Source organism: Streptomyces sp. AC555_RSS877 (genome assembly GCF_019049245.1).
Taxonomy (GTDB): Bacteria; Actinomycetota; Actinomycetes; order Streptomycetales; family Streptomycetaceae; genus Streptomyces.
On record NZ_JAGMUK010000001.1, the window covers coordinates 285536 to 341971 of the forward strand.

Sequence of the window (56436 nt, forward strand, 5' to 3'; positions counted from 1 at the left end):
ATGGGCGGCACGGCACTCGGGCGGTTCGATGCTGATGCGGGGCATACGGCGGTCCAGCCAGCGCGGCAGCCACCAGTTGGCGCCGCCGAGCAGGTGCATGAGGGCCGGCACCAGCAGCGTACGGAGCACGAAGGCGTCGAGGGCGACGGCGGCGGCGAGCGCGATGCCGAACATGGCGATCACGCGGTCGCCGCTGAGCACGAAGGCGAGGAAGACGGAGATCATGATGACCGCCGCGGAGTTGATCACCCGGCTGGTCTCGGCGAGGCCGACGCGGACGGCACGCCGGTTGTCGCCGGTCTCCAGCCACTCCTCGTACATCCGGCTGACCAGGAAGACCTGGTAGTCCATGGAGAGCCCGAAGAGGACGGACACCATGATCACGGGGAGGAAGGGCTCGATCGGCCCCGCCCGGCCTAGCCCGAGCAGTTCGCTCCCCCAGCCCCACTGGAAGATCGCGACGACGACGCCGAAGGCGGCGGCGACGGCGGCGACGTTCATCACGGCGGCCTTCAGCGGTATGCCGACGGACCGGAAGGCGAGCAGGAGCAGCAGACAGCCGAGGCCGATGACGACGCCGACGAACAGGGGCAGCTTGCCAACGATGACGTCGGCGAAGTCGTCGTAGCCGGCTGTCACCCCGCCGACCTGCACGTCGAGGGCGGTGCCCTTCTCGGCGCGCGGCAGGACCTCGGTGCGCAGCCGGTCGACGAGGTCGCTGGTGCGCTGGGACTGCGGCGACGACTCGGGGACGATCGTGAAGTACGCGGTGTCGCCGCCGGTGTCGTACGTCACCGGTGTCACCGACGCGACGCCCTCGGTGGTGCGGATCGTCGCGTCGAGGTTGTCGAGGGCGAGCTTGTCCTCGGCACCGCCGACGTGGGTGACGAGGGTGAGGGGGCCGTTCACGCCCGGTCCGAAGCCGTCGGCGAGGAGGTCGTAGGCCTGGCGTGTGGTCGACGCCTGCGGGTTGTTGCCCTGGTCGGAGGTGCCCAGGCGGAGTCCGAAGGTGGGCAGGGCGAGGACCGTGATCACGGCCAGGGCGAGCGCGCCGAGCAGCTTGGGGTGGCGCTCCACGAACGCCGACCAGCGGGCGGCGAGCCCGGTCGGCAGCTCGGGCTGGGGCCCGTGTTCCTCGAGGTGGCGCCGCTCGCGCCGGCTGAGGGCGCGCATGCCGATGAAGGACAGCAGGGCGGGCAGCAGGGTCACGGAGGCGGCGACCGTCAGGACGACGGTCAGCGAGGCGGCGATCGCGACGCCGTTGAGGAAGCCGAGTCGCAGGATCAGCATTCCCAGCAGGGCGATGCAAACGGTGGCACCCGCGAAGACCACCGCGCGTCCGGTGGTGGCGACGGCGTTGGTGACCGCCTCCGTCACGGACAGTCCGCGTTTGAGGCCGCGCCGGTGTCTGGTGACGATGAACAGCGCGTAGTCGATGCCGACCCCGAGCCCGATCAGCATCCCGAGCATGGGCGCGAAGTCGGCGACGGTCATCACGTGCCCGAGCAGCCCGATCCCGGCGTACGCCGTGCCCACGCTGACCAGCGCGGTGGCGATGGGCAGCAGCGAGGCGGCGAGCGAGCCGAAGGCGAGGAACAGGACGACGGCGGCGACGACCACGCCGACCACCTCGGCGAGGTGGCCGCCGGACGATTCGGTGAGCCCGATCGCGCTGCCGCCCAGCTCCACCCGGAGCCCGTCGCTCTCGGCGTCCTCGGCGGCGCTGACGACGGCCTGTGCCTCGCCCTGGTCGATGGTCTCGGCCGGGTCGTCGAAGGTGACCGTGGCGTAGGCGGTGTGTCCGTCCGCGCTGATCCGGGCGGCGCCCTGCTCGGCGTAGGGGCCGGACACGTCGGCCACGCCGGGCAGGGCCTCGATCCGGTCCAGGGTGCGGGTCATGACCTGCTCGACGTCGGCGGCGCGGACGGTGTTGGACGTGGTGTGCCAGACCACGGTGTCGCTGTCGCCGCCGAGGTCCGGGAAGCCGTCACGCAGCAGCTGGGTGGCGCGGCCCGACTCGGTGCCGGGGACCTCGTAGTCGTTCGAGTAGGCGGAGCCTGCGACCGCGGCGGCTGTGCTCACTCCGCCGAGGGCGATGAGCCACAGGAGAACGACGACGAGGCGTCGTTGGACACACCAGCGTGCGAGGGCTGCCACGAACGTGCTCCCGGGGGGTATTTGTGGATCTTTGACCGGGAACAGTCGTTCATAAGACGTCGTTTGATTACATGATGTGAACGGCCCGCAAAGAACGCATGAGCAATGTGAGGACCACTCTTGCAGGCGAAAGTGATCGTTTGCCTCGTTCGTGGGCTTATTCACAGGAGTGGGAGGCAGATCACAGGACAGTAACGGGCACTCTGTCACCTCAGTCGAACTGATCGCCCAGCGCCATCACCATCACACCGCCGACCAGCAGCCACAGGGCCCGCCGGGTGCGACCCCGGGACCCGAGGACCGACGCCAGCCCGCACACGGCCGCGCCGAAAGCGTACGCGGCCGGGACCAGCGTGGGTGCGGAACCGGTCAGGCGCAGCGTCGACGCGGCGAGGCCCGCGATCGCCAGCACCGCCCCCGTCGCCGCCGCCGTCCAGCGTGCCCGCCGGGCGTCCTCGGCCGGGTCTCCGACGTCGTGCATCTCGGAATCACCGCGTCCACTCATGGCGGGCGAGCGTAGCGCGTCCCGCCGAGAAACCCGGATGCGGGGCCTGGCGGCCGACTGCTAGCTTCCGCAGGTCCCTCGTCCTCGCGGCCCCTCGCCGCCGGCCTGAGCAGGTGCGTTGTTTGAGCGTCCGACCGAGCTCCTCCGTATCCCTTTCCGCTTCCCCGGACTCAAGGAGCCCGTTCACCGATGCCAGACAACACCCCGAAGCCCTCGAATGAGGACCTCACCAAGCGGCTGAGCAACGCCCGCTACCCGCGCAGCAACGGCTACGACGTCCGCTGGACCATCGAGAACCAGATGGGCCCGCACGCGCTGTGGCTGCTGGAGTGGCTCGCGCCCGCTCTCGGCCTGGACGCCCTGCGCCCCGGCGCCCGCGTCCTCGACCTGGGCTGCGGCCGGGCCATGACTTCGGTCTTCCTGGCCAGGGAGTACGACGCCCAGGTCACCGCGGCCGATCTCTGGGTCGCGCCCGACGAGAACGCCCGGCGGATCGCCGAGGCCGGTTTCGCCGACCGTGTGCTGCCCGTGCACGCCGAGGCGCACGACCTGCCGTTCGCCGAGGGCAGCTTCGACGCGATCGTGAGCATCGACGCCTACCAGTACTTCGGCACCAACGACCTCTATCTGCCCACGCTGACCCGGCTGTTGAAGCCGGGCGGGCGGATCGGTGTCGTCGTGCCCGCGCTGCGGGAGGAGCCGGAGGGCGCCGAGCCGCCGGAGCACCTGAAGCCGTTCTGGGACCCCGGCTTCTGGGCCTTCCACACGCCCGCCTGGTGGCGCCGCCACTGGACCCGCAGCGGGACCGTGGAGGTCGAGACCGCCGACTGGCTGGAGGACGGCTGGAAGGACTGGCTGCTGTGGAGCGAGGTGTGCGCCGAGGAGAGCCCGAGCGAGTTCATGGCGGGCATGGCCCGTGAGTCGGTGGAGCTGCTGCACGCCGACGAGGGCCGCGCACTGGGCTTCGCACGCGTGGTCGGCCGCCGCCGGTAAGGAACGCCGGTCGACACGCCGGTCGACACGCCGGTAAATGAGACACCGGGGGACGCATCGCAGCGGATGCGTCCCCCGGTGCTCACGGCCAAGGGGCCGACAAGGGACTCAGCCCTCGCTGACGCCCAGCTTCTCCAGGATCAGTTCCTTGACCCGAGCCGCGTCCGCCTGCCCGCGCGTGGCCTTCATGACCGCGCCCACCAGGGCACCGGCCGCGGCCACCTTGCCGCCGCGGATCTTGTCCGCGACGCCCGGGTTGCCGGCGATGGCCTCCTCGACGGCGGTGGTGAGGGCGCCCTCGTCGGAGACGACCTTCAGACCGCGCTTCTCGACGACCTCGTCCGGGGTGCCTTCGCCCGCGAGGACGCCTTCGATGACCTGACGGGCCAGCTTGTCGTTCAGGTCACCGGAGGAGACCAGCTTGCTGACGCGGGCGACCTGCTCCGGCGTGATCGCCAGCTCGTCGAGCGAGCGACCCGACTCGTTGGCGCTGCGGGCCAGTTCACCCATCCACCACTTGCGGGCGGAGGCCGCGTCGCCACCGGCCTCGATGGTCGCGACGATCGGCTCCAGCGCACCGGCGTTGAGGATCGCCTGCATCTCGGTGCCGCTGATGCCCCACTCCTCGCGCAGGCGGTTGCGGCGGACCAGCGGCAGCTCCGGCAGACTGGAACGGATCTCCTCGACCCACTCGCGCGTCGGCGCCACCGGAACCAGGTCCGGCTCCGGGAAGTACCGGTAGTCCTCGGCCTCCTCCTTGACGCGGCCCGAGGTCGTCGACCCCGTGTCCTCGTGGAAGTGCCGGGTCTCCTGGATGATCGTCCCGCCGCTGTTCAGCACGGCCGCGTGCCGCTGGATCTCGAAGCGGGCCGCCCGCTCCACCGACCGCAGCGAGTTGACGTTCTTCGTCTCGGACCGCGTGCCGAACTTCTCCCGGCCGTGCGGGCGCAGCGACAGGTTCACGTCGCAGCGCATCTGGCCCATTTCCATCCGGGCCTCGGAGACGCCGAGCGCCTTGATGACCTCACGCAGCTCACGGACGTACGCCTTCGCCACCTCGGGAGCGCGCTCGCCCGCGCCTTCGATCGGCTTGGTGACGATCTCGATGAGCGGGATGCCGGCGCGGTTGTAGTCCAGGAGCGAGTGCGAGGCGCCGTGGATACGGCCCGTCGCGCCACCGACGTGCATGGACTTGCCGGTGTCCTCCTCCATGTGGGCGCGCTCGATCTCCACGCGGAAGGTCTCGCCGTCCTCCAGCTGCACGTCGAGGTAGCCGTTGAAGGCGATCGGCTCGTCGTACTGGGAGGTCTGGAAGTTCTTCGGCATGTCCGGATAGAAGTAGTTCTTCCGGGCGAAACGGCACCACTCGGCGATCTCGCAGTTCAGCGCGAGACCGATCCTGATCGCGGACTCGACACCGGTCGCGTTGACGACCGGGAGCGAGCCGGGCATGCCGAGGCAGGTCGGGCAGGTCTGCGAGTTGGGCTCGGCGCCCAGCTCGGTCGAACAGCCGCAGAACATCTTCGTCCTGGTGCCGAGTTCGACGTGGACCTCGAGGCCCATGACGGGGTCGTACGACGCCAGCGCGTCCTCGTACGACTCCAGGTCGGTCGTGGTGGTCACGGTGAAACTTCCCTCTCAGCCCAGCAGGACGTCGTCGTCGCCCAGCCGCTTCAGCTCGCGGTAGAGGATGGCGAGGCCGGTGACGATGGCGACGGCGGACACGGTGGCGTCGATCAGGACCAGGGTGTCCTTGTCGGCGCGGGCCTTCTTGAGCCGCTTGGCGACGCCGAACGCGCCGAACGCGGTCCCGGCGATGGACAGGTACGTACCGGACTTGGACTTCTTGAAGCCCTTGGCCTTGGTCAGTGCACTCACAGCGACGGAGCCTCCTCGATCAACGGGTGTCCCCACCTTTCCACGAAGGCGGCCTCGACGGCGGCGCCGACCTTGTAAAGCCGCTCGTCCTTCAGCGCGGGGGCGATGATCTGCAGCCCGACCGGGAGGTTGTCCTCCGGGGCGAGACCGCAGGGCAGCGACATGGCCGCGTTGCCCGCCAGGTTGGTCGGGATGGTGCACAGGTCCGCGAGGTACATCGCCATCGGGTCGTCGGCACGCTCGCCGATCGGGAAGGCGGTGGTCGGCGTGGTCGGCGAGACGATCACGTCGACCTGCTCGAACGCCTTCTCGAAGTCGCGGGTGATGAGCGTACGGACCTTCTGGGCGCTGCCGTAGTACGCGTCGTAGTAGCCGCTCGACAGGGCGTAGGTGCCGAGCATGATGCGGCGCTTGACCTCGGGGCCGAAGCCCGCCTCACGGGTGAGGGAGGTGACCTCCTCGGCCGAGTGGGTGCCGTCGTCGCCGGTCCGCAGGCCGTAGCGCAGGCCGTCGAAGCGGGCGAGGTTGGACGAGCACTCGGAGGGCGCGATGAGGTAGTACGCCGACAGGGCGAGGTCGAAGGACGGGCAGTCCAGCTCGACGATCTCGGCGCCCAGCTCCTTGAGGAGGGCGACGGACTCGTCGAACCGCTGGATGACGCCGGCCTGGTAGCCCTCGCCGCGGAACTGCTTGACCACGCCGACGCGCATGCCCTCGACGCTGCCGTTGCGGGCGGCCTCGACGACCGGCGGGACCGGGGCGTCGATGGAGGTGGAGTCGAGCGGGTCGTGCCCGGCGATGACCTCGTGCAGGAGGGCCGCGTCCAGGACCGTACGGGCGCAGGGGCCGCCCTGGTCGAGGGAGGAGGAGAAGGCGACCATGCCGTAGCGGGAGACCGCCCCGTACGTCGGCTTCACGCCGACCGTGCCGGTGACGGCGGCCGGCTGGCGGATGGAGCCGCCGGTGTCGGTGCCGATGGCCAGTGGCGCCTGGAAGGAGGCGAGCGCGGCGGAGGAACCGCCGCCGGAGCCGCCGGGGATCCTGGTGAGGTCCCAGGGGTTGCCGGTCGGGCCGTAGGCGCTGTTCTCCGTCGACGACCCCATGGCGAACTCGTCCATGTTGGTCTTGCCGAGGATGACGACGTCGGCGGCCTTCAGCTTCTTCGTGACGGTCGCGTCGTACGGCGGGATCCAGCCCTCGAGGATCTTCGAACCGACGGTCGTCGGGACGCCCTCGGTGGTGAAGATGTCCTTGAGCGCGAGGGGAACGCCCGCCAGCGGACCGAGCTTCTCCCCCCTGGCCCGCTTCTCGTCGACGGCACGGGCCTGGGCGAGGGCCCCCTCGCGGTCGACGTGCAGGAAGGCGTGCACCTTCTCGTCGACGGCCTCGATGCGGGCCAGGTGGGCCTCGGTGACCTCGACCGCGGTGAGCTCGCCGGAGGCGATCTTCGCGGCGGTCTCGGCGGCCGTGAGCTTGATGATGGTGACGTTGTCCGTCATGGCGGTTAGTCCTCCCCCAGGATCTGCGGCACCTTGAAACGCTGCTGCTCCTGGGCCGGGGCGCCGGAGAGCGCCTGCTCGGGGGTGAGCGACGGACGGACCTCGTCCGCCCGCATGACGTTCGTCAACGGGAGCGGGTGCGAGGTCGGCGGTACGTCTTGGTCGGCGACCTCACTGACGCGGGCGACCGCGCCGATGATGTCGTCCAGCTGTCCCGCGAAGTGCTCGAGCTCTTCGGGCTTCAGCTCCAGACGCGCCAGCCGGGCGAGGTGGGCGACCTCCTCGCGCGTGATGCCAGGCATGCAGCGATCCTCAGGGGTGAGTGAGTGTGGTTTGGGGCCAATCCTATGGGGCGGCGGCCTGTGGCCGTTAAACGGTTACGCGAGCGCTCGTCACCCGTCCGTCCGCCGCCTGCTTCCTGCGGCCGCCGAGTGCCCTCAAGAAGTTACTCCGCGGCCGGCAACGCCGCCCGCGGCCGCTGCCACCCCCGCGACCCGCGCGCCCGCAGCCACGCCGTCGTCTCCTCCGGCGGCATCGCGGCCGCGACCAGCCAGCCCTGTACGGCGTCACAGCCCATGTCCCGCAGCCGCTCCCAGGTCTCGTCGTCCTCGACACCTTCCGCGACGACGAGCAGGCCCAGGGAGTGCGCGAGGTCGACGGTGCAGCGCACGATCTCCGCGTCCTCGGTGTCGACGGCCAGCCGGGCGACGAACGAGCGGTCGATCTTCAGTTCGCTGACGGGGAGCCGGCGCAGGTGGACCAGCGAGGAGTAGCCGGTGCCGAAGTCGTCCAGGGACATCTTCACGCCGTGGCCGGTCAGCGCGGCGAGGGTGTCGGCGGCGCGCTGCGGGTCCTCCAGGAGGACGTGTTCCGTTATCTCCAGTTGGAGCGCTCCCGCCGGGACGCCATGACGGGCCAGCCGGGCGGCCACCGAGCCCGCGAAGCCGGGCGTGTGGACGTCGCGCGGGGAGACGTTGACCGCGACCGGGACGAACAGCCCCTGCGAGCGCCACTCGGCGACCTGGGCGAGGGCCGTGTCCAGCACGTACTCGGTGAGGTGGGGCATCAGGCCGGACGACTCGGCGATGGCGATGAACTCGTCCGGCGGGACCTTGCCCCGCTCGGGGTGCACCCAGCGCACCAGGGCTTCGAGGCCGGCCACCTGTCCGTCGAAGCGGACCTTGGGCTGGTAGTGCAGCTCGACCTCGCGCGCGTCGAGGGCCCGGCGCAGATCGCCCAGCAGGCCAAGCCGGTCCGGGGTGTTGGAATCCCGCTTGGACTCGTAGACCTCGACGCCCGTACGGTCCCGCTTCGCCTGGTACATCGCGACGTCCGCCCGCCGCAGCAGCCCCTCGGCGTCCAGGGCGTGGTCCGGGAAGACCGCGACTCCGGCGCTGGCCTCCAGGACGAGGGTGAGGCCGTCGAGGTCGAGCGGGGAGCTGAGGGCGGCGACGAGGCCGCGGGCGACCCGGGTCGCGGAGGTCGTGGAGTCGGCGACCGGCAGTAAGACGGCGAACTCGTCGCCGCCGAGCCGGGCGGCCTCCGCACCGCGCGGCAGCGCCAGCCGGAGCCGGTCGGCTATCTGGAGGAGCAGCCGGTCACCGGCGAGATGACCCAGTGTGTCGTTGACCGACCGGAAGCGGTCCAGGTCGATCAGCATCAGGGCGGAGCGGGCGCCGATGCGTTCGGCGTCGTCCAGGGCCGTCCAGATGCGCTCCAGCAGCCACTGGCGGTTGGGAAGCCCGGTCAGGGGATCACGCAGCTGTTCCTCGGCCCGGGCCCGGGCTATCCACAGGGTGGAGTCGAGGGCGACGAGGGGGATGGCGAACATCGGCAGCAGGATGGGCTTGGCGCTGGCGACCACGCAGACCAGGGGTGCGATACCGAGCAGCGCGACCGCGACCAGGCCCTGCCTGACCAGGGCGGTGCGGGCGACGGTGGGCAGTCCGCCCGAGCGCGGGGCGTTCAGGTACCAGCCCAGGGTGCGGGTGACCGCGAGGTAGGCGACCGCGACCAGCACCACCTCGGGGGCGGTGTAGAGGGTCCAGGTCTCGGGGTCCCAGGGGTGCTCGACGGACGGCACCCGGCCGAACGCGCCCAGCACCAGGGCTCCGGCGCCGATGCCGAGGATGTCCACCGCGCCGTGCAGGACGCCCTGGCGCCAGCGTCCGCGGCGGGCCACGCCGACCAGCAGGACGACGGTGAGGCTGACCATTCCGGACGGCACCCAGCCGTAGAGCAGCAGGACGGCGAGGGTGAGCGCGGCGCCGGATCCGGTGCCGCCCCACCAGCGGGCCCGGCCGAGTGCGACCAGGTGGCCGACGATGACGCCGGTCAGCACGGCCAGCGACCAGCCGACGGTGCCGGACGGGAAGAGCGCGTGGCCGTCGTTGAAGGCCCGGTAGAAGCCGGCGCCCAGCACGAACCCGGCCGCCGCGACGACCGCCGTGGGCAGCGCGGGCCACGGCAGGTGCCGTTCCGCCTCGGCGTCCTGCTGCCCGGATGTGCGTTCGCCGGTGTGCTGGGAGGGGCCGGGGCCGTCGGTCTGCGTGTAGGGTCCGGCCGGGTAGTGTCCGGCAGGGCGCCCCTCCGCGCCGGGACGCTCCGCGGGCCGCCCGCTCCGCATGCTCTCTCGCCATGCGCCGACCATCCGGCGCAGGCGCAGCCGTGAGTCCGGGGCGGCGCTCTCGCTCGGTTCCATTCCCGTCCCTCTCACAGCCGGCGGTGCCCACGCCACGCGGTCCGATGCCCGACAACACTCGACGGTGCCGCGTTGGAAAACCCTTCCCCGTGCTCTTCATGACTCCTCAAGAGCAAAGGGATGCCCCGACCGCAGCTGGGCACGGCAGGCGCACATCTCAACAGTAGGCCGCAGAAGGCTTCCACGGGCACCGGTCGTCGACGGTTGCCCGAATGCGCCCCGGCCACCCGTATGCATCTGGTATGCGCCGATCGGGTGGCCTTCAACCGCTACTCCTCGCTACTCCTGAGCCGGAAGGGCGACTTCGGCCGCCGCCTCCGGGCCCTGTTCCAGCAGGACGTCGAAGCCGTCCTCGTTCAGCACGGGCACCTTGAGCTGCATCGCCTTGTCGTACTTCGAACCTGGATTGTCACCCACTACGACGAAAGACGTCTTCTTCGAAACAGAACCGGTCACTTTCGCGCCACGAATCTGCAACGCCTCCTTGGCGCCATCGCGGGTGAAGCGTTCGAGTGTGCCGGTCACGACGACGGTGAGCCCTGCGAGCGGACGCGGGCCCTCGTCCTCGCCGGAGCCCTCCTCCTCCATCCGGACGCCGGCGGCCTTCCACTTGCGCAGGATCTCCTGGTGCCACTCCTCGGAGAACCACTCTTTGAGTGATTTCGCGATGATCGGGCCGACGCCGTCGGTGTTCGCAAGCTCCTCCTCGGAGGCCTGCTCGATGCGGTCGACGGAGCGGAACTCGCGGGCCAGCGCCTCGGCGGCGACCGGCCCCACATGACGGATCGACAGACCGGTGAGGACGCGGGCGAGCGGGCGCTGCTTCGCGGCCGCGATGTTCTCCAGCATGGCGAGCGCGTTCTTTCTCGGCTCGCCCTGCTGGTTGGCGAAGACGGTGGCGACCTTCTCCTCGCCGGTCTTCGGGTCACGCTTGGGCAGGCCGCTGTCCTGGTCGAGGACGTACGCCTTGATGGGCAGCAGCCGCTCGATGGTGAGGTCGAACAGGTCGCCCTCGTCGGACAGCGGCGGCTCGGCGGGCTCCAGCGGCTTGGTGAGAGCCGCGGCGGCGACGTACCCGAAGTGCTCGATGTCGAGCGACTTGCGGCCCGCGAGATAGAACAGTCGTTCGCGCAACTGGGCCGGGCAGGTGCGGGCGTTCGGGCAGCGGAGGTCGATGTCGCCCTCCTTCATCGGCCTCAGCGGTGTGTCGCACTCGGGGCACTTCGACGGCATGACGAAGGGCTCCTCGCTGCCGTCGCGCAGGTCGACGACCGGGCCGAGGATCTCCGGGATGACGTCACCTGCCTTGCGCAGCACCACGGTGTCGCCGATCAGCACGCCCTTGGCCTTGACGACTTCCTGGTTGTGCAGGGTCGCGAACTCCACCTCGGAGCCCGCGACGGTGACCGGTTCGACCTGGGCGTACGGAGTGATCCGGCCCGTACGGCCCACGCCCACGCGGATGTTGATGAGCTTGGTGTTCACCTCTTCGGGCGCGTATTTGTATGCGATCGCCCAGCGCGGGGCGCGCGAGGTGGAGCCCAGCCGTCCCTGGAGCGGGATCTCGTCGAGCTTGACGACGACTCCGTCGATCTCGTGCTCCACGGAGTGCCGGTTCTCGCCGTAGTACGCGATGAACTCCCGTACGCCGTCGAGGCCGTCGACCACCTTGTTGTGGCGGGAAGTGGGCAGGCCCCAGGTCTTCAGCAGGTCGTAGCCCTGGGAGAGGCGGGTCATGCCGTCGAAGCCCTCCAGGGCTCCGATGCCGTGCACGACCATGTGGAGGGGGCGGGTGGCGGTGACGCGCGGGTCCTTCTGGCGCAGCGAACCGGCCGCCGCGTTGCGCGGGTTGGCGAAGGGCTTGTCGCCCGCCTCGACCAGGCGGGCGTTGAGCTCCTCGAACTTCTCCATCGGGAAGTAGACCTCGCCGCGGATCTCCACCAGGTCCGGGACGCGGTCGCCGGTCAGACGGTCCGGGATCTCCGCGATGGTGCGGACGTTGGGCGTGATGTCCTCGCCGGTGCGGCCGTCGCCTCGCGTCGCGGCGCGCGCGAGGCGGCCGTGCTCATACGTCAGGTTGACGGCGAGCCCGTCGACCTTGAGCTCGCACAGCAGGTGGTAGTCGGGCGCGCCGACGTCCTTGGCGACGCGCTCGGCCCAGGCTGCGAGCTCCTCGTCACTGAAGGCGTTGTCGAGCGAGAGCATGCGGGAGCGGTGCTGGACCGCCGTGAACTCCGTCGCGTACGCCCCCGCGACCTTCTGGGTCGGCGAGTCCGGCGTGCGCAGCTCGGGGTGCTCCTCCTCCAGCGCCTCCAGGGTGCGCAGGAGCTTGTCGAACTCCGCGTCGCTGACGACCGGAGCGTCCTTCACGTAGTACCGGAAGCGGTGCTCCTCGATCTGCTCAGCGAGCTGCGCGTGCTTCTCCCGTGCCTCGGCGGGCACCGTCGTCTCCGCTTGCTCTTCGCCGGCCACCGTGTTGTCCTCCCGTTACTCTGGGTTGTCCGCGAGGGACCTCGCCGCCCGGACGCAGTGGGCGAGGGCCTCGCGCGCGTACGCGGGGGACGCCCCCGCGAGTCCGCACGACGGCGTCACCGTGACCGCCTCCCCGAGAAGCCCCGGATGCAGCCCCAGCCTGCGCCACAACGTCCTGACACCCATGACGCTACCGGCAGGGTCTGACAACGGGCCGTCCGTGCCCGGCACGACACCGGCGAAGAGCCGGGTGCCGCCTTCCACCGCCTCGCCGATCACGTCGTCGTCACGCTCGGTGAGGAGCGAGAAGTCGAAGGAGACGGCCGCCGCGCCCGCCCGGCGCAGCAGGGCGAACGGGACGTCCGGTGCGCACGAGTGGACCACGACCGGCCCGCCGCCGTGAACCCCGATGACCTCCCGGAGCGTGGCCTCGACGGCCTGGCGGTCGGGGACGCGGTAGGTGCGGTAGCCGCTGGCCGTCTTCACCTGACCGCGCAGTACGGCGATGAGGGAGGGTTCGTCGAGCTGCAGGACGATCTGGGCGCCGGGTAGGCGGCGTCGCACGTCCGCGAGATGCTCCCGCAGTCCCTCGGTGAGCGAGCCGGCGAGGTCGCGGTAGGCGCCGGGGTCGGAGAGGACCGCCTCGCCGTTCTTCATCTCGAGGGCTGCGGCGAGGGTCCACGGCCCGACGGCCTGCACCTTGAGCTGCCCCTCGTAGCCCTGGGTGAACTCCTCCAGTGCGTCGAGGTCCTGGACGAGCCACGACCGGGCTCGCCTGGTGTCCCGTCCCGGGTGGTCGCCGAGCCGCCAGCCACTGGGCTCCACGCGCGCGTACAGCTCGACGAGCATCCCGGCGGTCCGGCCGATCATGTCCGCGCCGGGCCCGCGGGCGGGGAGCTCGGGCAGGAACGGGAAGTCGTCGAAGGATCCGGTGGCGGTCTTGGCGGCCTCCAGGGCGTCGCCGCCGGGGAGGGAGCCGATGCCGGTGGCGGGGGCGAAGCTGAAATGTGCGGTCACATGGGAAGCCTACGTAGGTGGCCGGGGCCGGGTGCACCGGAGCGGGTCCGGTTTCCCGCCCCCGCCGCCCCTACCCGTCCCGTCCCTGGGGGCTCCGGTCCCGGAAACCTGCACCTCCGAGGGACGCGTACCCCTCAGCGGCCCGGGCGGACCGTCAGGTCGTTGATCTCCGCGTCCCTCGGCAGGTCCACGGCCAGCAGGATCGTCGCCGCCACCGACTCGGGGTCGATCCACTGCGCCGGGTCGTACTCCTTGCCCTCCTGCTGGTGGACCTTGACCTGCATGGGGCTGGCCGTGCGGCCGGGATACACCGAGGTGACACGGACTCCGTTCGCGTGCTCCTCGTGGCGCAGCGCGTCCGCCAGGGCCTTCAGGCCGTGCTTCGACGCCGCGTACGCCGACCAGCCGGCGTGGGCGTTCAGGCCGGCGCCGGAGTTCACGAACACCACGTGCCCGTGCGCGGCGCGGAGTTGGGGCAGGAAGTGACGGGTCAGCTCGGCGGGGGCGACGAGGTTGACGTTGAGCTGGTGGCGCCAGGACTTGGGGGTCAGCTCGCCCACCGGGCCCAGGTCGACGACCCCGGCGATGTGGAGCAGGGAGTCCACTCGGTCGGGAAGCGACTGGTGTGAGAAGGCCCAGGACAGCTTGTCGGGGTCCGCGAGGTCGCCCACCAGTGTCTTCGCGCCGGGGAACTCCCCGGCCAACTCCTTCGCGCGGCCGGCGTCGCGCGCGTGCAGCACGAGTTCGTCCCCGCGCGCGTGCAGGCGGCGGGCCACGGCCGCGCCGATGCCGGATCCGGCTCCGGTGATCACATGAGTAGCCATGTCCGCCATGCTCGCACCAGGCCCCCTCAGGCCACGCCCCGGCTCTCCTCCAGGTACGCCAGCGCCCCCACCGGCTCCTCCGCGAAGAACACCAGGTCGCTCAGCGGGCGCGGCAGGAAGCCCTCGTCCTCCATGCGGCGGAACTGCTCCTTGAGGCCGTCGTAGAAGCCCGCGGTGTTGAGGAGCACCACCGGCTTGTCGGTGTGACCGTGCTTCTTCAGTTCCAGGATGTCGGTCGCCTCGTCGAGCGTGCCGGTGCCGCCGACCATGATGACGACCGCGTCGGCGTTCTCCAGGAGCAGTCTCTTGCTCCCCCACTGCCTCAAGGGCGTGGGGGGACCCCCATGGCCAGGTCGTGCGCGACGACCATCTCGTCGGCTCCCTGACGTGCCTTGGCCGCCAGGAACTGCACGGTGACGCCCAGCAGCCGGCCGCCCGCCTCGTGCACCCCGTCGGCGACCACCTTCATCAGCCCGACGTCGGATCCGCCCCACACCAGGGTGTGCCCGCCCTTGCCGATCAGCTTGGCGAACTCTCGCGCGGGGCGGGTGTACCGCTCGTCGAGGTCGGCCGCGGAGAGGAAGACGCAGATTCGCATGAAGCCGCGGTAGCCGGGAAGAACCGGCGGCCCGTGAGCGCTGTTCCGGTATGGCCCATGGACACACGATCACCATCGAGCAGGGCACGCAGCGCGTACGGGTCGTCCACGGCGACCGCGTGCTGGCGGAGACCGAACGGCCCCTCCTCCTGCGGGAGACGGGCTGTCCGGTGCGGTACTACATCCCCCCTGAGGACGTACGGCTCGACCTGCTGACGCCCTCCGAGACGCACACGTACTGCCCGTTCAAGGGCACCGCCTCGTACTGGTCGCGGCCGGACGCGGCCGATCTGGTCTGGTCGTACCCCGACCCGAAGCCGGACGTGGCCGACATAAAGGACCACCTCTGCTTCTACGAGGTGGAAGTGTCGTGACCGGTTAGTCCGGTGTCGTCCGGCAGTCTTCACAGGCATGGACAAGAAGACGACTTCACACGACGGCACCTCCCTCGCGTACGAGAGCACCGGTCAAGGCCCCGCGGTCATCCTGGTCAGCGGGGCCATGTCGACGGGGGCGACGGTGGCGCCGCTGGCCGTTCCGCTGGCCGGGGGGTTCAGCGTCGTCTGGTACGACCGCCGGGGCCGCGGCGCGAGCGGCGACACGCCTCCGTACGCGGTGCAGCGTGAGGTCGAGGACCTTGCGGCGCTGATCGAGGCGGCGGGCGGCGAGGCGTCGCTGTACGGCGTCTCCTCGGGCGGCGCGCTCGCGCTGCACGCGGCGGCGAGCGGGCTGCCGGTGCGCCGGGTCGCGGTGTACGAGCCGCCGTTCGCCGTGTACGAGGGCGGGGCGAAGGAACGCGCCGAGTACACCCGGGGTCTGACCGAGGCGCTCGCCCAGGGCCGGCGCGGCGACGCGGTGGAGCTGTTCCTGCGGCTCACCGGGCTGGCCGAGGAGATGATCCAGGGTGCCCGCCGGTCCCCCATGTGGCCCGGCATGGAGGCCGTCGCGCCGAGCCTCGCCCACGACAACGCCGTGATGGGCGACGGCCTGGTCCCCCGGGACCTGCTGGCCTCGATCACCGTCCCCGTCCTGGCCGTCGCGGGAGGGGCGAGCCCCGCCTGGCTGCGCGAGGCGGCGCAGGAGGTCGCCGAGGCGGTGCCGGAGGGCACGTACCGGGCGCTGGAGGGGCAGACCCACATGGCGGACCCGAACGCCCTCGCACCCGTGCTGGCGGAGTTCTTCGCCCAGTGACCCAAGTGCCGTTCCGAGCAGGCCCGGCGAGCCGGGCCGAACCGGGCCGAGGCCGGGCCGAACCGGGCCGAGGCCGGGCCGAACCGGGCCGAGGCCGGGCTGAGGCCGGGCCGAGGCCGGGCTGAGGCCGGGCCGAGGCCGGGCCGAGGCCGGGCTGAGCCCGGGCTGAGCCCGGGCTGAGGCCGGGCTGAGGCCGGCCTCAGCCCGGCGGCTCCTCCGGTTACGCCGCGCCCGCCGTCGCCCGCACGGTGGACGCGATCGTCGCCGACCCCACCACGCGCGTGCCGTCGTACAGGACGATCGCCTGGCCGGGGGCCACGCCCCGGACCGGCTCCGCGAAGGTGACCTCCAGGGAGCCGTCGACGGGTTCGGCGGTGACCTCGGTCTCGCCGCCGTGGGCGCGCAGCTGGGCGGTGTAGGTGCCGGGGCCGGTCGGGGCGGCGCCGCACCAGCGCGGCTTGATGGCGGTGAGCGCGCTCACGTCCAGGGCGTCGGCCGGGCCGACCGTCACCGTGTTGTTCACCGGCGAGATGTCGAGGACGTAGCGCGGCTTGCCGTCGGCGGCGGGGGTGCCGATGCGCAGGCCCTTGCGCTGGCCGATGGTGAAGCCGTACGCGCCCTCGTGGGTGCCGAGCTTCGCGCCCGACTCGTCGACGATCTCGCCCTCGGCCTTGCCGAGGCGAGAGGCGAGGAAGCCCTGGGTGTCGCCGTCGGCGATGAAGCAGATGTCGTGCGAGTCGGGCTTCTTGGCCACCGCGAGGCCCCTGCGCTCGGCCTCCGCGCGGATCTCGTCCTTGGTCGTCGTGGTGTCGCCGAGCGGGAACATCGCGTGGGCGAGCTGCCGGTCGTCCAGGACGCCGAGGACGTACGACTGGTCCTTGGCCATGTCGGAGGCACGGTGCAGCTCACGGGTGCCGTCGTCCCGCACGATCACCTGGGCGTAGTGGCCCGTGCAGACCGCGTCGAAGCCGAGGGCGAGGGCCTTGTCGAGCAGGGCGGCGAACTTGATCTTCTCGTTGCAGCGCAGGCAGGGGTTCGGGGTGCGGCCGGCCTCGTACTCGGCGACGAAGTCCTCGACCACGTCCTCGCGGAAGCGGTCGGCGAGGTCCCACACGTAGAACGGGATGCCGATGACGTCCGCGGCGCGGCGGGCGTCGCGCGAATCCTCGATGGTGCAACAGCCACGGGCGCCCGTGCGGAACGATTGCGGGTTCGCCGAGAGGGCGAGGTGGACGCCGGTCACGTCGTGTCCGGCCTCGGCCGCGCGGGCGGCGGCGACGGCGGAGTCGACCCCGCCCGACATGGCGGCGAGGACGCGGAGAGGACGAGTGGGCTGTGTGGTGTCAGTCATAACCCTTCAAGAGTAAGGGGACTCGGGAACCGCAGCCCACGAGTATCCGTTCACGATCACATGGGGGCCACAGGAGCAGGCAAGGACAAGACCGCCGGTGCGGACACGGACCGGCGGATCGGCCGGCGTGCACTGCTGATCGGCGGTACGGCGGCCGCGGCGGGCACGGCCGTGCTGGCCCGTGACGAGCTGGCACGCCTGTGGTGGCGTGCGCCCGGCGTGGAGAAGCCGCGCAAGGCGGGCGAGGTCGACTACGCCGGCGCGCGCTGGGTGGGCGCGTCCGACGCGAACTGGCGGCGCGCGGACCGCCCCGACGACTTCGGCATAGACATGGTGGTCATCCATGTCACCCAGGGCAGCTTCGACAGTGCGGTGAAGGTCTTCCAGGACCCCGGACACGGCGCGGCCTCGCACTACATCGTCCGCAAGGACGGTCACATCACGCAGATGATCCGCGAGCTGGACGTGGCGTACCACGCGGGCAACCGCGACTACAACGAACGCAGTGTCGGCATCGAGCACGCGGGCTTCGTCGACCGGCCGCAGGACTTCACGGACGAGATGTACGAGGCCTCGGCCCGGCTCACGGCCCGCATATGCGCGCGCTACGACATCCCGGTCGACCGCGAGCATGTCATCGGCCATGTGGAGGTGCCGGGGACGGACCACACCGATCCCGGGAAGCACTGGGACTGGGACCGGTACATGAAGCTCGTACGACAGGCGCGTACGGCGGTGGCCTGAGCGGTCCCGGGCGAGGCCCCGGGGAGGGAGGGCCCTACGTCAGCCCCGCCGCGCGTGCCCGCTCCACCGCCGGGCCGATCGCCTTGGCGACGGCCTCGACGTCGGCCTCCGTGGAGGTGTGGCCGAGGGAGAAGCGGAGGGTGCCGCGGGCCAGGTCCGGGTCGGTGCCGGTGGCGAGGAGGACGTGGCTGGGCTGGGCGACGCCCGCGGTGCAGGCGGAGCCGGTGGAGCACTCGATGCCCTGGGCGTCCAGGAGGAGGAGCAGGGAGTCGCCCTCGCAGCCCGGGAAGGTGAAGTGGGCGTTGGCCGGCAGGCGGCCGCCGGGAGCCGGGTCGCCGCCCAGGATGGCGTCCGGGACCGCCTTGAGGACCTCCTCGACGAGGCTGTCGCGCAGGGTGCCGATCTCGCGCTCGAACCACTCGCGCTGTTCGGCGGCCAGCCGGCCGGCGACCGCGAAGGAGGCGACCGCGGGGACGTCGAGGGTGCCGGAGCGGACGTGCCGCTCCTGGCCGCCGCCGTGCAGGACGGGGACGGGGGTGTGCTCACGGCCGAGGAGCAGGGCGCCGATGCCGTACGGGCCGCCGATCTTGTGGCCCGAGACCGTCATCGCGGCGAGGCCGGAGGCGGCGAAGTCGACGGGTACCTGGCCGAAGGCCTGGACGGCGTCGGCGTGCAGGGGGACGTCGAACTCGGCGGCTGTTTCGGCGAGTTCACGAATCGGCAGGACCGTGCCGATCTCGTTGTTCGCCCACATGACGGTGGCCAGGGCGACGTCGGCGGGGTTGCGGGCGATCGCCTCGCGCAACGCGTCGGGGTGGACCCGGCCGTACGCGTCGACCGGCAGGTACTCGATCGTGGCGCCCTCGTGTTCGCCCAGCCAGTGCACGGCGTCCAGGACGGCGTGGTGCTCGACGGGGCTCGCGAGGACCCGGGTGCGGGCCGGGTCTGCGGCGCGGCGGGACCAGTAGAGACCCTTGACGGCGAGGTTGTCGGCCTCGGTGCCGCCGGAGGTGAAGACGACCTCGCTGGGGCGGGCGCGGAGTGCTTCCGCGAGGGTTTCGCGGGCCTCCTCGACGGTTCGCCTCGCTCGGCGGCCCGATGCGTGCAGGGAGGACGCGTTGCCGGTGCTGGCCAGGTGCGCGGTGAGTGCCTCGACTGCCTCGGGAAGCATCGGGGTGGTCGCGGCGTGGTCGAGGTATGCCATGGTGACGCCGATTCTACGGGGCCTGGGGCCGGGCCTCGGCGGGGCGTCTCGCGGCGGCGGACCGGGCGGCGCCGCGTTCACAAGCTCCGGGCGCGGTCAGAAGCTCCAGGAGACCGAGCTGTCCATCTGCATGAACGCCAGCAGGACCAGCAGGTCGGCGACCCCGAGCCCCATGCCCAGATAGGCACGGCCCCTGCGGGTCGTGCCACGCCACAGGGAGACGGCTGCCAGGACGATGGCGGTCGGGCCGAGCACGACGTTGAGGACTAGGAGGCCGAGAAGGCCGAGGACGAAGGATGCGACGGCCATGCCGTCGGCGTCGCGGATGCCGGTGCGGCGGGTGGCCGGTGCGGTGAGTTGCATGACGGGTCAGCTCCTGGAAGTCGCGTAAGCCGCGGGACGGTTGGTCAGTGGGTGGTGCCGCGGCGGCGGCCGTGGCGCTCGCGGATCGCGAAGATGCCGAGCCAGGCGGCGATCACGACGGCGGCGACGGCGGTGAAGCCGATCGGCGCGTGCGCGACGGTGCCGAGGACGACACCGAGCAGCAGGAGTGCGGCGACGAGGAACAGCATGGGTGGGACCCCCTCCGACGAGATGCCTCTCGATGCCTCTTGACGGCGATCGATGACGACTCCCGTGACGTTTCGGTGAACGGTTGTAGTTACACTTGTTCACTGACTTCCCAGTCTAGCGCCTCCTATGACTTTCCAATTACAGAGAACAGTTGTTAACTGCATGGCATGAGTCACACCCTCGGCATCCGGCAGGCACAGAAACAGAAGACCCGGCAGGCACTCCTCGACGCCGCGTTGGAACTGCTGGAGGAGCAGAGCCTGAGCAGTCTCGGCCTGCGTGAGGTCACCCGTGCCGTCGGCGTCGCCCCCACGGCCTTCTACCGGCACTTCCGCTCCACCGCGGATCTCGGCGTGGCCCTGGTCGAGGAGGCGGTGGGAGGCCTGCACCCGATGATCCGGACGACGGTGTCCGGGGCCGACGACCACGACCAACGCATCACCCGTGCCGTCCAGTTGATCGCCGGTCATGTGGCCGAGTACCCCGCACATGTCCGCTTTATCGCCCGCGAGCGACACGGCGGAGTCCAGCCGGTGCGGGAGGCGATACGCGGCCAACTGGCCCGTTTCGGCGAGGAGGTGAGGGCCGAGCTGGCCAAGGACCCCGAGTCGGCGGGCTGGAGCGAGGACGACCTCCTCATGCTGGCCAACCTGTACGTCGACCAGATGCTGATCACCGCCTCCCTGTTCCTGGAGGCGCTGGAGGCCACCGAGGAGGAGCGCGAGCGGGTCGTCCAGGTGGCGACCCGGCAGCTGCGCCTGATCAGCATCGGCCGTGATCACTGGCTGGACTGAGCCCGGACGACGCGGTGCAGGGCGTACGAACGGTGCAGGGCGTACGACAGGGCGGCACACCCGTCGGCCGGGTGTGCCGCCCCTTTCGTACGCGGTGCGCGGCCGGTTGTGAGCTCGGCCCGCCTACGCCTGGCCTCTCAGCCGAGCCTGGCCCTGGCCAGCTGCCGTGACTGCGCGACCAGCCGGTCGGCGCTGTCCCAGACCTCGGCGTCCTCCTCGAGGAATCCGCCGGCGAGGTTGCGGGTGGTGATCGAGACGCGCAGCGGGCCCGGGGCCGGGCGGCACCGGACGTGGACCGTCAGTTCGACTGTGGGCACCCAGCCCGACAGGCCGATCTCGAAGGCGGTGGGCGGCAGCGCGTCGACCGCGAGGAGCAGCGAGAGGGGGTCGGCGTCACGGCCGTCGGCGAGGCCGAACCAGGCCCGCATCTCCCCCTTGCCGGAGGGCGCGCCGAGCGCCCAGCCCAGCGTCGACGGGTCGAGCTTCAGCATCAGCCGGTCGGCGATCGCCGAGCTGCCGTCGACGGGGGCCGGCCCGTCCTCCGGACCGAAGCACTGGTCCATGGGCGGGAAGGCGGGCGGCTCGGCCGTCGTGCGGACGTCTTCCGGCAGCGAGTCCAGGTCCCCGTAGGAGGCGAGCACGCGGATACGTTCGGCCTCGCGGCCCTGGTCGTCGTACTGGAAGAGGGAGGCCTGGCCGGTCGACAGTGTGCGGCCGGTGCGGACGACGTTCGTGCGGACGACCGCCGGGCCCGGCTGGGACGCGGTCAGGTAGTGCGCCGAGATGGTGAACGGGTCGGCGTGCGGCAGGGCGTCCGCGAGCGCGCGGCCCAGGACGGCGAGCAGGTAACCGCCGTTGACGGCGCTGATGATCGTCCAGCCGGCGGAGAGGTCGGTGTCGTAGACCCCGGGTTCGCGCAGGGTGACCGCGGTGTCCCGGTCGAACTCGCTGTCGCCGATGACGGCGCGCACGGTAGCTGCTTCTGGCATGCCTGAACGGTACAACAAGTCATTACTAAGCGGTAGCTTTCCGCGTTACGGCCGCATGACATCGCGCACCGCACCCCCAGGTGAGGGGCACACAGTATTTCGGTAAGTGTCCCCACACGTCCGTGAACCCGGGCCCCCGGCCGGCCCTCTCCAAAGACATGAGCCTCACCGGGACTTCGTTCCTCTGCACCCTGATCGCAATGGCCGTCGCCGCCGTCGCGCTGCCGCTCGCCCTGTGGTCGCGGATGCGGGGACCCCGACCCCTGCGCGCCGCGGCCCGAGTGCTGATGCTGCTGTTCGCCCAGGGCACGGCGGTCGCCCTGGTCTTCACGCTGGTCAACAACGCGAACAACCTCTACGACAACTGGGCCGACCTCCTCGGCACCGGCGACCACGTCCAGCAGGCCGTCGACCTCGGCGCCGACGGCACCGGCGGGATCGTGCTGAACCGGCTGCCCAAGGTCCGCCAGACGTTCACGGGGACCGGCGCCGTGCGGGTCACACAGCTCAAGGGCCGGGTGTCGGGCGTGAACGCCGAGGTCTACGTCTGGCTACCGCCGCAGTACGACGAACCCGCCTACCGGAACCACACCTTCCCGGTGGTGGAACTGCTGTCGGGCTATCCCGGATCGGCGAAGGCCTGGTTCGGGTCCCTGCACGCCGACGAACAGCTGCTGCCGCTGATGCGCGACCGCGAGGTGGCGCCGTTCATCCTGGTCGCCCCGCGCACCAACCTGCTGGCCGGCGTGGACCCGGGCTGCGCCAACATCCCGGGCACGGTGAACGCGGACAGCTGGCTCAGCGTGGACGTGCCGAGAATGGTCATGGACAACTTCCGTACCGAATCCGCCCCGGCCGGCTGGGCGGTGGCCGGATACTCGGCGGGCGCGCACTGCGCGGCGAAGCTCGCCGTCGCGCACCCCGATCGCTACCGGGCCGCGGTCAGCCTGTCCGGCTACAACGACCCGATCGGCGAACGCAACTCGCTGGCCGCGCAGACCCCCGCCCTGCGCAACGCCAACAACCCGTACCTGCTGCTGCGCGAGGCCCGCACCCCGCCCGCGATCGCGCTCTACCTCTCCGGCCAGCCGCACGACGGCTACGAGGCGGCCGTGGCCCTCGCCCAGGCCGCGAAGGCGCCGACGACCGTGCACGTGGTCTACATCCCGAAGAGCGCGGGCGGACACACCATGGCGCTGTGGCGGCCGCAGGTGGTGCCCGCCTTCCGCTGGCTGACCGAACAACTGGGCCTGGGAGCCGCGGCTACTCCTCCCGCACGGTCGACCGGCGGTTCCACGCACGCGGCGCTCGCCAGTGGAACCGCATGGCGAGCAGCCGCAGCACGAAGGCGGTGACGACCGCGAGCGTGCTGGTGAGCGGGTTGAGGACGTCGTAGTGGATGCACAGGACGACCAGGGTGGCGCCGACCATCGCCGGGACGGCGTACAGGTCGCGGTCCCAGCGCAGCAGCGAGGGCACCTCATTGGCGAGCACGTCCCGCAGCACACCGCCGCCGACCGCGGTGGCGAGCCCGAGGGCCGCCGACTGGGTCAGGCCGAGCCCGTACTCGTACGCCTTCGTCGTGCCGGCGACGCAGAACAGGCCGAGGCCGGCCGCGTCGAAGACGTTCACGCCGGACTGGATGCGCTCCACGTGCGGGTGCAGGAAGAAGACCAGGAGGGCGGCGAGCAGCGGGGTGACGAAGTACCCGAGGTCGGTGAAGGCGGCGGGCGGTACGGCCCCGATGATCAGATCGCGGAACAGCCCGCCGCCCAGCGCGGTGACCTCGGCGAGGACGGCGATGCCGAAGACGTCGAAGTTCTTGCGCACGGCCAGCAGGGCGCCGGAGATCGCGAAGACGAAGATGCCGATCAGGTCGAGCGTGTGCTGAACGGACGGGCTGAACAGTTGCTGAAGCACCCTGCCATTCTTACCCATAACTGAGCCCCCGCCTTGTGATGGAAGGCGGGGGCTCGGTTACGGGCTACTTGTCGTTGGTGTCCTTGGTGACGTCGGTCTCCTTGGCGACCTCCGCCGCCACCGCCGCCGACGTCTCCGCCGACTCCGCCAGCACCTCGTCCGCGACCAGCTCGGCCGCCTCCTTGGCCACCGTGAGCAGCACGGTGTCCTGCGGGGCCTGGTCCTCGAAGTTCTCCGGGTGGTGACAGGCGACCTGCTGGCCGGGCTTCAGCTCCGCGAGCGGCGGCTCGGTCGTCTTGCAGATCTCCGTCGCCTTCCAGCACCGGGTGTGGAAACGGCAGCCGCTCGGCGGCGAGATCGGCGAGGGCACGTCGCCCTTGAGCAGGATGCGCTCGCTCTTGGCCGACTTGCGGCGCGGGTCCGGGATCGGCACCGCCGACATGAGCGCCTTGGTGTACGGGTGCATCGGCGCCCGGTACAGCGCGTCGCGGTCGGCGAGCTCCACGATCTTGCCGAGGTACATCACGGCGATACGGTCCGAGACATGGCGTACGACGGACAGGTCGTGCGCGATGATCACGTACGTCAGGCCCAGCTCCTGCTGGAGGTCGTCCAGGAGGTTCACGACCTGCGCCTGGATCGACACGTCCAGAGCCGAGACCGGCTCGTCCGCCACGACCAGCTTCGGGTTCAGCGCGAGCGCGCGGGCGATGCCGATGCGCTGGCGCTGGCCGCCGGAGAACTCGTGCGGGTAGCGGTTGTAGTGCTCGGGGTTGAGGCCCACGACCGACAGCAGCCGCTGCACTTCCTTCTTGATGCCGCCCTCGGGCTCGACGCCCTGCAGCTTGAAGGGAGCGCCGACGATCGTGCCGATGGTGTGGCGCGGGTTCAGCGACGAGTACGGGTCCTGGAAGATCATCTGCACGTCGCGGCGCAGCGGGCGCATGCCGCTCACCCCGAGGTGCGTGATGTCCTTGCCCTCGAACTCGACCTTGCCCGCGGTCGGTTCGAGCAGCCGGGTGATCAGCCGGCCCATCGTGGACTTGCCGCAGCCGGACTCGCCCACCACGCCGAGCGTCTCGCCGGCGCGGACCTCGAAGTCGATGCCGTCGACCGCGTGCACCGCACCGACCTGCCGCTGGAGCAGACCCTTCTTGATCGGGAAGTGCTTCTTCAGCCCGGTCACCTTCAGCAGGACCTCGCCGGGGGCGGGATCCTTCGTGAGGGTCGCGGCGCCCTCCTCCTGAGGCGCACCGCCCTGCGCGGGAATGGTCACCGCTTTCTCGTCGTCACTCACAGCTTCGGCGCAATCTCTTCGGTCCAGATACGCTCCCGCTGCTCCGTGCCCAGGTGGCAGGCCGCCCAGTGCCGGCTGCCCACTTCGGCGAGCTCGGGGCGGACGGTGCGGGTGACGTCGTCCTTCGGGAGGTCCGCGTACGGGCAGCGCGGGTTGAAGGCGCAGCCCGACGGGATGTTGATCAGCGAGGGCGGGGAGCCCTTGACCGGGATCAGACGCTCCTGCTGCTCACGGTCCAGGCGCGGCATCGAGCCGAGCAGACCCCAGGTGTAGGGGTGCCGGGGCTCGTAGAACACCTTGTCGGCCGGGCCCCGCTCGACGCAGCGGCCGCCGTACATCACCAGGATGTCGTCGGCCAGTTCGGCGACGACGCCCAGGTCGTGGGTGATGACGATGACCGCGGAGCCGAACTCCTTCTGCAGGTCCCGGATCAGGTCGAGGATCTGCGCCTGGACGGTCACGTCCAGAGCAGTCGTCGGCTCGTCCGCGATCAGCAGCTCGGGGTTGTTGACCAGCGACATCGCGATCATCGCGCGCTGGCGCATACCGCCGGAGAACTCGTGCGCGTAGCTGTCGACGCGCTTGTCCGGCTGCGGGATGCCCACCCGGTCGAGCATCTCGACCGCGCGACGCTTGGCGGTCTTCTTGTCGACGTCGTGGTGGATCCGGTACGCCTCCACGATCTGCTGGCCGATCGTGTAGTACGGGTGCAGCGCCGACAGCGGATCCTGGAAGATCATCGCCATCTCGCGGCCGCGCAGCTTGCGCACGTAGTCCGGGTCGGCGGACAGGAGTTCGGTCCCGTCCAGCCAGATCTCGCCGGAGATCTGGGCCTTGCGCTTGCCGTACTGGCCGGCGGTGTGCAGGCCCATGATGCCGAGCGAGGTCACCGACTTGCCGGAGCCGGACTCGCCCACGATGCCGAGGGTCTTGCCCTTCTCCAGCTGGAAGCTGAGCCCGTCGACGGACTTGACCAGGCCGTCGTCGGTCGGGAAGTGCACCTTCAGGTCGCGCACTTCCAGGAAGGAGGTCGGGGCGGGCGAGGAACCGGTGGGCTCGCCCACGGCCGCTCCGCTCTTGCTGAGTTCGGTCATGTGAGCCTCACTCGGGGGTCGATCACGGCGTACAGGATGTCCACCACGAGGTTGGCGACGAGCACCGCGAGGGATGTGATCAGGGTGACGCCCACGATGATGGGCAGGTCCTGGTTGCGGATGGCGTCCAGTACGGCTCGGCCGAGGCCGGGCAGATTGAACGTGGACTCGGTCAGGATCGCGCCACCGATCAGGGCGCCGAGGTCCATGCCGAGCATGGTCAGGATCGGCGTCATCGTCGAGCGCATGGCGTGCTTGCCGATGACGGTCTGTTCCTTGAGGCCCTTGGCGCGGGCGGTGCGGATGTAGTCCTCGCCCAGGATCTCCATCATGGTGGCGCGGGTGATCCGGGCGTACATCGCCGCGTAGAGGAACGCCAGGGTGATCCACGGCAGGATCATGCCGCCGAACCAGCCGCCGAAGCTGTCCTCCAGAGGCACGTACTGCGCGTCGATCCATTTCAGCCCGAAGGCGAAGATCGCCAGGCTGAGCATGCCGGTGAAGTAGATGGGGAGGGAGACACCCGCGAGGGCGACGACCATCGCACCGCGGTCCCACAGGGTGCCCCGCTTGAGCGCGGAGAGCACACCCGCCGCGACACCGAAGACCAGCCACAGCACGGCCGCACCGAGCGCGAGACCCAGGGTCACCGGGAATCGGTCGGTGAGCACCGGCCAGACGGCCTGCTCGCTGCGGAAGGAGTAGCCGAAACACGGTGCGGAGCAGTGGATCGTGTCGCCGCCGCCCGTGTAGGTGCGGCCGGCGAAGATGCCCTTGAAGAACTCCCAGACCTGGGCGTAGATCGGGTCGCCCAGGCCGAGCTTCTCGCGCACGCCCTCGACGGCGGCAGGGTCGGCCTGCTTGCCCACGAAGCTCAAGGCGATGTCTACGCCCGCCCACTTCGGGACGAGGAAGAAGATGCCGAAGACCACCATGATGATGACCACGAGCATCACTGCGGCGGCGAACAACCGCCTGATGAGGTAAGCGAGCACAGCTCTCGGCCCGCCGCGGACCGCGGGCCACCGGAGGTCTTCCGGTGGCCCGCGATCACGCTGCGCCGGCCTTCACCTGCCTTTCGTGCCGTTCGGCGGGTGTGCCGGGTTTACTTCTTCGGGTTCTTCAGACCGAGGTTGACGAAGTCGTACTGACCGCTGTAGCCGTCGGTCGTGTAGACGTTCGCCAGGTTGCTCGAGCGCCAGTTGATGAACTTCTCGTAGACGAAGGGCAGGTAGTACGCGCCCTCCATCACCTTGTGGTTGATCTCCGTGGCGATCTTTTCCTTGCCGGCGTCGTCCAGGGTCGTCACGTACGAGTCGAACAGACCGTCGATCGTCTTGTCGTCGATGAGCGCGTAGTTGTTGTTACCGCTCTCCTGGATGTACTTGCTGCTCCACAGCGGCAGACCGAAGCCCTGGACGGACGGGAAGTCCGGACCCCAGCCCATGATGATGATGCCGTAGTTCTTCTTCTTCACGTTCGCCGGGCTGCCGATGATGCCGGCGGTCTGCGAGCCGTCGTACTGGTCGATCTCGGCGGTGATGCCGATCTTCTTCAGCGACGCCTGCAGCGACTGGGCGGTGGCCACCTCGACCGGCTTGTTGTTGCGGACGGCGATGGTGGTCTTGAAGCCGTTCGGCTGACCGCAGGCCTTCAGCTCTTCCTTGGCCTTGGCGGTGTTGCCGTCCTTGTTGGCACCGGCGAGCTCGTACGGGTCGTACTTCTGGCCCTCGGAGCCCGGGACGGACGGCGGCAGCATGTTGGTGCCGATGTCACCACCGGCGATCGGGCCACCGCGAGCGGTCTGCAGCGACACGTGGTCGGCACCGTAGATGACGGCCTTGCGGCACTCGATCTTGTCGAACGGCTTCACGCTCTGCGGGAAGACCGCGTAACGGATGTAGCCGGAGACCGGGTTGTCCAGGTTGGCCTTGTGCTGCTTGAGGGCGGTGGTGCGGCCCTGCGGCGACATGCCGGTCTGGTTCAGGTCGAGGTCCAGGTCCCCGTTGAGCAGGCGCTGGTCCAGCTGGTTGGCGTCCGAGAAGAACTGGATGGTGATCTTGTCCGGGTAGGCCTTGCGGACCGGGTCCGAGGCCTGCTTCCACTCGGTGTTGCGGACCAGGGTGAGGTCCTTGCCCGGGTTGTACGACTGGAACTTGTACGGGCCGGAGGAGAACGGGTGCAGGCCGTACTTGCCCTTGGTGTCCTTGTCCTGGCGGACCGGCGAGGCCGAGACCAGGGCCAGCATCTCCTCGAAGTCCGAGTTGGCCTGCGGCAGCTTGAAGACGATGGTCTTGTCGTCCGGCGTCTCGATGGCCTTCAGACCGAGCTTGTCGGCGGAGGTGTCCTTGTACGGGCCCTTGTACTCGCCCTTGGGGTCGAGCACGTCCTTCAGGTACGTCGGACCGCCGGACAGCACGTCCTGCGCCCACACGCGCTCGATGCCGTACTTGACGTCCTTCGAGGTGATCGGCTTGCCGTCCTCCCACGTACTGCCGTCGCGCAGCGTGTACGTGTAGGTCTTGCCGTCGTCCGTGACCTTGGCGGTCGAGGTGGCGAGGTCCGGAGTGATCTCGGCACCGGCCGCGCCCGGCTCCGCCTTGTTCGTGACGAGCTGGCGGCTGTAGTAGCGGGCGAAGTTCCACATCATGCCGTAGTAACCGCGCGTGGTGTCCCACGAGTCGGCGTCCTGGGCACCACCGAACTTCAGCGTGCCGCCCTTCTTGGCGGCGGAGGCCTGGGCGACCTTGTTGTTCGCGGCGTCGAAGCCGGCGGCGCCGGTGCTCGAGCCCTTGTCGCCGTCGTCTCCACCGCCGCCGCACGCCGCCGTGGTCAGCAGCGCGGCGACCGCGGCGACAGCGGCAAACGCCTGCTTCCGCCGCCCTGAGGTGCGTTGGGTAGTCACGATCTCGGATCCTCCGGATTTGATGAGAGACCCCGTGTGAGTGCCACGGGACAGTTGGGGTGCCGCGCTTGGACGGTCAGCGGTTCAACGGGAGGCCTTCGGGTCCAGCGCGTCCCGGACGCCGTCGCCGAAGAGGTTGAAGGCCAGCACGGTGATGAAGATCGCCACGCCTGGGACCACCATGTACATGGGGTCCGACTCGTAGTAGTCGATCGCACTCGAGAGCATCTGCCCCCACGAGGCCGTGGGCGGCTTGACGCCCACGCCCAGGAAGCTGAGCGCCGCCTCGGTGAGGATGTTGGTGGGGATCATCATCGTCGTGTACACGACGATCGGGGCGACGAGGTTCGGCAGCAACTCCTTGAACAGGATGTACAGCCGCCCCGCGCCCAGCGATCGGGCCGCCTCGACGTACTCGCGCTCACGCAGCGAGAGCGTCTGGCCGCGCACGACGCGTCCGATGTAGGGCCAGCCGAAGAAACCGATGACCAGGATCATCACGAAGACACGCACGCTCGAACCGGTCAGCCCCAGCATGTCGTTCGGCATGACGGAGACCAGCGCGATGATGAACAGCAGCTGCGGGAAGGCGAGCAGACCGTCCATCACCCGGCTGATCACGGAGTCGACCCAGCCGCCGAAGAAGCCGGCGAGGATGCCCAGCACCGTTCCGAGGATCACGGCCACCAGCGCGGACAGGAAGCCGACCAGCAGCGAGATCCGGGCGCCGTAGAGGATGCGGGCGAGGATGTCGCGGCCGTTGACCGGCTCGACGCCGAGCAGGTGTTCGCCGCTGATGCCGCCCAGAGAGCCCGTGGGCGTACCGAACAGCGGGTCGATGAGGTTCTCGTGGTACTCGTTCGGGTCCTGCCCGAGGATCCCGGTGATGACCGGGGCGAGCAGCGCGATCACCACGAGGAAGAGAACCACGACGCCACCCGTCAGGGCGAGCTTGTCCCGCTTGAGGCGCTCCCAGGCGATCCGGCCCAGGGAGCGTCCCTGAACGGCCTTCGCATCGGCGCTGACCAGCGCCGCTTCTTCGGCCGCACTCGGGGCCGCTTCCGCGGTCGGCTCGTGCAATGGTGCCGTCATCTGGCAGGGACCCCTCTCAACCGGCGGTAGCCGGCCCGCACTTGCCGCTGTGGCGGCATTGATCAGTCCGTCGTACACAGGGACGAAAGGTCCCTGGTGCCGGAGTCTTCAACGCTTTGGCGATCTGTTGCCAGACTTGGCGGTGAAAGGATGCATAAACGTGATGCGGGCTGGAGGGTTCCGTTATCCGGACGCCGGGTAACGCGGGTCGGACGCAGACCAGTTAGGACATTTTGGGCGCATGCGGACGATCCACCCTGTTCTACGCGCGAAGATGTGCCGGGCCATCAGGGCCGGGCAGACGTTCGGTCAGTATCCGCCGCGAGCCGGCGGATAGCCGTATCCGGCCGCCGGAGCCTGGACCGAGGAGGGGGCCGGGGCGGGCGCCGCATGGGCCTCACGGTCGTAGAACGGGCGGGCGCTCGCCCGCATCCACAGCGCCACCGGGTCGTACTCGTCGGACATCGCCACGGTCGACACCGGCAGCCCGTCCGGGACCGCTCCGATCGACTGCTGCATCATCGCGCGCACCGAGTCGACGGCCGGCGGACTGGTGTCGTACACGTCGAGACCGATGGCCAGATACGGCGCCCCGAGCGCGGGTTGCACCCAGGCGCGGCGCAGGGAGCGGACGGCCGGGGTGCGGTGGGCGTTCTGCGCCATCTGGGCGTAGAACTGCGGGATTTCGATGCCGGGCTCGGACAGCCGGAGCGGACCGGCGGGCTGGCGCTCCAGGCCGGTGGCGATGCGGCGCAGATCGAGCCACGGAATGCCGACGCCGCCACCGGGGGCGTGCGGGTTCAGCCACAGGCCGTAGTGGTCCGGGTACAGGGTGCGGGCGACGTCGATTCCGTCGACGACCTCGTAGGAGCGGTTCCAGCCGCTGGCCGAGAGTTCCTGGGCCGAGGTGACGCACGGGGCGTAGCCGTAGCCGTCGACCTCCATGTTTCCGTACTGGGCGTCGGGGGAGCCTGCCTGGCCGTGCCACAGGAGCATCCAGATCTGGCCGGAGGAGGGGGTCGCGAGCGCGCGCAGGAGTGCCTCGTAGGCGTCGTAGCGCCCGGGCGTCACCTGGCGCAGCATGTGCTCGACCTGACCGGCCGCGATGCCGCTGGCGCTCACCTGTACCGCCCCTTCGTGAAGTTCCTCGATATGAAACCAGCTTATGTGGCGGCGCCGACAGCAGCCGCCCAGGAGCTCGGGACTTGTTCGCCGTCGGCCGGTGCAGGTCGCGGGGGCCGGTCGCGCGGTTCCCGAGCCCCTGAATACCTCAGTAGCCGTACTGATAGAAGGGTTGGACCTGCTCGCGCATCCAGTGGCCCACCGGGTCGTCCGCCACGTCCAGGAGGACCAGGTTGACCGGCCAGGGGGCCGGGGCGCGTCCCAGGGCCCTCGCCAGGGCGTCCATGGGGACCGTGCGCAGGTCGGGGGCCTCCCCGTGGGAGAGCTCCACGCCCACGAACATCACCGGGTCCGCGGTCTCGATCGCCGCCAGGCAGCGGCGGGCGGTGAGGATGACGCCTGTCGACGCGAACTCGGCCGAGGCCGCGGCGAGGAAGTCGACGGGGTCGTTCTGCCAGTCCGGCTCGTAGAGCTTGACGCGGCCGCCGCTCGCCGGGCCGTCCAGCGGGGTGCGGCCGGAGCGGCACAGTTCGGCCACGGCGGCCGGGGGCAGCGGGACGCCGACCGTGCCGTCCGGGTTCACGGCGATGCCGATCTGCGGGGGCAGGCCGCGGGCGAACTCCACCGCGGGCGCGATGGTGTACGACAGGTGCGAGCCGACGACCTGGCGGAACTGCTCCTCGGAGCTGAAGACCGGGACGTAGGCCTGGCCGTCGATCTCCAGGGTGGGAAGGTCGAGCGGACCGCTGTGCGGGCCGCCGCCGCCGGGCAGCGGCACCCACACGAAGCTGCGGCCGAGCACCTCGATGATCCGCCCGCCGGCTCCGGGGATGCCGAGGGAGGCGGAGAGCACCTCCTCCAACTCGTTGCCGGGCCATCCGCCGTGCGAAGGGGGGTGTGCCTGTGCCGGGAACTCCGAGAAGCCCGCTGGGAGATCCGCCGGGAAGTCCATCTGCTGCCTACCGCCTGCCGAGTACCGCTGCTGTGGCTGAAAGGCTAGCGGGTGCGGACCGGTGGGGGTCAGCCCGTGAAGCCGATCCGGCGCAGGACGTTCGCCGCGTCCCGGTCGATCAGGACCGCCGAGTCGCAGCCCTGGGGCAGATCGCCCTTCTCCACGGAGCTGATCAGACGGGAGGCCGCGCCGCGGTGGCGCAGGAACGCGTACCGCGAGACTCCGCGGCCGCGCTCGCGCTGGCCGGCCAGGGCCGTGTCCGGGGGGACGTCCAGCAGCAGCAGGTGCAGGATGCCGCCCCGGCGGCGGGCCTCGCGGGCCAGCCAGCCGCGCACCCAGGCCTGCGTACCGCAGTCGTGCACGACGACGCCTCCGCCGGAGCGCAGGGCGCGGCGCAGCCCCGCGTAGTGGGCGAGGCGGACGAGCGGGCGGTAGACCCCGTACGGCAGGAAGCGGGACAGCAGGCCGTCCCAGCGGTCGCGGGTGTCCTGGGAGTCGATCCGCACGCCCTTGACCGTGCGCCGCATCAGCGTGGACTTGCCACTGCCCGGCAGGCCGGTGATCACGACGAGGTCGCGGGGTCCGAAGAGCAGTGCGTGCGGGCTGTGGCCCTCGCGTTCGCGCAGGTCGCGGAGGACGGGTCCGGGGCGCGTTCCGCACGCCTGGCGGGCCTTGGCCGCGGGCTGCTCGGGCAGCGCGACGGCCGAGGTCGTGGCGTACGCCGTGGTCCTGTTCACCGTGATCGTCCTCCCCTGGGGCGGGTCACGAGTTCCCCTCCCCTTCGAGTGTAAAGAGAAGGTAATACGCGGCGTCTCCTGTTTTCATGCGCTTACTGCCACAGGCCGGTTACAGATGCGGCCTGCCGCGCACCGAAGATGCGTGCGATGATGTGCGCGCCAACTGCATACCGGCCGTTTGAATCCGCGCGGGAGAGTCCCCAGCCGTACGTCGCTGGGGCGCCGAAGGAGCAAGTCCCTCCCTTGAATCTCTCAGGTCCCCGTTACCGCGCGGGCGAGGCACATCTGAAAAGCGGGCCGCTGCCACAGTGGCTCCACCCAAGGTGCAAGTCGTGACCACCGTTTCGCGGGGTCACGTCGAACCTCTCAGGTTCCGATGACAGATGGGGAGGAACGACCTCGCCGTCATGCCTTGGGAGACGACCGTCCGATGAGCAGCACCGCACCCCGTCACACCGCCCTCGACGCCCTCCATCGTTCGCTCGGCGCGACGATGACCGACTTCGCCGGCTGGGACATGCCCCTGCGCTACGGCTCCGAACGCGACGAGCACCACGCCGTGCGCACCCGGGCCGGTCTCTTCGACCTCTCGCACATGGGCGAGATCACGGTCACCGGGCCGGAAGCCGCGCAGTTCCTGAACCACGCACTGGTCGGCGACATCGCGGCCGTGAAGGTGGGCCGCGCCCGCTACACGATGATCTGCGTCGAGAACGGCGGAATCCTCGACGACCTGATCGTGTACCGGCTGGCCGAAGACGAGTACATGATCGTCGCCAATGCCTCCAACGCCCAGAACGTCGTGAACGAGCTCGGCAACCTCGGTGAGGAGTTCGCGGTCGAGGTCCGCGACGACCGCGATCACTACGCGCTGGTCGCCGTCCAGGGGCCCGAGTCCCCCGGCATCCTCAAGTCGCTCACCGACGCCGACGTCGACGGCCTCAAGTACTACGCCGGCCTGCCCGGCACCGTCGCCGGCGTCCCCGCGCTCATCGCCCGCACCGGCTACACCGGCGAGGACGGCTTCGAGCTGTTCGTGAAGCCGGAGCACGCCGTGGAGCTGTGGCAGGCCCTGACCAAGGCGGGCGAGGGCGTCGGCCTGGTCCCCTGCGGCCTGTCCTGCCGGGACACGCTGCGTCTGGAGGCGGGCATGCCGCTGTACGGGCACGAGCTGTCCCTGTCGTTGACTCCGTTCGACGCCGGGCTCGGCCGGGTGGTGAAGTTCGACAAGGAGGGCGACTTCGTGGGCCGCGAGGCGCTGACCGAGGCGGCCGCCCGCGCACGGGCGAACCCTCCGCGGGTCCTCGTCGGCCTGGTCGCCGAGGGGCGTCGCGTCCCGCGCGCCGGGTACGCGGTCGTCGCCGGCGGTCAGGTCATCGGCGAGGTCACCTCCGGCGCGCCCTCCCCCACGCTGGGCAGGCCGATCGCGATGGCGTACGTCGACGCCGCGCACGCGGCGCCTGGCACGCCGGGTGTCGGCGTGGACATCCGGGGCAGCCACGAGCCGTACGAGGTCGTGGCGCTGCCGTTCTACAAGCGCCAGAAGTAGACACTTGAGCGGTTCGTGCGCGTGACCCTGCGCACATTTCCGCTGCTCACGTGCGTTTCCAGCAGTCCCCCATTCACCAGCACTCCCTCGCGTACAGGAGAATTCAGGCCATGAGCAACCCCCAAGAGCTGCGCTACAGCAAGGAGCACGAGTGGCTGTCGGCCGCCGCTGACGGCGTCTCGACGGTCGGCATCACGGAGCACGCGGCCAACGCTCTCGGTGATGTCGTCTTCGTCCAGCTCCCGGAGGTCGGGGCCGCGGTGACCGCGGGCGAGACCTGCGGCGAGCTGGAGTCGACCAAGTCGGTCTCCGACCTGTACGCCCCGGTGTCCGGTGAGGTCACCGAGGTGAACGAGGACGTGGTCAACGACCCGTCGCTGGTGAACTCCGCTCCCTTCGAGGGCGGGTGGCTGTTCAAGGTACGCGTCACGGACGAGCCGGCCGACCTGCTCTCCGCCGACGAGTACACCGCCTTTTCCGCCGGCTGAGGAGTCGTACACCCGATGTCCGTTCTGAACACGCCCCTGCACGAGCTCGACCCGGAGATCGCCGCCGCGATCGACGCCGAGGTCGGCCGCCAGCAGTCCACCCTCGAGATGATCGCCTCCGAGAACTTCGCGCCTCTCGCGGTGATGGAGGCGCAGGGCTCGGTCCTCACCAACAAGTACGCCGAGGGCTACCCCGGCCGCCGCTACTACGGCGGTTGCGAGCACGTCGACGTCGCCGAGCAGATCGCGATCGACCGGGTCAAGGAGCTGTTCGGCGCCGAGTACGCCAACGTGCAGCCGCATTCCGGCGCCTCCGCCAACCAGGCCGCCCTGTTCGCGCTGGCCAAGCCCGGCGACACCATCCTCGGCCTGGACCTGGCGCACGGCGGCCACCTCACCCACGGGATGCGGCTGAACTTCTCCGGCAAGCAGTTCAACGTGGTCGCCTACCACGTGGACGAGGCCGGACTGGTCGACATGGCCGAGGTCGAGCGGCTCGCCAAGGAGCATCGGCCGAAGGTGATCATCGCGGGCTGGTCGGCGTACCCGCGGCAGCTGGACTTCGCCGAGTTCCGCCGGATCGCGGACGAGGTCGAGGCCTTCCTGTGGGTCGACATGGCGCACTTCGCGGGTCTGGTCGCCGCCGGTCTCCACCCGAACCCGGTCGAGTACGCCGATGTCGTCACCTCCACCACGCACAAGACGCTGGGCGGCCCGCGCGGCGGCGTCATCCTCGCCAGGAAGGACTTCGCGAAGAAGCTCAACTCGTCCGTCTTCCCGGGCTTCCAGGGCGGCCCCCTGGAGCACGTGATCGCGGCCAAGGCGGTCTCCTTCAAGGTCGCCGCCTCGGAGGACTTCAAGGAGCGTCAGCGCCGTACGGTCGAGGGCGCGCGGATCCTCGCCGAGCGCCTCACCGCGCCGGACGCCCGCGAGGCCGGCGTGAACGTCCTGTCCGGCGGCACCGACGTGCACCTGATCCTGGTCGACCTGCGCGAGTCCGAACTGGACGGGCAGCAGGCCGAGGACCGCCTCCACGAGGTGGGCATCACGGTCAACCGCAACGCCGTCCCGAGCGACCCGCGCCCGCCGATGGTCACCTCCGGCCTGCGGATCGGTACGCCCGCCCTCGCCACCCGCGGCTTCACGGCCGCGGACTTCACCGAGGTCGCGGACGTCATCGCCGAGGCGCTCAAGCCGTCCTACGACGTCGAAGCCCTCAAGACCCGGGTGAAGGCGCTTGCCGACAAGCACCCGCTGTACCCCGGTCTGAACAAGTAGTTCCTTTTTGCGGCGTGCCCCGCACACTTCGAGTGCGGGGCACCCGCCCCCTGCACCACCCGTATTGAGGAGTTCCCGTGGCCATCTCGGTCTTCGACCTGTTCTCGATCGGCATCGGCCCGTCCAGCTCCCACACGGTCGGCCCGATGCGCGCGGCCCGCATGTTCGCCCGCCGCCTGCGCAACGAGGCCCTGCTGGAGTCGGTGGTGTCCGTGCGGACCGAGCTGTACGGCTCCCTCGGCGCGACCGGCCACGGCCACGGCACGCCCAAGGCGGTGCTGCTCGGTCTGGAGGGCGACTCGCCCCGCACGGTGGACGTGGAGAAGGCCGACCAGCGGGTGGCGGACATCAAGGAGGCGGGCCGGCTGCGGCTGCTCGACGAGCACGAGGTCGGCTTCGACTTCGACAAGGACCTCGTCCTCCACCGCCGTAAGACCCTCCCGTACCACGCCAACGGCATGACCCTGTGGGCGTACGACGCCTCGGGGGCGGAGCTGCTCACGAAGACGTACTACTCGGTGGGCGGCGGCTTCGTCGTCGACGAGGACGCGGTGGGCGCGGACCGCATCAAGCTCGACGACACGGTGCTCAAGTACCCCTTCCGCACCGGCGACGAGCTGCTGCGCCTCACGCAGGAGACCGGCCTGTCGATCTCCGCCCTGATGCTGGAGAACGAGCGGGCCTGGCGCACCGAGGAGGAGATCCGCGCGGGGCTGCTGGAGATCTGGCGGGTGATGCAGGCGTGCGTGTCGCGCGGCATGGCCCGCGAGGGCATCCTGCCGGGCGGGCTCAAGGTCCGCCGCCGGGCCGCCATGTCGGCGCGTCAGCTCCGGGCGGAAGGCGACCCGTTGGCGCACGCGATGGAGTGGATCACGCTCTACGCGATGGCGGTGAACGAGGAGAACGCGGCGGGCGGGCGCGTGGTGACCGCGCCGACGAACGGAGCGGCCGGCATCATCCCCGCGGTGCTCCACTACTACATCAACTTCGGGGCGGGCGCAGCCTCCGAAGGAGAAAAAGAGGACGGCGTGGTCCGCTTCATGCTCGCCGCCGGCGCGATCGGCATGCTCTTCAAGGAGAACGCCTCCATCTCCGGCGCCGAGGTCGGCTGCCAGGGCGAGGTCGGGTCCGCGTGCTCGATGGCGGCGGGCGCGCTCGCGGAAGTCCTCGGCGGCTCCCCGGAACAGGTCGAGAACGCCGCCGAGATCGGCATGGAACACAACCTCGGCCTCACCTGCGACCCGGTCGGCGGCCTCGTCCAGATCCCGTGCATCGAGCGCAACGGCATGGCCGCGGTGAAGGCGGTCACGGCCGCGCGGATGGCGATGCGCGGAGACGGCACCCACAAGGTGTCCCTGGACAAGGTCATCAAGACGATGAAGGACACGGGGGCGGACATGTCGGTGAAGTACAAGGAGACGGCTCGCGGGGGCCTGGCGGTCAACATCATCGAATGCTGAGGTAACAGGCCCTGACCAGCGCGTTCCTGTCTTTCAGCGCTGTCGGGGCCTTCCCTGCTTACGCGGCGGAAAGTCCCCGGAATGTCCCTGGGACGGGCGTGAAAGTCCCCCAAAAGTCCCCAGGAAATCCTACGGAATGGGCGCCTGACCTGGGGGGTCGTGCCATCCGCGATCACTGTTCCGATCCGCTCTGACCGCCGACCGTCGGCAGCATGTATCAAATCGATCCCTCGTTCATGCGACAGACAGCTTCCATGTCCTCGGCTACCCACTCGCAACCGTCATCGCCGAGAAGCTCTCCACCGCCGTCTCACTCGGCGACCTCAACACCCGCGACCGCGACTACGGCGACCTCTACCGCCTGTTCACCCTCAACAATCTCGACGGCCAGGAACTCACCACCGCGCTGACCGCCACCGCCGCACACCGCGGCATCACCCTGAAGCCGCTCAGCACCGCCATCACCGACCTCGGCGAGCGTCGCCAGACCTCGTACACTGCCTGGCGCCGTCGGCAAGGCCCCGCTGCAACTGGCTACCCTGAACGCTTCGTTGACGTCGTCCGGCAGGTCACCGAGTTCGCAGACACTCTCCTCAACGACGATGCCACCACCCGTACATGGAGTGCAGCGACCCTCACATGGTCATGAACCACTCCTGACTCGCTGAGTAGCCGTCAGAGTTCGAACCCGAGACCTACGCATTACGAGGCCATGAGTGATCGTGTCGCCTCGTGCCTCGTCGTGCTGTCCGGTGACGTTTTTGCTGATCAGGGCATGTGTGAGGGGTTCGTCGACCCCGGCCAGGACGGGTCCGGGGAGCCGGCGCGGCCCGTCGAAGAGAGAGTGGTCACATGTGGCCTGCGGGGATTGTGAGGCCAGTGGTCAGGACATAGTTTCGGCCGCTGAAGCGCTTTCCCCACCGGCGATACCCCAGCGGGACGCCATAGCGCGGCGGCAGCCGGCACGCCGCATTCCGCACCCCCGGCACCTCACGCCCAAGGTTCCCGCATGCCCCGACGCATCCTCGCCCCTACGCTCCTCCTGCTCGGCTCCCTCACGCTGACGACCGCCTGCGCCGGCGGCTCGTCTCCGGCCGACTCCGCGCCCTCGCACGACAGCTCGTCCAACAGCCCGTCGGGGTCCGGAGGGACCGAGACCAGCACCCAGGCCGGTCTGTCCAGACTCAAGGGCGTCAACATCGTCAGTGACAGCAGCACCGACCGGTCCTGCCCCTGGGCCACCGCCTACCCGGCCGTGCCCGGCGCTGACGCGATGGCAGCCGCGATGAAGAAGGACGTGGACGGACGCCTGGAGACCTTCCGCACGGGGTCGTGCCAGGAGGGCCAGGACCACGGCGAAGGGACCGAGCTGAACGTCAGCTTCTCGTTCCTCGTGGCCTCCGGCGATGTGCTGGGTGTCCGGCTGGTGACGGTCGACCGCACATCGATCGCGGACGGCCTTGCCACCAAGGCGTACTGGTACGACGGCGCCGCCAAGCAGTACCGGACTTCTCCTGGGCTCATCGCGGACGGCTCCCGGGCCGCGTTCATCACGGCCCTGGAGAAAGTCCTGAAGAAGCGGGAGGGAGTCACCCCCGACACCCTCGCCTCGTCGCTCGACGACCGGGAATACCGCGACACCTACCTGGACGACATGAGCTTCACCTCCGACGGAGGCCTGAGGTTGAGCTTCGACCGGGGAACCGTGGCCGTTCCCCCGACCGGCCGCGTCTCCGTCACGCTCCCCAAGGCGACCGTCACCCCGTTCCTGTCCGACTTCGGCAGCCGCGCCCAGCACCAGACCACCCACCCGGGCGGCAAGCTGGACCTCGGTGCCACCGAGACGCCCGCCGAGACCGTCACCGCACAGCCGGACCCGGGCAAGGACACCACGAACTGCTCCAAGGTCAAGTGCATCGCCCTGACCTTCGACGACGGTCCTGCCGTCCCCTACACGGGAACGCTGCTGAAATACCTCGCCCAGTACAAGGCTCGCGCCACCTTCTTCGTCGTCGGCCAGAACGTCGCCGCGCACCCTGAGGTCGTCCGCGCCGAGATGAAAGGGTGGCCGCGTCAACGCCGGTGTACCGTGGCCTGCACGGAAGCAAGGAGAGAGCATGGCGGCCGAGGTCGTAGCCCGCGTGGTTGACGAGCTCGTAACGGAGCATGCGCCTGTCGAGGTGGTCGGCCCGCTGATGCGTGGGATCGCCGTCCTCAGGGAGCTGACAGACGCAGGCGGGCGAGAGGACTTGCAGCAACTCGCCCATCGCACGAGCCTGCCCCGGGCCACTCTCGACCGCATCACGAGCACCTTGGACTGTCTGGGCTACCTCCGCATCGAGGGACGCGAGGTAACGCTGGCACCCCCGTTGATGGAAGTGGGCAATGCCTACCTGTCCGCCGTGAGAATTCCCGAGCTCCTTGGGCCCCACGCCGACGCTCTGGCCGAGGAACTGGACGAAGGCGTCACGTTGACCGTCCCGGACCAGCACGGCGCCCACTTCGTCCACTCGTCCAAGCGGGACCGCCGGATGAGCATCGTCTGCAGCATCGGCGACCGGCTGCCGCTCGACGCCTCGGCGCCCGGCGCTCTGCTGGCCGCTACCTGGAGCTCTGACGAGTGGGAACGGCATCAGGCAGAGCACCACTGCGTGCGAGGGCCGGGGCACGCTCAGGCGTGTACGAATGACCTTCGCGAACGGGCCGCCGCCGCCAGATCCGATGGCTGGTCCCTCGACGACCAGTGGTTGGAACCGGGCCTGATCGCCTTGGGCGTCCCCGTCCACGGTCCCGACGGAGACCTCCTTTGCGTGGTGAACGTCGTCAGCCTCATCGGGCGCTATCCGAGCTCCGAAGCCCTTGCGCGGGCCGCACTGCCGGCCGCCCGCCGTGCCGCAGCGGACATGGAGCGCGAACTGGGCTCACAGCAACCGGTGTCACGGTCCGGACCCATGGGCAGGCGGGTGGAGGACACCAGGACTCTCACGACCGGCCGCGACTTCGTCGAATCCCTCGCCCGCGGCCTGAGCGTGCTGACAGCCTTCGGCGAGGGCCGCCACGCCCTCAAGAGCTCCGACGTCGCTCGTATCACCGGTCTGCCGCGTGCCACCGCGCGGCGTGCTCTCATCACCCTGGACCACCTCGGCTACATCACGAACCGGGGAGGGCTGTACCGTCCGGGCGCCGCGATCCTCTCCCTCGGCTACGCCCCGCTGTCGCGTCTGACATTGCCGCAGCTGGCCCAGCCCCATCTGACGGAGCTGTCCCGTCGGCTCTCGGACTCTGTGTCGATGTCAGTGCTTTCCGGCTCGGAGATCGTCTACGTCGCCCGCGCCGCCAGCATCCGCTTGGTGACGGTCGACGCCTCCGTGGGCACCCGCCTGCCCGCTTACGCCACCTCCATGGGCCGGGTCCTGCTCGCCGACGTTCCCAGAGACGAATGTGCCGCACTGCTCGCCGCCTCGCCCCTCGCACGGCTCACCCCGAACACGGTGACGGAAGCCGACGAACTTCTCAGGCTTCTTGAGAGGACGGCCGACTGCGGCTACGCCCTGGTCGACGAGGAACTCGAAGTCGGCCTGCGCTCGATGGCCGTACCCGTGCGCGGCAAGGACGGCGAGGTGCTGGCCGCGATCAACGTGGCCATGCACCCCAGTCGGCGCACCATCGCCGAGTGCTTCGAGCAGGTCCTGCCCGCGCTCCTTGCAACGGCTGAAGCGGTCGAGGGTGATCTCTCCGCCGTACCCCACTCCGGCCGGCTCCAGCTGACCTGACGGACCACCGCGTCCAGGCTGTCTCCTCGGCCCTGGCGCCGCGGTGTGCTCCGTTGCACTCCGGCGTGCGTGCTGCGGTCTCATCGCCTTGCCGTTCGGCATTTTTTCGGTCTGCGAGGTCCTGGCTCTGAGAAGAGCCAGCGTCGACCCGTGGGGTCCCGAGGCCCCCTTCTTCACCCCCATTGACACCGACGCGTGTCGGTCCCACACTCATGCCACACCGCACAGCGAAATCAATTTTGCTAGGCGAACACATGAAGGGATGGGAGGGTCCACGCGGTCGGCCCCTTCAGCCCGCATTTCGTATGCGTACCGCTCGCCAGGCGAAACGTCCGTACGTCACGCCCGCCGTCAACCCGGCCGCTACGCCGGCTCCGACGAGGGCATCTGCCGACTGCGCCCCACTCGAAGAGGAGTGAACATGATGTTCCGGCGTCTACTACCAGCCGTGCCGAGGAGCCGCCTTCTGCTGGCACTTGCAGGGGGGGTCATGGCGGTGGCGATGACCGCCGCGTCCGGATTCGCGACCCCGTCCACGCAAACCAGGGAGGTGAATGTCACCAAGGACGTCGCCTATGCGCCTGCCCAGCCGGCCGACAGCCAGGGGCACCTGTTGGACCTCTATGTCCCGCGGTCATCGCGGCCGGTACCGCTGGTGATCTTCTCTGCCGGCTCGGCGTGGATGGCCGACAACGGTCGCCAAGGGGCTGACAAGGTCGCTGCCGAGCTCAACCCGTACGGGTTCGCGGTGGCGGGTGTGTCGATCCGTTCCAGCTCGCAGGCGAAGTTCCCGGCCCAGCTCTATGACATCAAGGGCGCCATCCGCTGGCTGCGCGCGCACGCGAAGACCTACAACCTCGACCCCCAGCGCTTCGCGATCATGGGTGACTCCTCTGGCGGCTGGACCGCGGCGATGGCCGGGGTCACCGGGGACATCCCGGCGCTTGAGGGCGATGTCGGTGTACGCGGTCCCTCGAGTGCGGTTCAGGCGGCCCTGCCGTTCTATCCGCCGACCGACTTCTCGCAGATGGACGCGCACATGCTGGACAACTGCACGTTCTTCAACACCGTCTTGGGACTCACCGGTTGCCATGAAGACGCGCGTTCGCCCGAGTCGCTGTTGCTCGGCTGCCCCATCGATGACTGCCCGGACAAGGTCGCGGCCGCGAACCCGCTGACCTACGTCGGCGGTCGGCGCACACCGCCGTTCCTGATCTTCCACGGCGAGCAGGATCCTTTGGTGCCCTATCACCAGGGACGGCTGCTCCGCGACGCACTGGCCTCCGCAGGCGACGAGGTGCGTTTCGTCTCCTTCCCGCACGCCGGCCACGGCCCGCTCTTCGACATGTTGAGCGACCCCGACACCCGCAAGGACGCCTACGAGGAGACCACATGGGACGGTCACACCACACCGCCTCGTCCGGTGACCCCGTCCTGGCAGACCATCGTCACCTTCCTTGAGGCCCAACTGCGCCCCAGCGCACGCTAGACGGCCGACGGCCGCCACCGATCATGTGGTTGGTGGCGGCCGCCGTGGTGACGCCCGTGCTCGTTCAGACGATCGGAACCCGAACGAATCGTCGGGCCGTGTGCAAGTCGGCTTCGATGAGCGCAGCTGTGGCACGCAGTTCCGGAAGAGTGGTCGTGAGGCACTCGTCAGCCGATCCCCGGCTGCTGTGCATGATGACGTTGATCGCCGCGAGACAGCTGCCGTCGCGGTCGTGTACCGGTACGGCGACGGAGCGAAGACCTTCTTCCAGTGTCCCGTCGACCAGGGCGTGTCCCTCCTCACGCACAAGGTCGAGGACGGCTGTGAGGTCGTGGGAGGTTGTGATGGTGAACGGGGTCAGCGCCCTCATCTGCGTACGTGCCAGCAGGGCCGAAAGTTCCTCGTCCGGCAGGTTCGCGAGCAGGACGCGGCCCGTGGAGGTCGCATGGGCGGGCAGGCGTGCGCCCACGGCGATGTCGGCGTCCATGATGCGTCCCGCTGCCACCGAGACCGCGAACTGGACGTCGTCGCCGGTGAGCACCGCCAGAGATGTCGAGTCCTGCACCCTCCCGGTGAGGGCGACGAGGTGCGGGTGTGCGATGCGGGCGAGTGACGTCTTGGACAACGGAGGGAAGCCGAGGGAGAGCACCCGTGGAGCGAGTCGGAACCCCCGTTGGTGCCGTGTGACGTAGCCGAGGTGCTCCAGGGTGATCAGGGCGCGTCGCGCCGTGGCACGGGGCAGGCCGGTGGTTTCGGCGACTTCCGAGAGCGTCAGCTCGGCACGTCCCTCACCGAACGCGGTGACCACGGTCAAACCCCGGGCCAGGGAGGTGATGAACTCCCCGCCCAGTTCCTGTTTCGCGGTGCTCGCCCACGCGGCGAGGTCGGAGGGCGCGCTGAGAGGTTCGGAGGGCGGGGAGCCCGCCAACTCCTGTTCCATGACCCTCGCTGTGCCGCGAAGGCTGGGCAACAGGGATTCACGCAGTGATGCCGCGCTGTGCCGGCTGGTGTGGCTGACGAGGCTCGCCACACACACTATCCGGCCGTCCGGGGCGCGAACGGGGACGGATACCGCGACAAGGCCCGGCTCGATCAGCTGGTCGTCCAACACCCAACCGCGCGCCCGCGCCTGTTCCACCCGCTGTCTGAAGTCCGTGGCCCCGCCTTGCGGACGAGGGGGAACGGTCGGGAAGCCGCGGTTCTCGGGATCGTCGATCTGTCGCTGCTCCCAGAGCGCCCAGCCTTGCGTGTCCCATTCGGTTGCCAACAGCGGGCCCGGTGCCGTGCGTTCGACCGGCAACAGGTCGCCGATGCGGAAGCTCAGCGACAAGGTTCGGCGGCGGATCGCCTGGTGGATGAAGCGAATGCCGTCCCCGTCCGCCACCGCGAGGGAGACCGACTCGTCGAGCGCGTCGGCAAGGCTGTCCGCGTGGGTGCCCAAGAGGTCGGGGAGACGCAGAGCGGCCAGGTAGGCGTTACCCAGCTCCATGAGTCGGGGAGCAAGGACCGCGCTGCTGCCGCCGAGGCGTACGTAGCCCATGTGGGCAAGTGTTCCGGTGACGCGATCGACAGTGGCGCGTGCGAGGCCCGTTGCCCGGCCCAGCTCGCTGAGGCTCGCCGCCCCACCGATGTCGGTGAGCGCGCGCAGTACGGAAATCCCGCGCATCAGGGGTGCGACGGCAGCCTCCGGGGGCGGCGCCTGAGCCACCGCCGGCAGTGCGGGAGGGAGGGCACGGATCCGTGGCATGAGCTCTCCGCGGCGGCTGACAGGTCACCGGAGCGAACAGTGGACGAAGGCAGAGTGCGAACGAGACACCTCGTCACTGAGAACGGCTACGGGTGAGGAATCGTGGGCCGTGACGCCCGGCTGAACCGGACGGCACGAGGCGGGATGTCCAGCGCGGCTGGACACTTACGGCTCCGCACGGACCACCGTCTCCTCACTGACCCCGGTACCGTGTTTGGCCTTCTGGATCTGCTCGTAGACGTGGGCGCGCAGTTCGGCGAAGCGGGGGCTGGAGCGGGTGTGCAACTGGTCGCGTTCGTCCGGGAGATCGATGGTCAGGTCCTCCTGTACGACGGTCGGCGACTTCGACAGGATGATGGTGCGCTGACCGAGGTAGACCGCCTCGTCGATGTCGTGGGTGACGAACAGGACGGTGACGCCCAGTTCGCGCCACAACCGCCGGATGAGGTCCTCCAGTTCGGCGCGGGTCTGCGCATCGACCGCGGCGAACGGCTCGTCCATGAGAAGCACCTTCGGTTCGAAGGCAACGGCGCGGGCGATGGCGACGCGCTGCTGCATTCCTCCGGAGAGCTGCCACGGGTAGGCCTGGTGGGCGTCGGCGAGACCGACCACTTCCAGGGCGTGGTCGACCAGCTCCTTCTCGCGGGCCTTGCCGAGTTCCTTGCGGCGCAGCGGGAGGGCGACGTTGTCGCGGACGTTCATCCAGGCGAACAGGGAGCGGCCGTACTCCTGGAAGACCACCGCCATGCCGGGCGGGGGCCCGGTGACCGCGCTGCCGTCCAGGCGCACCTCGCCGCCGGTAGGGGTCAGCAGTCCGGCCATGCACTTCAGCAGGGTGGTCTTGCCGCATCCCGACGGGCCCACGAGGCAGACGAGTTCACCGGCACCGATGTGAAAGGTCAGGTCCCGCAGGGCCTCGACGTTGCGGTGCCGTCCGGTGTAGATCTTCTGCAGGTTGCGTACGTCGAGCATCGCTCGTCTCCTTGTCAGGGGTTGCGCTGGGCTCGGCGCAGCCCGTGGTACCAGGCCAGGACCCGGTTCTCGGCGAGCCGGAAGAGCAGCGACAGGGCGAATCCGAGCAGGCCGAGCAGCAGCACACCGCTCCACATCTCGGGGATGGCGAAGGTGCGCTGGAACTGCACGATGGTGAAGCCGAGCCCGTTGCTGGCGGCGAACATCTCGCTGATGACCATGAGGATGATCGCGATGGACAGTGCCTGCCGCATGCCGGTGACGATCTGCGGGCTGGCCGAGCGCAGCACGAGGTGCCACAGACGGGAGGGGCCGGTGATGCCGTAGGACCGGCAGGTGTCGCTGAGCACCTCGTCGACGGCGCGGACGCCTTCGACGGTGTTGAGCAGGATCGGCCACATGCAGCCGCTGACGATGACGAGCACCTTCATGGTGTCGCCGATGCCCGCGAAGAGCATGATCACCGGTACCAGCACGGGAGGCGGAATGGCCCGGAAGAGCTCCAGGACCGGCTCCAGGACGTCCCGCACGAGGCGGCTCGTGCCGACCACCAGTCCGAGGCCGACTCCGATGACAACGGCCAGCAGGTAACCGGCGGTCAAGCGGACCAGGCTGGGCACCACGTCCGAGGCCAGCCGCTCACCCGTCCAGACCTCCGTGAACTTCTGAAGGATGACGGACAGAGGCGGGACGTAGAAGTCCGTGCTGCCGGCGGTGGCGAGCCACCACCCACTGAACAGCGTCAGAGGCAGGCCAAGGACCAGCAGGGCCCGTCGGGTCATGTTGAGGACAGACGTCCGGATCATCCGGCTACCCCTCCCTGCGGACGGATTGATGCCAGTGCAGCGTCCGACGCTCCACGGTCCGTGCCACCAGATTGATGGCGATTCCCAGCAGCCCGGTCACCAGGACCAGGGCGTAGACGTCGGGCACGGCACCGGAGGTCTGGGCGACGGCGATCTGGTTGCCCAGGCCCGGTGCGCCGATGACGAGTTCCGCGGTGATCGCCAGGACCAGAGCCACCGTGGCGGCAAGGCGCACACCCGTCATCACATACGGCAGCGCGGTGGGCCACATGACGTAGCGCACCCGCCCCCAGGTCCCCATCCGGTAGCTGCGGGCGGTGTCCTCGGCGACCGGGTCGACGTCCTGCATCCCGGCCAGCACCTGGACCATCACCTGCCAAAAGGAGGCGTACACCACCAGCAGCAGCTTCGACCTCAGGTCCGTGCCGTACAGCAGCACCGCGAGCGGGATCAGAGCCACCGACGGGATGGGCCGCAGGAACTCGATGGTCGAGGCGGTGGCTGCCCGCAGCAGGGGCACCGACCCGATCACGATGCCGGCTGTCACGCCCGCCACGACGGCGACGGCCAACCCGATGCCCCACCCGGTCAGGGTGTCGCCGAGAGCGGTCCAGAACGCTCCCTGGGCGAGCAGACGCCACAGAGCCCGGCCCATCTCGGATGCCGGCGGGAGGTAGTCGGCGGAGACCAGACCGGTGTGCGGCAGCACCTCGAGCAGGACCGCCAGCCCCACCAGGCCGGTCGCCCCGCGCAACGGAGTGGCGGCCTTCTCCCGGATGCGCCGCTCTCGGCCCGACCCCGGCCCGCCGGGACCGACACCGGTCCCGGCGGCGCCGACGGTCTGCGACAGCACAGGAGTGCTTCCGCGACCGCTCATGAGAACAGGGCGTTCAGATCGGGCTTCTTGTCGCCGAAGATGCCGTCCTTCTCGCCGAGGGAGGCCAGCTTCTCCAGGGACGCCATGTCGTACTGCGCCGGCCAGTTCGGCAGCGTCAGGTTCTTCAGCACGTCGCCGCTGATCTTGGTGTAGGTGGTGAGAATCTGGCGCGCTTCGTCGGGGTGGTCGGAGGCGTACTCCAGCGACTCGGTCATCGCCTCGGTGAACTTCTTCACCAGGTCGGGGTTCTCCTTCGTCAGCTTGGTGGAGGCGAAGTAGGTCGCGACGGTGAGCTTGGGATCGGTGTCGGTGAACGGCGACGCCACGACACGGGCGCCCTGGCTCTTGGCGATGGCCAGTGCGGGCTCCGCCATCCAGGCGGCGTCGACCTGGCCGCCGTCCAGCGCGGCCGGCATCTGGTCGAACGGCATCTCGACGAACTTGACCTTCGAGGGATCGCCGCCGTCCTTGCGCACCGACTCGCGGACCGTGGTGTCACCGATGTTCTGCAGGGTGTTGACCGCCACTGTCTTTCCTGCGAGGTCTTTGGCGGACTTGACCGAGCTGCCCTTCTTGACGGCCACCCCGGTGACGTCCTTGCCGATGACACCGGTGCTGGCGGCACCGTTGACCACGGACTCGACCGGCACCCCCTTGGACTGGGCGATCATCAACGAGGTGACGTTGCTGAACCCGAACTGGAACTGACCGCTCACGACACCAGGGATGATCGCGGCTCCACCTTGGGCCGTCACCATCTCCAACTTGATACCGCGACTACTGAAGAACCCCTTCTTTTCCCCCAGGTACAGCGGCGCCACATCGACAATGGGGATGACTCCTACTTTGACCTGCGTGGTCTTGCTCCCGTCCGAGGACGACGCCCCGCCGGTCGCAGAAGACGAGGATCCGCATCCGGTCGCGACCGCGACCGTCACCACCGCTGTGGCAAACCCAAACGCGCGCCTTCGCATGGCCCCTCCTGACGAGACTGTTTGTGCGCTGTGCGAAATTTTGTCCGCGTGCCGAACAAGACGTGCGGAGGCTATGGCCCCGCCCGGGGTGCGTCAATAGGTGGCGTACAGATAGCCGGGGATCAAGCGCTACGCGTTCCGGTGCGGGAGCCCCGACGACCTCCGTAGCGGCTGAATGCCAGGGGTCAGTGCTCCATAGGCGACCCTCGGGCGGCTTTCGCGGCGGCACGGCTTCACCCCGCAGCGTCCCGCGTCTGCCCACGTCAAGGCGCCCGCATCCGCAGCGAGAAGGGCGGACGGAGATCGTCCAGATCTTCACGGACCGCTGCGTCGGCGAACTGACCGTCGACCGTCTGACGGCCACGTGACGGGTGGCCGAGCGCCAGGGGCTTCGGCGGCACCCGCGCCGGCACGCCGTTCGCCGGCACCACGGAGATCACAAGGAGGCCATCAACAGGCCTCTCCTTCACTGACACGCCATGAGATACGACGGGGCGCGCGGTGGTCCGGCCGGTGCTCTCCCTTGCCAATGCGGGACGAGCCACCCATCATCAGGAAACCTGTTATTCAAAGTTTGGAAGAAGTGGGCCACGGTCATGGTGTTCAGCTCAAGAGTCCAGGCCAGAGGCGTCCAGCTGCTGCTCGGCCGCATGATGGCCCGCGTGCACAAGGATCTGCGCTTCACCGACGTCCCGAAGCGCACAGAGGCACTCCGGGTGGAGACCGGCGCCGGACCGGTGACCTGCACCGTCTACCGCCCGCCGGCCACGACCGGATCCCACGCTCCCGTGTACGTCAACTTCCACGGCGGCGGTTTCGTGGTCGGCCGCCCGGAGCAGGACGACCACATCTGCCGGTACATCGCGGCCACGGCCGGCTGTGTCGTGATCAACGTGGACTACGCCGTCGCCCCGCAGCGGCAGTTCCCCCTACCGGTCACCCAGGCGTACGACGTCACCGCCTGGGTCGCCGAGAACGGCGCCGCCAATGGCTGGGACGGTTCGCGTCTTGCGGTGGGCGGACACAGTGCCGGAGCCAACCTGACCGCTGCGGTCTGTCGCCTGGCCCGGGACCGCGGCGCCTTCTCGCCCCGTCTGCAGATCATCGACTCCGCACCGCTCGACCAGCTCGCCGACCCGGCCACCAAGCGGTCCCTCATAGCCAAGCCGCTGCTCACCCCTAACCTCATGCGGATTTTCACCGCCGCCTACGTCCCGGATCCCGCCGACCGTGCGCATCCCCTCGTCTCTCCCGGGCTGGCCGACGACCTCGCCGGACTTCCTCCCGCGCTGGTCATCACCGCGGAGAACGACCGCCTGCGCGACGAGGGCGACGCCTATGCCAAGGCTCTGGAGGCCGCCGGCGTCCCGGTCGCCCACCGTGTCTTCGAGGGTGTCGACCACTACTTCACCCACACCGGCCCGGTGCCGGCAGCGAAACAGGCCATCGATCTGATGGCCACCACCCTGCGCACCGCACTCAGTGACTGACACCGGTGCTCCGGCTGGCGGCCTTACCGTCGTGATGCGTCGGCTCGACGACCCCTGGCAGGCCGATGCGGTTGACGCGTCCGAGCACTTTGCGCAGGTAGGCGGCGAGTTTGCGGATCGACCAGCGGGTGAAGGGCTGGCCCGCCGAACCCCAGGACAAGGCCGACCCCGCTCCATTCAGCGGAACGCCTCCTGGGCCTTGGCGATGGACGGCAGCATCGGGTCGGGGTCGCCTTCGGGATGGGCGGCGAGACGCTGGAGAAAGCCGTCCGGTCGCGCATCTCGTCGAGATCGATGCCCGAGCTGAACGACTTCGCCGGAACCGCTGACGACGACTCACCGCACCTGCGGGTCCGCCGCCAGTTCCGCTCCGGCTTCCGCCAGTTCGGCCCACATCAAAGGGGTCTGCGCATTGTGCCGGGCGGGCCGGTTCAGTGCGAGACGGCGGATCGCGCCGCCGCCGTCGACGCTGATGCGTCTGGTGGTGGTCATCCTCTGCTCCTTCAGGTGCAGGGCCGGATCACCGGGCGTGGTGCCGTCCTGTCACGGTCGCGCGACGCACCGCCGCCCAGAGTTGTCGGATCCCGTCACCTCGACCACGCCGAACGACTGGACGATGTGCACCGGCCGCGCCACCGCGGCTACCGATGTCCCGGCGGTCCGCCACAGATAGGAGACATTGACCGTCGCTGTTCGCAGGTCACTCCCGTGGTGGGCGAGCGCGGCAAGACCTACGCATTGCGATGCGTAGCCCCGGGATGTCCGATTAGCCCGGAATCCAAGGACACCCGAAACAAGAAACCCCAGGTCAAAGGCCCGACCTGAGGTTCACCATAGAGCCGCTTCGGGATTCGAACCCGAGTCTGACGCATTACGGGTGCGGGGATCCAACGAAGCGATCGGATGCCTGCACGAACACCAACCCGACTCCCGCAGGCACGTCACGTACCATCGGACACTTCACAGGCGACCCTCGGCAAGAAGTCCCCGAAAAGTCCCCGACGCGACTCAAGAGCCGCCCGCCCATGACAAATCTGCAGGTCAAACGCGTGATCAACAGCCGTCGACATGTCGGTGAAGTACAAGGAGACGGCCCGGGGCGGGCTGGCGGTGAACATCATCGAGTGCTGAGGGATGGGCCCCGCCGGAACCCAGTGTGCCGGTGGCCCTTTCCTTCAGTGTCGGAAGACCGGAAGCGGTCTTGGTGACCGGTCTCGGTGGGATCGCGAGCTGCCGAGATGCGCGATTCCGCGTGCCGGGCGCGGATCAACCGTGCCAAGGTGGGGCTGCAGTCAGCAACCAACCCGTGTCCCCCACAGGCACTGCAGGGAGCCACCATGCTGCGCGGCATCGACGTGAGCGCCTACCAGTCCGCCACCTACGACACGGACGGCCTCTCCTTCGTCTTCATCAAGGCGACCGAGGGCCGCTCGTACGTCAACCCGAAACTCGCCGCCCAGACGAAGCGGGCCCGCGAGGCCGGCCTGGTCGTCGGCTTCTACCACTTCCTCTGGCCGGGCAATCTGGCGGCCCAGGCGGAGTACTTCGTCGGCAAGGCCGCCGAGAAGGCGAGCGACATCCTGGTCGTCGACTGGGAGACGACCGGCGACGGCAGGCACGCCAGCAATGCGCAGAAGGACAGCTTCCTTCGCAAGGTGAAAGCGCTACGGCCGAACAACAGAGTGATCTTGTACTGTAATAGGAACTATTGGCTGACCGTCGACACCACCTCGTACGCCGGCGACGGCCTGTGGATCGCGGACTACGTGACGGCCGGCGAGCCCCGCATCAAGGCGAAGTGGCGCTTCCACCAGTACACCGACGACCCGCTGGACAAGAACGTGGCGGACTTCGCGAGCAAGGCGGCGCTGCGCGAGTGGGCCGGGGGTGCCTGACACTTGGGAGAGCTTCGGGTCATGGATGGGTCGGTCAGCGCGGTCAGCAGCAACGGGACGTACTCCTTCACCAAGCCGAACCGGGAGAGCATCAGGCTGATCGCCGGGCTCGGGGTGGAGGGGGACGTGCATGCCGGAGCGACGGTGAAGCACCGGTTCCGGATGAAGAAGGATCCCTCGCAGCCGAATCTTCGGCAGGTGCACCTCATTCATGAGGAACTGTTCGATGAGGTCAGGGGCGCCGGGTTCGAGGTGGCGGCCGGGGAGCTCGGGGAGAACGTGACCACGCGGGGGATCGATCTGCTGGGATTGCCGGTCGGGACCCTGCTGCATCTCGGGGGCGAGGCCGTCGTCGAGGTGACCGGGCTGCGCAATCCCTGTACGCAGATCGACACGTTCCAGAAGGGGCTGATGAAGCAGGTCGTCGGGCGGGACGCGGAGGGCAGGGCGCGCTTCAAGTCCGGGATCATGAGCGTCGTCGTCGCCGGGGGTCTGGTGCGGGCCGGTGACCTCGTGAAGGTCGTCCTGCCGGACGGGCCGCACCTGCCCCTCGAGATCGTCTGACCCAGGGCCTGTCCGGCTGCCGGCGCCAGGAGCCGTCGAGGCCGCCCTTTCGGACACCGAACGGACCAGAAAAAGGGGGGGCACACCATGGGCGCCCCCTCTTTCACCGCACGCGTCACTTGTCCAGGTAGGCCCAGAACTCGTCGAACGACAGCAGCTTGTCCGCGTTGAGGTCGCGGGACTTGATGACGGCCTCGGCGACCGACTCGGTGACGTTCCAGTCGCCCTGCTGGGCCAGGGCGGTCTTGAACTCGGCGGCGGTGATGAAGCCGTCACCGTCAGTGTCGATCCGCTGGAAATGCTTACGTGCTTCTTCGATGTCCGCCACCGATTCGCCCCTTTATCTCGTACCTTGCTGTCCCGTTGACGAAGGTCAGATTAACCGGCCGCCCGCGCCTCCAGTGCAGCGACCACCCACGCGAACTCCTCCCGGTGCGCCGCCACCGCCCCGTGGCCGTTCACGATCCCCAGCAACTCCCGGTAGCGGGCGACCTTGTCGTTCGTCGTGGACCTCAGGCGTTCCAGTACGTCCGCCGGGTCGGCGTTCCCGAGCAGGTCCCGCAGCACCTGCCCGGCCTCCGGGGACTCGGGCGCCACGCCCCGCTCCCGCGCCTCGGCCCCCAGCTGCACCAGCCGCCGGGCGAACCACAGGGACGCCCCGTCGGGGGTGTCGTGTCCGCGGTCGGCGGCGTTGAACTCGGCCGCCTCCCGCATCCGCGCCCGGAACTCCGGGTCCTCCAGCAGTTCGGCCAGCTCCACCCACGCGTCCACCTGCTCGGGCGTCGGCTCGTCCGGGAGGTTCGCGGTCGTCGCACGCATCCGCTCCCGGATCACCGGATCCGCGGTGTCCAGACCCCGGAACGTCTCCTCCACGAACTCCTCCAGGATCCGGCTCCGCTCGGCCGCCGACAGCCGTGCCAGCTTGTTCATCAACGTCATCTCCTCTGCGGTCGAACCGCGTCGCGCCACGGTCGACAGCACCGCACGGGTCACCTTCAGCGACCGGATCTGTGCGTCCAGCGCGGCCACGTGGGCTGCTGCCACCTCCGCGACCGTGGTCTCCCCGGCCAGCACCCTGCGTACGTCCGCCAGGCCGAGGCCCAGTTCGCGCAGGGTGCGGATCAGCTCCAGGCGGGCCACGGACGCGGCGTCGTACAGCCGGTATCCGCCCGCCGACCGGGTCAGCGGGGGCAGGGCGCCCTCGTCGGACCAGTAACGGATGGTGCGCACGGTCAGTCCGGTGGCCCGCGCCAGCTCGCCGATGGTGAGAAGTCCGGTGCCGTCGTCGATCATGTCTGCGAGTCTGGGCCTTCCAGTGGGTGGAGACTCAAGGGCGAGATGGGCACGATGGGGGCGGTCGTGGCGGAGACCTTGCGGGACATTCTCGACGCGGCGGCGCGGGGCGTCTTCCCGCCGGCGGACGGCCGTACGACGGTCGTGGCACAGGCGTCCCCCCGGGACGCGGGCGTCCTCGCCTTCACCGCGCACTCGGTCGTCTTCACGGACGAGGATCCGCGCTGGGTGTACGACACGCTGGACGCCGTACCGTGCGACGCCCTGGCGGCGACGATGAACGCGCGGTTCCTGGCGGCCTTCATGGAGCGGACGGGGCGTACGGCCGAGACGATCGACGCGATGCTGGTCGCCTCACCCCTGCCGGGCGAGCCGCCCCTCGCGCTGAAGGAGATCGCGGACGCCGGGCATCCGCGGATCGTGTACGCCCGCGAGCGGCGCGACGACGTGCGCGCGTGGACGGCCGACGATGGTGTGGTGGTGATCGGGCGGGGGATCGCCGGGCGGGCGGAGGTCTCCGTCGAGGTGGACGAGGAGGTGCGGCACCGAGGGCTGGGCCGGGCCCTGGTGAGGGCGGCCCGGCATCTCGTCACGGAGCCGCTGTGGGCGCAGGTGGCGCCGGGGAACGCCCGCAGCATGCGGGCGTTCCAGGGGGCCGGTTACCGGCCGGTGGGCGCGGAGGCGCTGCTGCTCAGTGCCACGGCTCGTAGTGCGGGTTGCTCTCGCAGTCGCTCATGATCTCGGTCTTGGTCTTCTTGTCGACCGGGCAGACCCCGATGACGTACTCCCGCGCGATGCCGCCGGGGAAGGCCACCTCGACCTGGTCGGCCCACTTGTGGGTGTCGCCGATGGTCTTGTTGACGTCCACGCCGCCGGGGGCGTCGATGTAGTAGTTGTAGCCGGCCTTCCACCACGTCTTGTACAGGTCGTGGTCGTACGACGTGGACACGTACGGGGAGGGCTGGTTGACCAGGACGTACTTCTCGATGTCGTACTGGCCGTTGATGACGTCCTTCGGGTGGAAGCCCTGCTCGAAGACGACGTCCGGGCCGCGGCCGTCGCTGCGGTAGAGCGTGCCGCAGGTTGTGCGCCAGACCGGGTCGGGGGTGATCCGGCCGACGTCGACGCGGTGGTCGACGGCGGCCTTGACCGGGTCGTCGAACTGGGGACAGGCCGGGGCGGCGGCGGCCTTCGTGGGAGTGGTCGTGGAGGGAGCGGTGGCGGCCGTCGTCGCGAGGATCGCGGTGAGGGACAGGACGGCGGCAGCGGCCCGCCGCCGCAGACGAGTTGTGATCATGGGGAGCACAATTCCGGTTCCACGGCGGCAGGTTGGGGATCATCACTCGATCGGCGGCGTGTCCACGGTCGCGTCCGTCAGCGGAAGACGCCCGTGTGCCCCAGCGAGTAGCGGCCCGGCTGCGGGTAGACCGCGAGGCCGTGCGGTCCGCTGCCGACGGGGATGCGGGCGAGCTGGGCGCCGGTGCGGGTGTCGATGGCGTACACCTCGGCGTCGTAACGCCCCGACAGCCACAGGACCTTGCCGTCGGCTGAGACGCCGCCCATGTCGGGGCTGCCGCCGTCCGGCAGGCGCCACTTCTTGGTGAGCTTGTTCCGCGTGAGGTCGAAGACGGAGACGGTGCCCTCGCCGCGGTTGGAGACGTACATCTCGCGGGAGTCGCGGCTGACGTAGAGGCCGTGGGTGCCCTTCCCGGTGGGCAGGAGCTCCGGCTCGGTGAACTTGTCGCCGTCCAGGACCCACATGCCGTCGGCCATCATGTCGGCGACGTAGAACCGCTTGCCGTCCGGCGAGACCTTCACGTCCTGCGGCATCGCGCCGTCGAACGGGAGCTTCTGCTGTCCGACGACCTTCATCTTCTCCGTGTCGACCTTGAGGAGTTCGCCGCTGAACTCGCAGGAGACGATGAAGTACCTGCCGTCGAGGGAGAAGTCGGCATGGTTGACGCCGTAGCAGGTGACCGGCTCGGTCTTGATCCGCTTCATGGTGTGCGGGTCGCGGAAGACGAGTTCGCGGTCGAGGGAGGCCATGACGACGGCGTACCTGCCGTTGGGCGTGAAGTAGAGGTTGTAGGGGTCGTGGACCTCGACCGGCTTGCCCGCCTTCCCGGTCTTCGGATTGATCGGGGTGAGGGTGTGGCCGCGGTTGTTGTTGACCCAGAGGGTCTTCAGGTCCCAGGACGGCACCACGTGCTGGGGCTGCCGTCCGACGTGGATCGTCTCGATGATCTCGTACGTCTTCGGGTCGATCACCGAGACGGTGTCGGACTCGGTGTTGGGCACGTAGACCCGGGACGGGAAGTCCTTGACCACCGGGGAGAGCTTGCCGGGGCGGTCGGCCGCGTAGACGTCCCGCGGGTCGAGGACGGGCGGCATACCGGGCAGTCCCCGCACCTGCTTCTTCTTCGGCGGGGCCGGTACGGCGGCCTTGGTGACCCGGGGCTCGTCGGCGCGGCGCTCGGTGCCGGTGCCGCAGGCGGCCAGTGCGGCGACGGCGACGCCGACGACGAGGGTGCTCTTCGTGAGGGTGCGGTGCATCAGCTCAGCAGCTCCGTGGTGGTGACCGCGCGCAGTCCGCGGTGGCCGAGTTCTTCCAGTACGGCCGGGAGCGCGGCGATCGTGTCCGCGTACCCGAAGTGCAGGCTCACCACGGATCCGTTGCGGATCTCGCCGAGCACCCTGCGGGTGACGGCCTCGGCGCCGGGCGAGGTGGAGTCGAGGGAGTCGACGTCGTAGGAGAGGACGTGCGGGTAGCCCGCGTCGTGCGCCAGGCGCTCGACGAGGGGGGAGGCGCGGGCGGCGCGGGAGGGGCGGAACCAGGTCCCGATGGAGCCGGTGAGGCGTTTCAGGCGCTGGGCGCAGCCGGTGATCTCCGCACGGGCCCCGGCCTCGGACATCGCGTTGATGTCGAGGTGGTGGAGGGTGTGGTTGCCGAGGTCGTGGCCGCCGTCGAGGATGCGGCGGGCGAGGTCCGGGTGCTCGTCGAGCCAGGTGCCGACGGCGAGGACCGTCACCCGGGCGTCGTGTCGTTCGGCTTCGGTGAGCAGGGCCCGGGCGGTGGCGGGGTCGCCGCCGCCGTGGAAGGTGAGGGCGACGCGGGGGCGGGTGCGGGGGCCGTGGGTGAGCTGGGCGGGGTGCGCGCGGTGGTGGCGGGGTG

Annotated in this window: 54 protein-coding genes, 1 pseudogene and 1 riboswitch (2 of these 56 only partly in view); of the genes and pseudogenes, 18 read left to right on the forward strand and 37 right to left on the reverse strand. The window is 69.7% G+C overall.

Features of this window, described 5'->3' with window-relative positions; all coding sequences use genetic code 11:
• Positions 1 to 2157, reverse strand: the 5' portion of a protein-coding gene (locus tag KUM49_RS01275; RefSeq protein ID WP_217234745.1) for an MMPL family transporter. The gene continues 90 nt to the left of window position 1, outside the view; the window shows 2157 of its 2247 coding nt (coding positions 1–2157); the start codon lies at positions 2155 to 2157; its stop codon lies beyond the left edge, outside the window.
• Positions 2158 to 2368: 211 nt separating this feature from the next.
• The gene (locus tag KUM49_RS01280; protein ID WP_217234746.1) at positions 2369 to 2662 is read right to left on the reverse strand and encodes a hypothetical protein; all 294 of its coding nucleotides are present in this window, start codon (positions 2660 to 2662) and stop codon (positions 2369 to 2371) included.
• Between the two features lie 189 nt (positions 2663 to 2851).
• Between KUM49_RS01280 and KUM49_RS01285 the strand changes: the two genes are divergently transcribed.
• Positions 2852 to 3655: a cyclopropane-fatty-acyl-phospholipid synthase family protein gene (locus tag KUM49_RS01285; protein ID WP_217234747.1), complete on the forward strand. Its 804-nt coding sequence runs from the start codon at positions 2852 to 2854 to the stop codon at positions 3653 to 3655.
• A 108-nt stretch (positions 3656 to 3763) separates the two neighbouring features.
• Here the strand turns inward: KUM49_RS01285 and gatB are convergent, their stop codons facing one another.
• The 9 genes and pseudogenes from gatB to KUM49_RS01330 all read right to left on the reverse strand — a co-directional run bounded on the left by gatB (position 3764) and on the right by KUM49_RS01330 (position 14644).
• Positions 3764 to 5278 (reverse strand): Asp-tRNA(Asn)/Glu-tRNA(Gln) amidotransferase subunit GatB, encoded by a 1515-nt coding sequence (gene gatB, locus KUM49_RS01290; protein WP_217234748.1) that lies wholly within the window; start codon positions 5276 to 5278, stop codon positions 3764 to 3766.
• Between the two features lie 15 nt (positions 5279 to 5293).
• Complete coding sequence (locus KUM49_RS01295; protein WP_030040520.1) at positions 5294 to 5533, reverse strand: hypothetical protein; 240 nt, start codon at positions 5531 to 5533, stop codon at positions 5294 to 5296.
• Positions 5530 to 7032 carry an Asp-tRNA(Asn)/Glu-tRNA(Gln) amidotransferase subunit GatA gene (gatA, locus tag KUM49_RS01300; protein WP_217234749.1) on the reverse strand — a complete coding sequence of 501 codons (1503 nt, stop codon included), beginning with the start codon at positions 7030 to 7032 and terminating at the stop codon, positions 5530 to 5532. Before gatA ends, KUM49_RS01295 begins: the two co-directional genes overlap by 4 nt.
• 5 nt (positions 7033 to 7037) lie before the next feature.
• Complete coding sequence (gene gatC, locus KUM49_RS01305) at positions 7038 to 7334, reverse strand: Asp-tRNA(Asn)/Glu-tRNA(Gln) amidotransferase subunit GatC (RefSeq protein ID WP_007384860.1); 297 nt, start codon at positions 7332 to 7334, stop codon at positions 7038 to 7040.
• A 143-nt stretch (positions 7335 to 7477) separates the two neighbouring features.
• Positions 7478 to 9733, reverse strand: a complete 2256-nt coding sequence (locus KUM49_RS01310) for a bifunctional diguanylate cyclase/phosphodiesterase (protein WP_217234750.1) — start codon at positions 9731 to 9733, stop codon at positions 7478 to 7480.
• Between the two features lie 279 nt (positions 9734 to 10012).
• Positions 10013 to 12205, reverse strand: a complete 2193-nt coding sequence (ligA, locus tag KUM49_RS01315) for an NAD-dependent DNA ligase LigA (RefSeq protein ID WP_217234751.1) — start codon at positions 12203 to 12205, stop codon at positions 10013 to 10015.
• Positions 12206 to 12220: 15 nt separating this feature from the next.
• Positions 12221 to 13222, reverse strand: a complete 1002-nt coding sequence (locus tag KUM49_RS01320; RefSeq protein ID WP_217234752.1) for a methionine synthase — start codon at positions 13220 to 13222, stop codon at positions 12221 to 12223.
• 134 nt (positions 13223 to 13356) lie between these two features.
• Complete coding sequence (locus KUM49_RS01325) at positions 13357 to 14055, reverse strand: SDR family oxidoreductase (RefSeq protein WP_217234753.1); 699 nt, start codon at positions 14053 to 14055, stop codon at positions 13357 to 13359.
• A 17-nt stretch (positions 14056 to 14072) separates the two neighbouring features.
• Positions 14073 to 14644: pseudogene (locus KUM49_RS01330) on the reverse strand (TIGR00730 family Rossman fold protein).
• Positions 14645 to 14694: 50 nt separating this feature from the next.
• Between KUM49_RS01330 and KUM49_RS01335 the strand changes: the two are divergent.
• Together KUM49_RS01335 and KUM49_RS01340 are read left to right on the forward strand one after the other, a co-directional pair.
• Complete coding sequence (locus KUM49_RS01335; RefSeq protein ID WP_217234754.1) at positions 14695 to 15018, forward strand: DUF427 domain-containing protein; 324 nt, start codon at positions 14695 to 14697, stop codon at positions 15016 to 15018.
• A 37-nt stretch (positions 15019 to 15055) separates the two neighbouring features.
• The gene (locus tag KUM49_RS01340) at positions 15056 to 15835 is read left to right on the forward strand and encodes an alpha/beta fold hydrolase (protein WP_217234755.1); all 780 of its coding nucleotides are present in this window, start codon (positions 15056 to 15058) and stop codon (positions 15833 to 15835) included.
• A gap of 220 nt (positions 15836 to 16055) precedes the next feature.
• On the opposite strand, the gene mnmA is transcribed toward KUM49_RS01340, so the two are convergent.
• Complete coding sequence (gene mnmA, locus KUM49_RS01345; protein ID WP_217234756.1) at positions 16056 to 17186, reverse strand: tRNA 2-thiouridine(34) synthase MnmA; 1131 nt, start codon at positions 17184 to 17186, stop codon at positions 16056 to 16058.
• 60 nt (positions 17187 to 17246) lie between these two features.
• Here mnmA and KUM49_RS01350 point away from each other — a divergent pair, with 60 nt between their 5' ends.
• A complete protein-coding gene (locus KUM49_RS01350; protein ID WP_217234757.1) occupies positions 17247 to 17930 on the forward strand; it encodes an N-acetylmuramoyl-L-alanine amidase in 684 nt (227 codons plus the stop codon).
• A 34-nt stretch (positions 17931 to 17964) separates the two neighbouring features.
• Here the strand turns inward: KUM49_RS01350 and KUM49_RS01355 are convergent, their stop codons facing one another.
• The 3 genes from KUM49_RS01355 to KUM49_RS01365 all read right to left on the reverse strand — a co-directional run bounded on the left by KUM49_RS01355 (position 17965) and on the right by KUM49_RS01365 (position 19706).
• Positions 17965 to 19134 carry a cysteine desulfurase family protein gene (locus KUM49_RS01355; RefSeq protein WP_217234758.1) on the reverse strand — a complete coding sequence of 390 codons (1170 nt, stop codon included), beginning with the start codon at positions 19132 to 19134 and terminating at the stop codon, positions 17965 to 17967.
• Between the two features lie 96 nt (positions 19135 to 19230).
• Positions 19231 to 19497, reverse strand: coding sequence for a DUF4190 domain-containing protein (locus tag KUM49_RS01360; protein ID WP_217234759.1), 267 nt, complete (start codon positions 19495 to 19497; stop codon positions 19231 to 19233).
• A 44-nt stretch (positions 19498 to 19541) separates the two neighbouring features.
• The gene (locus KUM49_RS01365) at positions 19542 to 19706 is read right to left on the reverse strand and encodes a hypothetical protein (protein WP_217234760.1); all 165 of its coding nucleotides are present in this window, start codon (positions 19704 to 19706) and stop codon (positions 19542 to 19544) included.
• A 168-nt stretch (positions 19707 to 19874) separates the two neighbouring features.
• On the opposite strand from KUM49_RS01365, the gene KUM49_RS01370 reads away from it, so the two are divergent.
• Positions 19875 to 20501, forward strand: a complete 627-nt coding sequence (locus KUM49_RS01370; protein WP_217234761.1) for a TetR family transcriptional regulator — start codon at positions 19875 to 19877, stop codon at positions 20499 to 20501.
• 137 nt (positions 20502 to 20638) lie between these two features.
• On the opposite strand, the gene KUM49_RS01375 is transcribed toward KUM49_RS01370, so the two are convergent.
• A complete protein-coding gene (locus KUM49_RS01375; RefSeq protein WP_217234762.1) occupies positions 20639 to 21490 on the reverse strand; it encodes a thioesterase family protein in 852 nt (283 codons plus the stop codon).
• Between the two features lie 158 nt (positions 21491 to 21648).
• Here KUM49_RS01375 and KUM49_RS01380 point away from each other — a divergent pair, with 158 nt between their 5' ends.
• The gene (locus KUM49_RS01380) at positions 21649 to 22845 is read left to right on the forward strand and encodes an esterase family protein (RefSeq protein WP_217234763.1); all 1197 of its coding nucleotides are present in this window, start codon (positions 21649 to 21651) and stop codon (positions 22843 to 22845) included.
• Here the strand turns inward: KUM49_RS01380 and KUM49_RS01385 are convergent.
• The 9 genes from KUM49_RS01385 to KUM49_RS01425 all read right to left on the reverse strand — a co-directional run bounded on the left by KUM49_RS01385 (position 22754) and on the right by KUM49_RS01425 (position 32615).
• Entirely contained in the window at positions 22754 to 23410 is a 657-nt protein-coding gene (locus KUM49_RS01385) for a trimeric intracellular cation channel family protein (RefSeq protein ID WP_217234764.1), read from the reverse strand. The genes KUM49_RS01380 and KUM49_RS01385 overlap by 92 nt on opposite strands.
• Before the next feature lie 64 nt (positions 23411 to 23474).
• Positions 23475 to 24686 carry an ABC transporter ATP-binding protein gene (locus tag KUM49_RS01390; RefSeq protein WP_374200120.1) on the reverse strand — a complete coding sequence of 404 codons (1212 nt, stop codon included), beginning with the start codon at positions 24684 to 24686 and terminating at the stop codon, positions 23475 to 23477.
• A gap of 17 nt (positions 24687 to 24703) precedes the next feature.
• The gene (locus tag KUM49_RS01395; RefSeq protein ID WP_217234766.1) at positions 24704 to 25801 is read right to left on the reverse strand and encodes an ABC transporter ATP-binding protein; all 1098 of its coding nucleotides are present in this window, start codon (positions 25799 to 25801) and stop codon (positions 24704 to 24706) included.
• Entirely contained in the window at positions 25798 to 26796 is a 999-nt protein-coding gene (locus KUM49_RS01400) for an ABC transporter permease (RefSeq protein ID WP_217234767.1), read from the reverse strand. The genes KUM49_RS01395 and KUM49_RS01400 overlap by 4 nt, the downstream gene beginning before the upstream one ends.
• A 110-nt stretch (positions 26797 to 26906) precedes the next feature.
• Positions 26907 to 28706: an ABC transporter substrate-binding protein gene (locus tag KUM49_RS01405; protein WP_217234768.1), complete on the reverse strand. Its 1800-nt coding sequence runs from the start codon at positions 28704 to 28706 to the stop codon at positions 26907 to 26909.
• 84 nt (positions 28707 to 28790) lie between these two features.
• Positions 28791 to 29798 (reverse strand): ABC transporter permease, encoded by a 1008-nt coding sequence (locus KUM49_RS01410; RefSeq protein ID WP_217234769.1) that lies wholly within the window; start codon positions 29796 to 29798, stop codon positions 28791 to 28793.
• A 309-nt stretch (positions 29799 to 30107) separates the two neighbouring features.
• Positions 30108 to 30920 (reverse strand): enhanced serine sensitivity protein SseB C-terminal domain-containing protein, encoded by an 813-nt coding sequence (locus KUM49_RS01415; protein WP_217234770.1) that lies wholly within the window; start codon positions 30918 to 30920, stop codon positions 30108 to 30110.
• Between the two features lie 148 nt (positions 30921 to 31068).
• Positions 31069 to 31872, reverse strand: coding sequence for an enhanced serine sensitivity protein SseB (locus KUM49_RS01420; protein ID WP_217234771.1), 804 nt, complete (start codon positions 31870 to 31872; stop codon positions 31069 to 31071).
• Positions 31873 to 31940: 68 nt separating this feature from the next.
• Entirely contained in the window at positions 31941 to 32615 is a 675-nt protein-coding gene (locus KUM49_RS01425; RefSeq protein WP_217234820.1) for an AAA family ATPase, read from the reverse strand.
• Between the two features lie 173 nt (positions 32616 to 32788).
• A riboswitch (glycine riboswitch) is annotated at positions 32789 to 32888 on the forward strand.
• Positions 32889 to 33039: 151 nt separating this feature from the next.
• Between KUM49_RS01425 and gcvT the strand changes: the two genes are divergently transcribed.
• From gcvT to KUM49_RS01465, 8 genes are all read left to right on the forward strand, one after another.
• A complete protein-coding gene (gene gcvT, locus KUM49_RS01430) occupies positions 33040 to 34158 on the forward strand; it encodes a glycine cleavage system aminomethyltransferase GcvT (protein WP_217234772.1) in 1119 nt (372 codons plus the stop codon).
• 110 nt (positions 34159 to 34268) lie between these two features.
• The gene (gcvH, locus tag KUM49_RS01435) at positions 34269 to 34646 is read left to right on the forward strand and encodes a glycine cleavage system protein GcvH (protein ID WP_217234773.1); all 378 of its coding nucleotides are present in this window, start codon (positions 34269 to 34271) and stop codon (positions 34644 to 34646) included.
• 15 nt (positions 34647 to 34661) lie between these two features.
• The gene (gene glyA / locus KUM49_RS01440) at positions 34662 to 35924 is read left to right on the forward strand and encodes a serine hydroxymethyltransferase (protein WP_217234774.1); all 1263 of its coding nucleotides are present in this window, start codon (positions 34662 to 34664) and stop codon (positions 35922 to 35924) included.
• A gap of 77 nt (positions 35925 to 36001) precedes the next feature.
• Positions 36002 to 37384, forward strand: coding sequence for an L-serine ammonia-lyase (locus KUM49_RS01445; RefSeq protein WP_217234775.1), 1383 nt, complete (start codon positions 36002 to 36004; stop codon positions 37382 to 37384).
• A gap of 190 nt (positions 37385 to 37574) precedes the next feature.
• Entirely contained in the window at positions 37575 to 38033 is a 459-nt protein-coding gene (locus KUM49_RS01450) for a nucleotidyl transferase AbiEii/AbiGii toxin family protein (protein ID WP_254400597.1), read from the forward strand.
• A gap of 360 nt (positions 38034 to 38393) precedes the next feature.
• The gene (locus tag KUM49_RS01455) at positions 38394 to 39533 is read left to right on the forward strand and encodes a polysaccharide deacetylase family protein (protein WP_217234776.1); all 1140 of its coding nucleotides are present in this window, start codon (positions 38394 to 38396) and stop codon (positions 39531 to 39533) included.
• Complete coding sequence (locus KUM49_RS01460) at positions 39502 to 41157, forward strand: IclR family transcriptional regulator C-terminal domain-containing protein (protein WP_217234777.1); 1656 nt, start codon at positions 39502 to 39504, stop codon at positions 41155 to 41157. The genes KUM49_RS01455 and KUM49_RS01460 overlap by 32 nt, the downstream gene beginning before the upstream one ends.
• Before the next feature lie 490 nt (positions 41158 to 41647).
• Positions 41648 to 42646: an alpha/beta hydrolase gene (locus tag KUM49_RS01465; protein ID WP_254400533.1), complete on the forward strand. Its 999-nt coding sequence runs from the start codon at positions 41648 to 41650 to the stop codon at positions 42644 to 42646.
• 64 nt (positions 42647 to 42710) lie between these two features.
• Here the strand turns inward: KUM49_RS01465 and KUM49_RS01470 are convergent, their stop codons facing one another.
• The 5 genes from KUM49_RS01470 to KUM49_RS01490 form a co-directional block, all read right to left on the reverse strand.
• Entirely contained in the window at positions 42711 to 44393 is a 1683-nt protein-coding gene (locus KUM49_RS01470) for an IclR family transcriptional regulator C-terminal domain-containing protein (protein WP_374200117.1), read from the reverse strand.
• 165 nt (positions 44394 to 44558) lie between these two features.
• The gene (locus KUM49_RS01475; protein ID WP_217234778.1) at positions 44559 to 45365 is read right to left on the reverse strand and encodes an ABC transporter ATP-binding protein; all 807 of its coding nucleotides are present in this window, start codon (positions 45363 to 45365) and stop codon (positions 44559 to 44561) included.
• Positions 45366 to 45379: 14 nt separating this feature from the next.
• Positions 45380 to 46171, reverse strand: coding sequence for an ABC transporter permease (locus KUM49_RS01480; RefSeq protein WP_217234779.1), 792 nt, complete (start codon positions 46169 to 46171; stop codon positions 45380 to 45382).
• Between the two features lie 4 nt (positions 46172 to 46175).
• On the reverse strand, positions 46176 to 47048 hold the full coding sequence (locus KUM49_RS01485; protein ID WP_254400534.1) for an ABC transporter permease: 873 nt from the start codon (positions 47046 to 47048) through the stop codon (positions 46176 to 46178).
• A complete protein-coding gene (locus KUM49_RS01490; RefSeq protein ID WP_217234780.1) occupies positions 47045 to 48022 on the reverse strand; it encodes an ABC transporter substrate-binding protein in 978 nt (325 codons plus the stop codon). The genes KUM49_RS01485 and KUM49_RS01490 overlap by 4 nt, the downstream gene beginning before the upstream one ends.
• A gap of 596 nt (positions 48023 to 48618) precedes the next feature.
• On the opposite strand from KUM49_RS01490, the gene KUM49_RS01495 reads away from it, so the two are divergent.
• Positions 48619 to 49512 carry an alpha/beta hydrolase gene (locus KUM49_RS01495; RefSeq protein ID WP_217234781.1) on the forward strand — a complete coding sequence of 298 codons (894 nt, stop codon included), beginning with the start codon at positions 48619 to 48621 and terminating at the stop codon, positions 49510 to 49512.
• Here the strand turns inward: KUM49_RS01495 and KUM49_RS50595 are convergent.
• Positions 49502 to 49672 carry a hypothetical protein gene (locus KUM49_RS50595; protein WP_374200118.1) on the reverse strand — a complete coding sequence of 57 codons (171 nt, stop codon included), beginning with the start codon at positions 49670 to 49672 and terminating at the stop codon, positions 49502 to 49504. The two genes, KUM49_RS01495 and KUM49_RS50595, sit on opposite strands and share 11 nt — an antisense overlap.
• 176 nt (positions 49673 to 49848) lie before the next feature.
• Positions 49849 to 50004: a hypothetical protein gene (locus tag KUM49_RS01505; protein ID WP_217234782.1), complete on the reverse strand. Its 156-nt coding sequence runs from the start codon at positions 50002 to 50004 to the stop codon at positions 49849 to 49851.
• 845 nt (positions 50005 to 50849) lie between these two features.
• Between KUM49_RS01505 and KUM49_RS01510 the strand changes: the two genes are divergently transcribed.
• Both KUM49_RS01510 and KUM49_RS01515 read left to right on the forward strand, forming a co-directional pair.
• Positions 50850 to 51407, forward strand: a complete 558-nt coding sequence (locus tag KUM49_RS01510) for a glycoside hydrolase family 25 protein (RefSeq protein WP_217234783.1) — start codon at positions 50850 to 50852, stop codon at positions 51405 to 51407.
• 21 nt (positions 51408 to 51428) lie between these two features.
• On the forward strand, positions 51429 to 51971 hold the full coding sequence (locus KUM49_RS01515) for an MOSC domain-containing protein (RefSeq protein ID WP_217234784.1): 543 nt from the start codon (positions 51429 to 51431) through the stop codon (positions 51969 to 51971).
• Between the two features lie 115 nt (positions 51972 to 52086).
• Here the strand turns inward: KUM49_RS01515 and KUM49_RS01520 are convergent, their stop codons facing one another.
• Both KUM49_RS01520 and KUM49_RS01525 read right to left on the reverse strand, forming a co-directional pair.
• Positions 52087 to 52299 (reverse strand): EF-hand domain-containing protein, encoded by a 213-nt coding sequence (locus KUM49_RS01520; protein ID WP_217234785.1) that lies wholly within the window; start codon positions 52297 to 52299, stop codon positions 52087 to 52089.
• Positions 52300 to 52349: 50 nt separating this feature from the next.
• On the reverse strand, positions 52350 to 53264 hold the full coding sequence (locus KUM49_RS01525; RefSeq protein ID WP_217234786.1) for a MerR family transcriptional regulator: 915 nt from the start codon (positions 53262 to 53264) through the stop codon (positions 52350 to 52352).
• 45 nt (positions 53265 to 53309) lie between these two features.
• Here KUM49_RS01525 and KUM49_RS01530 point away from each other — a divergent pair, with 45 nt between their 5' ends.
• Positions 53310 to 54002, forward strand: a complete 693-nt coding sequence (locus KUM49_RS01530) for a GNAT family N-acetyltransferase (protein WP_254400535.1) — start codon at positions 53310 to 53312, stop codon at positions 54000 to 54002.
• On the opposite strand, the gene KUM49_RS01535 is transcribed toward KUM49_RS01530, so the two are convergent.
• The 3 genes from KUM49_RS01535 to KUM49_RS01545 all read right to left on the reverse strand — a co-directional run.
• Complete coding sequence (locus KUM49_RS01535; protein ID WP_217234787.1) at positions 53956 to 54561, reverse strand: ADP-ribosyltransferase; 606 nt, start codon at positions 54559 to 54561, stop codon at positions 53956 to 53958. The genes KUM49_RS01530 and KUM49_RS01535 overlap by 47 nt on opposite strands.
• Positions 54562 to 54638: 77 nt before the next feature.
• The gene (locus KUM49_RS01540; protein ID WP_217234788.1) at positions 54639 to 55817 is read right to left on the reverse strand and encodes a PQQ-binding-like beta-propeller repeat protein; all 1179 of its coding nucleotides are present in this window, start codon (positions 55815 to 55817) and stop codon (positions 54639 to 54641) included.
• Positions 55817 to 56436: the 3' portion of a polysaccharide deacetylase family protein gene (locus KUM49_RS01545; protein ID WP_217234789.1), read on the reverse strand. 148 nt of this gene lie beyond the right edge of the window; the window shows 620 of its 768 coding nt (coding positions 149–768); its start codon lies off the right edge, out of view; it ends in the stop codon at positions 55817 to 55819. Before KUM49_RS01545 ends, KUM49_RS01540 begins: the two co-directional genes overlap by 1 nt.

Coding starts and splice junctions, on each gene's coding strand:
- KUM49_RS01410 (WP_217234769.1), bottom strand. CDS start 29,798: ATGACGGCACCATTGCACGAGCCGACCGCGGAAGCGGCCCCGAGTGCG.
- KUM49_RS01470 (WP_374200117.1), bottom strand. CDS start 44,393: ATGCCACGGATCCGTGCCCTCCCTCCCGCACTGCCGGCGGTGGCTCAG.
- mnmA (WP_217234756.1), bottom strand. CDS start 17,186: ATGACTGACACCACACAGCCCACTCGTCCTCTCCGCGTCCTCGCCGCC.
- gatC (WP_007384860.1), bottom strand. CDS start 7,334: ATGCCTGGCATCACGCGCGAGGAGGTCGCCCACCTCGCCCGGCTGGCG.
- KUM49_RS01475 (WP_217234778.1), bottom strand. CDS start 45,365: ATGCTCGACGTACGCAACCTGCAGAAGATCTACACCGGACGGCACCGC.
- KUM49_RS01505 (WP_217234782.1), bottom strand. CDS start 50,004: ATGACCACCACCAGACGCATCAGCGTCGACGGCGGCGGCGCGATCCGC.
- gatA (WP_217234749.1), bottom strand. CDS start 7,032: ATGACGGACAACGTCACCATCATCAAGCTCACGGCCGCCGAGACCGCC.
- KUM49_RS01350 (WP_217234757.1), top strand. CDS start 17,247: ATGGGGGCCACAGGAGCAGGCAAGGACAAGACCGCCGGTGCGGACACG.
- KUM49_RS01355 (WP_217234758.1), bottom strand. CDS start 19,134: ATGGCATACCTCGACCACGCCGCGACCACCCCGATGCTTCCCGAGGCA.
- KUM49_RS01465 (WP_254400533.1), top strand. CDS start 41,648: ATGGCGGTGGCGATGACCGCCGCGTCCGGATTCGCGACCCCGTCCACG.
- KUM49_RS01515 (WP_217234784.1), top strand. CDS start 51,429: ATGGATGGGTCGGTCAGCGCGGTCAGCAGCAACGGGACGTACTCCTTC.
- KUM49_RS01380 (WP_217234763.1), top strand. CDS start 21,649: ATGAGCCTCACCGGGACTTCGTTCCTCTGCACCCTGATCGCAATGGCC.
- KUM49_RS01365 (WP_217234760.1), bottom strand. CDS start 19,706: ATGCTGTTCCTCGTCGCCGCACTCCTGCTGCTCGGTGTCGTCCTCGGC.
- KUM49_RS01395 (WP_217234766.1), bottom strand. CDS start 25,801: ATGACCGAACTCAGCAAGAGCGGAGCGGCCGTGGGCGAGCCCACCGGT.
- KUM49_RS01480 (WP_217234779.1), bottom strand. CDS start 46,171: ATGATCCGGACGTCTGTCCTCAACATGACCCGACGGGCCCTGCTGGTC.
- KUM49_RS01310 (WP_217234750.1), bottom strand. CDS start 9,733: ATGGAACCGAGCGAGAGCGCCGCCCCGGACTCACGGCTGCGCCTGCGC.
- gcvH (WP_217234773.1), top strand. CDS start 34,269: ATGAGCAACCCCCAAGAGCTGCGCTACAGCAAGGAGCACGAGTGGCTG.
- KUM49_RS01335 (WP_217234754.1), top strand. CDS start 14,695: ATGGCCCATGGACACACGATCACCATCGAGCAGGGCACGCAGCGCGTA.
- KUM49_RS01375 (WP_217234762.1), bottom strand. CDS start 21,490: ATGCCAGAAGCAGCTACCGTGCGCGCCGTCATCGGCGACAGCGAGTTC.
- KUM49_RS01535 (WP_217234787.1), bottom strand. CDS start 54,561: ATGATCACAACTCGTCTGCGGCGGCGGGCCGCTGCCGCCGTCCTGTCC.
- KUM49_RS01455 (WP_217234776.1), top strand. CDS start 38,394: ATGCCCCGACGCATCCTCGCCCCTACGCTCCTCCTGCTCGGCTCCCTC.
- KUM49_RS01525 (WP_217234786.1), bottom strand. CDS start 53,264: ATGATCGACGACGGCACCGGACTTCTCACCATCGGCGAGCTGGCGCGG.
- glyA (WP_217234774.1), top strand. CDS start 34,662: ATGTCCGTTCTGAACACGCCCCTGCACGAGCTCGACCCGGAGATCGCC.
- KUM49_RS01280 (WP_217234746.1), bottom strand. CDS start 2,662: ATGAGTGGACGCGGTGATTCCGAGATGCACGACGTCGGAGACCCGGCC.
- KUM49_RS01340 (WP_217234755.1), top strand. CDS start 15,056: ATGGACAAGAAGACGACTTCACACGACGGCACCTCCCTCGCGTACGAG.
- KUM49_RS01495 (WP_217234781.1), top strand. CDS start 48,619: ATGGTGTTCAGCTCAAGAGTCCAGGCCAGAGGCGTCCAGCTGCTGCTC.
- KUM49_RS01530 (WP_254400535.1), top strand. CDS start 53,310: ATGGGCACGATGGGGGCGGTCGTGGCGGAGACCTTGCGGGACATTCTC.
- gcvT (WP_217234772.1), top strand. CDS start 33,040: ATGAGCAGCACCGCACCCCGTCACACCGCCCTCGACGCCCTCCATCGT.
- KUM49_RS01540 (WP_217234788.1), bottom strand. CDS start 55,817: ATGCACCGCACCCTCACGAAGAGCACCCTCGTCGTCGGCGTCGCCGTC.
- KUM49_RS01420 (WP_217234771.1), bottom strand. CDS start 31,872: ATGGACTTCCCGGCGGATCTCCCAGCGGGCTTCTCGGAGTTCCCGGCA.
- KUM49_RS01360 (WP_217234759.1), bottom strand. CDS start 19,497: ATGCAACTCACCGCACCGGCCACCCGCCGCACCGGCATCCGCGACGCC.
- KUM49_RS01460 (WP_217234777.1), top strand. CDS start 39,502: ATGGCGGCCGAGGTCGTAGCCCGCGTGGTTGACGAGCTCGTAACGGAG.
- KUM49_RS01325 (WP_217234753.1), bottom strand. CDS start 14,055: ATGGCGGACATGGCTACTCATGTGATCACCGGAGCCGGATCCGGCATC.
- KUM49_RS01510 (WP_217234783.1), top strand. CDS start 50,850: ATGCTGCGCGGCATCGACGTGAGCGCCTACCAGTCCGCCACCTACGAC.
- KUM49_RS01485 (WP_254400534.1), bottom strand. CDS start 47,048: ATGAGCGGTCGCGGAAGCACTCCTGTGCTGTCGCAGACCGTCGGCGCC.
- KUM49_RS01370 (WP_217234761.1), top strand. CDS start 19,875: ATGAGTCACACCCTCGGCATCCGGCAGGCACAGAAACAGAAGACCCGG.
- KUM49_RS01285 (WP_217234747.1), top strand. CDS start 2,852: ATGCCAGACAACACCCCGAAGCCCTCGAATGAGGACCTCACCAAGCGG.
- KUM49_RS01490 (WP_217234780.1), bottom strand. CDS start 48,022: ATGCGAAGGCGCGCGTTTGGGTTTGCCACAGCGGTGGTGACGGTCGCG.